Origin of the sequence: Thermoactinospora rubra, assembly GCF_002093975.1 — a bacterium.
Taxonomy (GTDB): domain Bacteria; phylum Actinomycetota; class Actinomycetes; order Streptosporangiales; family Streptosporangiaceae; genus Nonomuraea; species Nonomuraea rubra_A.
Genome location: NZ_KZ084325.1, coordinates 1 through 55,540, shown reverse-complemented (window position 1 = coordinate 55,540; position 55,540 = coordinate 1). Strand labels below are relative to the sequence as shown.

The window sequence follows — 55,540 nt, the reverse complement described above, 5'->3', positions numbered from 1 at the left end:
CAGCCGGTGAGCCGCGCGAGGGTCGCCGCGGTGCGCGGCGTCAACAGCGACGGCGTGATGCGCACGCTCGTCGCCAGGGGACTGGTCGAAGAGGCCGGGACCGACCCGGAGAGCCAGGCCGTGCTCTATCGGACAACCTCATACTTCCTCGAGCGACTGGGCCTGAAGAGCCTGGAGGAGCTGCCAGAGCTCGCTCCCTTCCTGCCCGACGACGTCGACGGCATCGAGGACGCCCGGCCGGCCTGACGACAGGGCCCGCCGGCTACGACACTCATAGGAGAACCACACGTGAACAACAGGCGTGGCACCCCGTCCGGTGATGGACGCGGTCGTGGACGCACCGCGCGTCCCGCCTTCCGATCCGACGACTTCCGCGACCGCGACTCCGCTCGCGCCGGACGCGGCGGATCCCGCACCCGGTACGGCACGGCCGACCGGGACCAGCGGCCCTCCGGCGCCCGCGAGGACCGCCGCGAGTACGGCCGCGACACCGGTCGTGACTTCCGCGACCGGCGCGATGTCGAGCGCGACCGCCGCGACCGCCGCGACTTCGGCGGCGACCGGCGCGAGCCCCGCGACCGCCGCGACTTCCGTGACCGGCGTGAGTTCGGCGGGCGGCGTGACTTCGGCGACCGTCCCCGCGAGGACCGACGTGACTTCGGTGGCGACCGGCGCGATTCCCGCGACTTCCGCGACCGTCGCGATTCTCGCGATTTCCGTGACTCCCGCGACTTCCGTGACCGGCGTGAGTTCGGCGGGCGGCGTGACTTCGGCGACCGTCCCCGCGAGGACCGGCGCGAGTACGGCCGCGACGCCGGTCGCGACTACCGCGACCGCCGGGACGTCGAGCGCGGCTCCCGCGACCGGCGCGACTTCGGCGGCGACCGGCGTGAGAGCCCCCGGCGCGACTACGGCGACCGTGGCAGGTCCGCGCCCGTGCGCGAGCCCGCTTCCCCCGGCTCCTTCCGCGGCCGCTTCGGCGGCGCCAGCCGTACCTCCGAGCGCGCCTCCGAGCGCGCCTCCGAGCGCCCGGCCCGGCGTGAGCGTGAGGCGGTCCAGACGATCGGCGGCGACCGTCAGGCGACGCCCCGCCGCGACGCCTTCAAGTCGGCCCGCCAGCCCGTCCGCGACCGCGACTTCTTCCCCGACGACTACGTCGACGAGCGCGACACCACCGAGGTGCCCGACGGCGTGCGGCTGCAGAAGGTCCTCGCCCAGGCGGGCGTGGCCAGCCGCAGGGCGTGCGAGGAGCTGATCGGCGAGGGCCGCGTCACGGTCGACGGCCAGGTGGTGCGCCGCTTCGGCGCCAAGGTCGACCCGGCCAGGCAGGTCATCCACGTCGACGGCAAGCGCATCCCGACCGCGCCCGACCTGGTGTACTACGCCTTCAACAAGCCGATCGGCGTGGTGTCCACGATGGAGGACCCCGAGGGCCGCCCGTGCCTGGCCGACTACGTCGAGGAGCTCGCGCCCCGGCTGTTCCACGTGGGCCGGCTCGACACCGAGACCGAGGGCCTGCTGCTGCTCACCAACGACGGCGAGCTGGCCCACCGGCTGACCCACCCCAGCTACGGCGTGCCGAAGAAGTACTGGGCCAAGGTGCCCGGCCCCATCCCGCGCGACCTGGCCCGGCGGCTCAAGCAGGGCGTCGAGCTCGAAGACGGCCTGGTCAAGGTCGACGACTTCCGGGTCGTGCAGGAGCACGGCCAGCAGGCGCTGGTGGAGGTCGTGCTGCACGAGGGACGTAAGCACGTCGTCCGCCGCCTGCTGGAGCAGGTCGGCCACCGGGTCCTCGACCTGGCCCGCATCGAGTTCGGCCCGATCAAGCTGGGCCGTACCAAGCCGGGCACGCTCAGGGCGCTGACGCTCAAGGAGGTCGGCGACCTGTACGCGGCCGTCAAGCTGTAGTCTGACCTTCGACGATGGAGCCCGCGCGCCCGCGCGCGGGCTCCCCGCCATATGGGGAGGCAACAGGCATGGTCCGGGCGATCCGCGGGGCGATCCAGGTCGAGGCCAACGACCGCGACGCGATCATCGAGGCCACCACCGAGCTGGTCAGCGAGGTGATGCGGCGCAACGACCTCACCCCGGACGACGTGATCAGCGTGCTGTTCACCGCCACGCCCGACCTGACGGCCGAGTTCCCCGCGCTGGCCGCGCGCAAGCTGGGCTTCCACGAGGTGCCGCTGATCTGCTGCACCGAGATCGACGTGCCGGGCGCGCTGCCCCGCGTCGTGCGTCTGATGGCCCACGTCGAGACCGACCGGCCGCGCAGCCGGATCCAGCACGTGTACCTGCGCGGCGCGGTGGTGCTCCGGCAGGACATCGCCCAATGACTACCGCCCCATGACCCAGGCCCCATGAATCAGGACGTCTCCCCATGAACAGGGTCCTCATCCTCGGCACCGGCCTGATCGGCACCTCGATCGCGCTGGCCCTGCGCGCGCAGGACAAGCAGGTGCTGCTGGCCGACCGCGACCTGACCTCGGTACGGCTGGCGCGCGAGCTGGGCGCGGGCGAGGAGTGGCACTACGACCAGAAGGTCGACCTGGCGGTGATCGCCGTGCCGCCCGCCCACGTGGCCAGCGAGCTGAAGGGCCTGCAGGCGCGGGGCGTGGCCCGCTTCTACACCGACGTGGCCAGCGTCAAGGCCGAGCCCATCGCCAGGGCGCGCGAGCTGGGCTGCGACATGACCGCCTACGTCGCCTCCCACCCGCTGGCCGGGCGGGAGAAGTCCGGTCCCGGCGCGGCCCGCGGCGACCTGTTCCTGGGCCGCCCGTGGGCGCTGTGCCCCACCCCCGAGACCTCCCCCGAGGTGCTGAACGAGGTCCTGCACCTGGTGAAGCTGTGCGGGGCCAACCCGGTGGAGGTGGGCGCGGAGGAGCACGACCGGGCGGTCGCCGTGGTCTCCCACGCGCCGCACGTGGCCGCCTCCGCGGTGGCCGCGCGGCTGGCCGAGGCGCCCGACGTCGCGCTGGGCCTGGCGGGGCAGGGCGTCCGCGACGTCACGCGCATCGCCGGCAGCGACCCGGGGCTGTGGCTGGGCATCCTGTCGGGCAACGCCCGGCCGGTCGCCGAGGTGCTCGATGCCGTCGCCCGCGACCTGGCCGAGGCCGCCGAGGCGCTGCGCCACCTGGCCGAGGGCGACCAGAGCGCGGCCGGGCAGGTGACCGAGCTGCTGCGGCGCGGCGTGGCCGGGCACGGCCGCATCCCTGGCAAGCACGGCGGCCCCGCCGCCCGCTACGGCGTCGTCCAGGTGGTCATCGGCGACCGTCCCGGCCAGCTCGCCCGCCTGTTCCAGGTGTGCGAGGAGGTCGGGGTCAACGTCGAGGACGTGCGCCTGGAGCACGCCCCCGGGCTGCCGCTGGGCATGGCCGAGCTGTCGGTCCAGCCCGACGCGGTCGGCGTGCTCACCAAGGCGCTCCACGAGCGCGGCTGGCAGGTGCCCTAGACACCGCCGGCCGGCGCAGCCGCCGGCCGATGTCACATCCGCGCGCGCTCATTCCGTCCATGGAGTGAGTCCGCGATCGAAAGGGATGTGACAATGACTCGGATCATCGTTCTGGGAGGCGGCTACACGGGCGTGACCGCCGCTCTGTCGGTCGCCAGGAGGACCCGCCGCCACGGGGGCCAGGTCACGCTCGTCAACCCCTCGCCCCGCTTCACCGAGCGGCTGCGGCTGCACCAGACCGCCGCCGGGCAGAAGCTGGGCGACCACCTCATCGAGGAGGTGGTCGCCGGCAGCGGCGTGGAGTTCGTGCAGGGCCGCGCCGCCGCCGTCGACCCTCGCCGCCGCGAGGTGAGGCTGGAGGACGGCCGGGTGCTCGGCTACGACAAGCTCGTCTACGCCGCAGGCACCGTCACCGACAGGCACAGCGTGCCGGGCGTGGCCGACCACGCCTACGTCTACGACGACTACGACGGCGCGCTGCGGCTGGCCGAGCGGCTGGCGCGGCTGCGGACCGGCACCGTGGTGGTGGCCGGCGGCGGCCTGACCGGCGTGGAGTCGGCCACCGAGATCGCCGAGGCGCACCCGAACCTGCGCGTGGTGCTGCTGAGCCGTACCCGGCCGGGGTCGATGATGGGCGAGCGCGCCCGCGCCTACATGGAGGCCGCCATGGAGCGGCTGGGCGTGGAGAGCCGCCACGGCGTCGAGGTCGTCAAGGTCCTCCCGGACGCCGTGGAGCTGGCCGGCGGCGAGCTGGTGGCCTCGGACGCCACGCTGTGGACCTCCGGCACGCGCGGGCTGCCGCTGGCCGCCGAGGCGGGCCTGGCGGTGGACGAGCGGGGCCTGATCGTCGTCGACGCGGCGTTGCGGTCGGTCTCGCACCCCGACGTCTACGCCGTCGGCGACGCGGCGGCCATCCGCCAAAGCTACGGCGTGATGCACGGCACCTGCCAGAGCGGCATCCCCACCGCCCTGCACGCGGCCGAGTCCATCGCCAGGGAACTGCGGGGCAGGCGGCCCCGGCCGTTCCGGTTCGGGTACTTCCACCAGCCCGTCTCGCTGGGCCGCAAGGACGCCGTCATCCAGTTCGTCAACCCCGACGACACGCCGCGCCGGGCGTACCTGACGGGACGCTGGGCGGTCCTGTACAAGGAGACCGTCAGCGGCAGCCCGCTGAAGACCTTCCCCCTGCTGAGGCGGGTCGCGCTTCCGGCGCGGCTGGTCTCCCGCAGCGGCGGCAGGCGCAACCCGCTGATCTGACTGCCGCCCTACCCCGAGGCCGCCAGGCATGCCAGCCTGGCCTCCAGCCACGCCGGGACCCGCCGCCTGCGCGCCAGCGCGCGCGGCAGGCGGGGCAGCGCGTCCCGCAGGCCGCCCCGCCGCGCCGTACGGGCCACCACGGGCCAGGGGCGGCGCATGACGGCCGTCAGCAGCGCGTTCCTGGCCGCCAGGGCCCGGCGGCCGTCACGGTCGCGCACGGGTGAGGGGTGGTGGTGGGCGACCACCTCGGCCACGTAGGCCAGCCCCCACCCGGCCGCCGCCAGGTCGATCGCCAGCCGTTCCTCCTCGCCGTAGAAGAACACCACGTCGTCGAACCCGCCCGCCGCCAGGAAGGCGTCCCGGCGCACCACCGCGCCGCACGCCATGAAGCCCAGCACGCTCGGGCCCGGCAGGTCCGGCTCGGTGCCCAGCGGCGAGCCGGCCATCAGGGCGTTCACCGGATCGTCGCGCTCCTGCGGCCCCACCAGCACGCGCCCGGCCAGCACGGCCATGCGGGGATGGCGCTCGAACAGCTCGGCCGCCCTCGCCAGTGCGCCCGGCGCCCACCAGGAGTCGTCGTCGGCGAAGGCGACGTACGGCGTCTCCGCCAGCTCCACCCCCACGTTGCGGGCCGGAGCGCCGCGGTTGGCCGGCAGCTCCACGACCCGCACGTGCGGGAAGCGGCCGCGGACGAAGGCCGGGCTGCCGTCGGCCGAACCGTTGTCGACCAGGATGACCGGGCCCTCGTGGCGCGGCAGCGAGTTCTCCAGCGCCTCGCGACGGTCGCGCGTGGCGACCACCACCGTCACTTCCATCCCGGATACCTACCGGGCGGCCCCCGGCGGAAACGCCTTGCCGGCGAAAACCGGTTCGCGTGAGGAGGGACGTCCCGCCCCCGGGCCGGGGACGGCGATGGTCTGCGGAGGCGGTAGCCTCCTTAAGGTTGAGTCGAGGAGGAGCTCTGTGACCGGACTGGTGGTCGCCGTTGACGGGCCTTCTGGATCGGGCAAGTCGAGTGCGTCGCGGGGCGTGGCCCGCGCCCTCGGGCTGCGCTACCTGGACACCGGCGCGATGTATCGCGCCGTGACCTGGTGGATGCTCCGGCAGGGGGTCGACGTCGACGACCCGCGGGCGGTGGCCGCGAGGGCGGGCGAGCCGGTGCTCGAGTCGGGCACCGACCCCGACAAGCCGACCATCCACGTCGACGGCGTCGACGTCTCGGGCCCCATCAGGGAGGCCGAGGTGACCGCGGCCGTGTCGGCGGTGTCGGCCGTCCCCGAGGTGCGGCGCAGGCTCGTGGCGCTCCAGCGGGAGATCATCGGCTCCGGCGGCATCGTGGTGGAGGGCCGCGACATCGGGTCGGTGGTCGCCCCCGACGCGCCGGTGAAGGTGTACCTCACCGCCAGCGCGCAGGCCCGCGCCCAGCGCCGGGCCGCCGAGCTGGACGGCACGACCGTGGAGGCCCAGCAGGCCGCCCTGGCCCGCCGCGACCAGCTCGACTCGACACGGAAGACGGATCCGCTCTCGATGGCGGCCGACGCCGTCGAGCTCGACACCACCGCGCTGAACCTCGATGAGGTGATCGCCGAGGTGTTGAGGCTGGTGGCGGAGCGGAGGGACACGTTCGGCACGTCGTCCCGAAGCGACCATGCACGCGAGCGCGCCTGACGATCAGGTGCGGTACTCAAAGGATGAAAAATCATGGCAACGGGGGACTCCGGCTGGATTGAGGCCGAGCTCGACGACCTGAAGGTGGACGACCAGCACGCCGACGCGGGCCCGATGCCCGTGGTGGCGATCGTGGGCAGGCCGAACGTCGGCAAGTCGACGTTGGTCAACCGCGTCATCGGCCGCCGCGAGGCGGTCGTGGAGGACGTGCCGGGCGTGACGCGCGACCGCGTGGCCTACGACGCCAACTGGCGCGGCAGGCGGTTCACCGTCGTCGACACCGGCGGCTGGGACCCCGACGCCACCGGAATGGCGCTGCGGATCGCCGAGCAGGCCCAGGTCGCGGTCGAGCTGGCGGACGTGATCGTGTTCGTGGTCGACGCCACGGTCGGGGTCACCGACGCCGACGCCGAGGTCGGCAACGTGCTGCGCCAGTCCGGCAAGCCGGTCATTCTGGCGGTCAACAAGGTCGACAACCAGGCCCTGGAGCTGGAGGCCCACGCCATGTGGTCGCTCGGCCTGGGCCAGCCGTACCCCGTCTCGGCCCTGCACGGCCGGGCCAGCGGCGACCTGCTCGACGTGGTCCTCGACGCGCTGCCCGAGACCCCGGCCGAGACGTTCGGCCAGGAGCGGGGCCCGCACCGGGTGGCGCTGCTGGGCAAGCCGAACGTCGGCAAGTCCTCGCTGCTCAACAAGCTCGCGGGCGAGGAGCGCGTGCTCGTCGACCCCATGGCCGGCACCACCCGCGACCCGGTCGACGAGCTGGTGGAGCTGGGCGGCAAGGTCTGGCGCTTCGTCGACACCGCCGGCATCCGGCGGCGCGACCGCGAGCTGCAGGGGGCCGACTTCTACGCGGCCATGCGCACCCGCGCCGCGCTGGAGCGCTCGGAGGTGGCGGTGGTGCTCATCGACGCCAGCCAGCCGCTCACCGAGCAGGACCTGCGCATCCTGGGGCTGGTCATCGAGTCCGGCCGCGCGCTCGTCGTGGCCTTCAACAAGTGGGACCTGGTCGACGAGGACCGGCGCTACTACCTGGACAAGGAGATCGACCGGCAGCTGGTGCGCATCCCCTGGGCGCTGCGGGTCAACATCTCCGCCAAGACCGGCCGCCACGTGGACCGGCTCGTCCCGGCCATCGAGAAGGCGCTCGACTCCTGGTCCACGCGGGTGCCGACGGCGCGGCTGAACGCCTTCCTGACCGAGCTGGTGCAGCAGACGCCGCCGCCGGTGCGGGGCGGCAAGCAGCCGAAGATCCTCTTCGCCACGCAGGCCGCCGTCCAGCCGCCGAAGTTCGTGCTGTTCACCTCCGGGTGGCTGGAGGAGACCTACCGGCGCTTCATCGAGCGGCGCATCCGGGAGGAGTTCGGCTTCGCCGGGTCGCCGATCGACATCACCATGAAGATCCGGGAGAAGCGCAAGAAGTGACTACTCGGGGTGGTTGCCGTGCGCGTCGCCGATCGCGTACGGCGAGCCGTACCCCTCGTAGGCCAGGTGCGCCGTCATCCCCTGGGCGGCGTGCAGCAGCTCGTGGCAGTGGAACAGCCACACGCCGGGGTTGCCGGCCCTGAGCGCGACCACCCACACCTCGCCCGGTGCGACGTCGAAGCTGTCCATCCACAGTGGCCCGGCCGGCGCCCCGTCGCGTGACAGCACCAGCACGTGGTGCCCGTGCGGGTGCATGGGATGGTGGTCGCCGCTGCGGTTGACCAGCGTGAGGCGCACCCATTCGCCCCGCCGTACCACCAGGGGCGGCACGCGCGGCCACACCCGCCCGTCGACGGTGTGCGACAGCTGGGGCAGGCCGTCGCGCAGGGCCAGCAGCCGGTCCAGCACCCAGGTCTCCTGCCTGGCGAAGGAGGCGGGCGGGACGGCGGAGCCCGTGGCGTACCGGGTGATGTCCAGCGGCGGCCCCGCCGGGGCGCGCCGCGGCTCGCCGTGGCCGAGGGCCAGCATCGGCCGCCCGCCCGCCGTCAGCAGCACCGGCCCGGCGGGCATGGTGAAGGCCAGGTCGTAGCGGCCGCCCGCGGCCAGCGGCAGGCGCTCGGCGGTCAGCTCGCGCCCGCTCACCTCGACCCCGTCCACGGCGGCGATCCGGTACGGCACGCCGTCCAGGGCGAGGGTGTGCGGGATGTTGTCGGTGTTGACGACACGCAGGCGTACGGCGGTGCCGGGAGCGGGCGCCTGGCGCGTCCCGCCCTCGACGAGCGAGGTGAGCTCGCCGAAGGTGTGCAGCAGCACGGGGCGGTCGAAGCCGCCGGGCGGGGCGGCGTCCACGACGAACGCGCCGAACAGCCCGCGCTGCAGGCCGGTGTTGGGCGTCTCGTGCGTGTGGTACCAGTAGTCCCGGGCTGCTGGGCGGTGAACCGGTAGACGTGCTCGCCGCCCGGCGCGACGGCGTCCTGGGTGACGCCGGGGACGCCGTCCTCGCCGTTGGGGACGTGGACGCCGTGCCAGTGCAGCGTGACGCCCCGGTCGGGCAGCCGGTTGCGGAGCGTGACCTCGACGTGGTCGCCCTGCCGTACCCGCAGGAGAGGGCCGGGCGCCGTCGCGTTGAAGGTCAGCGCGGGGAAGGGGCGGCCCGAGGGCAGGGTGACCGTCGCCGCCTGGGCGGTGAGCGTGAAGCGGCGAGGGTCGGCGGCGGGCCGGCCGCGGGGCGGCGGTTCGGCGTGCGCGGCGGCCAGGTGGAGGGCGCCGGGCGGGCGCGTGGCCCACATGGCGGTGCCCGCCCAGGCCACGGCGAGCGCGGCGACCACGGCGCCGCTCACGCGCCAGCCGCGTCCCGGCGGCGCGGGCCGCGACCCGGGGGGCCCGGCCACCCTGAACCAGGTGACGGCCGTCGCCCCCGCCACCGCGAGGACCGTCACGGCGGCGAGGTGGGGCGCGGGCGGATAGCCGACGGCGAACGCCATGAAGACGCCCGCCACGGCGGCGTAGGCGCAGGCGAGCACAGGGACGAGCTCGGCGACGCGCGAAGCCTCGGCAGGGTGCGGAGTCTTGGCAGGGTGCGAGGTCGCGCTGGTCGGCTCGCGTGTCTCGATGACCGGTCGCGGGGGAGGTCCGGGCCGGAGGCCGCGGATCCTCCGGGGCAGCAGGCGCGGGAGCGTGACGACGGCGGCGGCCGCGGCGGGCGGCAGGAGGAGCGGCAGCGCCAGCAGCGCCTTCTCGCCCGCGAACCACCATCCGGCCCGGGCGAGCGCCACGACGGCGGCCACCCTCAGCGCGGTGGCGGCCAGGGCGGCGAGCAGCAGCCAGAGCGCCCGGTCCCGGCGGCCGGCCGCCAGCAGCCCGCCCGCCAGCCCCCACAGCACGGCCACCAGCATGACCAGGGCCCGGTCGAGCCCGAGCAGGAGGGCCGTCGTCACCGGCTACACCCGACCGTCACCGGCCACACCCCGCCGCCACAGCTACACCCCGCCGCCACGGGCACACCCCGCCGCTACGGCCACACCCCGCCGCCACGGGCACACCCGATCGCCGCCGGTCACGCCGCGACCGTCAGCCTGGACGCGGCGACGAGGGCCCGCGCGCCGCGGAAGGCCATGACGGAGGCCCACAGCATCACCACTCCCACGATGGCGTGGAAGCCGAAGACGAACAGCGAGGCGGTGGTCGTCCTCTCCTCGGTCGCCCCGAGCGCGGCGGCCAGCGGGAAGATCACGAAGAGCTGGACCAGCGCGAGCAGCAGGGGACCGGCGCACAGCCCGATGATCCTGCCGGAGGCCCGCGCGACGGCCGCCACGATCGTGGTGATCAGCGAGACGACGGGGATGACGAACACGCCGTTCAGGGCGTGCCAGGTGATCGCGGCGCCCTCCTGGCCGGGCGCCGGGCTCGGTCTCTCCATGCCGCCGAACGTCGACAGGTAGAACTGCAGGATCACCAGGGCGAGCTGCACGGCGGTGCAGCCGACCAGGACTTTGCGCATCTCGGGCTCCTTGGGCGGAAACGATGCCCTCATCGTCGGCCCGGGCGTCCGGCGGCGCATGAGTAGCCCATACTCAGTTGCCGCACGCAGAGGGACTGTCTACGATTCCGGCAACACGCTGAAGGAGACGAGTAACCCGGGGACCACGCGGGTCGGAGAGAGCCGCCGGGAGCTGCGAAGGCGGCCCCGCGCCCCCGGGCGAAGACACTCCCGAGTGCGGGGAGGAAATGCCCCGCCGGTCCGACCTCCGTCATCGGGTCGCCACGAGGCCGCCGGCACGGCGGTGAAGGTGCGGTGGCACCGCGAGGGTCCCTGCTCGCCCGCACCTCCCAGGGGTCACGTCCGAGGAGGTGTGAAACGCATGTCGTCAGCAATGCAGTCCAAGGGCCCGTCCAGAGTCCTGTCGGCCGAGCTCGCCGCGCACGCCGGGCGGCGGGTGACCGTCGCCGGGTGGGTGCATCGCCGCCGCGAGCTGAAGTCGGTCTCCTTTCTCATCGTGCGCGACCGCGCCGGGCTGGCCCAGGCGGTCACCGCGCCCGGCCCGCTCCCGGCGGAGGAGACCGTGGTCGAGGTCACCGGTACGGTCACCGCCAACGCCCAGGCGCCGGGCGGCGTCGAGCTGGCCGAGCCCGAGATCGCCGTCCTGGCCGAACCGGTGCATCCGCCGCCGTTCGACCTGTACCGGCCGGTGGTGCGCGCAGGCCTGCCGACCATCCTCGACCACGCGCCCGTCGCGTTGCGGCACCCCGAGCTGAAAAGGGTGCTGGAGGTGTCCGCCGCCAGCGTCGCCGGGTTCCGCGCGGCCCTCGACGGGCTCGGCTTCACCGAGATCCACACGCCCAAGCTGGTCGCCTCGGCCACCGAGTCCGGCGCGGACGTCTTCACGGTCGACTACTTCGGCCGCCCGGCCTACCTGGCCCAATCGCCGCAGTTCTTCAAGCAGATGATGGTCGGGGTGTTCGAGCGGGTCTACGAGGTCGGCCCGGTCTTCCGCGCCGAGCCGCACGACACCGCCCGGCACCTGGCCCAGTACACCAGCCTGGACGCCGAGCTGGGCTTCGTCCGCGACCACCGCGACGTCATGGCCGTGCTGCGCGAGGCCGTGGCGGGCATGGCCGAGGCGGTACGGCGGCGCGGCCTCCCCGCCCCCTCGGTGCCCGCCGAGATCCCGGCGATCCACTTCGCCGAGGCGCGGGCGATGACCGGGAGCGACGAGCCGGACCTAGCGCCGGAGCAGGAGCGGCGCCTGTCGGAGTGGGCGCTGGCCGAGCACGGCTCGGAGTTCCTGTTCGTCACCGGCTACCCGATGGCCAAGCGCCCCTTCTACACCCATCCCGACCCGGCCAGGCCCGGCTTCTCCAACGGCTTCGACCTGCTGTTCCGCGGCGTGGAGCTGGTGACGGGCGGGCAGCGGCTGCACCGCCACCAGGACTACCTCGCGGCGCTGGCCGAGCGGGGCGAGCCGGTCGGGCCGTACGAGGGCTACCTGTCGGCCTTCGCCCACGGCATGCCGCCGCACGGCGGCTTCGCCATCGGCCTGGAGCGCTGGACCGCGCGGCTGATGGGCTTGGCCAACATCCGGCAGGCCGCGCTGTTCCCGCGCGACCTGCACCGGCTGTCGCCCTAGCGGGCCCGGCCCGGCATCAGCAGGGCGAGCAGCGCGGCCAGCGCGCACAGCACGGCGGTCACCAGGAACATCTCGGTGTACTCCACGTGCAGGGCGGCCTTGACCCTGGCGGTGTAGTCGGCCAGCTGCCTGGCGTAGGTCGCGGCGTCGACGCCGACGGGCAGCGGGGTGTTCAGGTTGGCGGTCAGCGACTGGAAACGGTAGAAGCCCCACGCGGACACCCCGGCCACGCCGATCAGCATGCCCATCATCCTGGCCACCACCACCGCCGCCGAGGCGACGCCGTGCTGGGCGGCGGTGGTGGCGCGCAGCACGGCGGCGGAGATCGGGGCAATGACCAGGCCCAGGCCGAGGCCGCTGACCAGCAGGGCGATGTCGATGGGGTGGGCGGCCAGATCCAGCGGCCAGCGGTACATCAGCACGTAGCCGACGGCCGCGACGGCCAGGCCCGCGACGGCGACGAGCCGGTCGCCGAACCGGCGGGCCAGCAGGCCGCCCGCGAGCGCGCCGACCGGCAGCGCCAGCAGGAAGCGGGCCAGCACCAGGGAGGCGGGCAGCGTCTCCAGGCCCAGCAGCGTCTGGGCGGCGAGCTGGACGAACACCATCGTCACCAGGAGCGCCGCCCCGGTCAGGAAGCTCACGCCGAGCGTCGCGAGGAGCGGGCCCTTGCGCGTGCCGGTCAGGTCCAGGAGGCGGACGGGGGAGCGGGTCTCCCACCAGACGAACCCGGCGGCGACGGCCAGCCCGGCGGCGATGAGCGGCAGGCCCCACGGGGGCAGGACCGCCTTGGCGGGATCGGGGTTGTAGAAGCCGACCACGAGCAGGGCCAGCGACAGGGCCAGCAGCAGGCCGCCCACGACGTCCACGCGCGGGCGGGGGATCACGTCGGCGGGGACGGGCGCCGCGAGGGGCATGGCGTGCGCCTTGGCGCGGGGGCCGGGCACCGACACGTGGACGGCCACGGCCGTGACCGCCACCAGCGGCAGGTTGATCCAGAAGATGGCCTGCCACGCGCCGAACAGCAGCGCCACCGCCCCGCCGTACAGCGGCCCGAGAGCGCTGCCCAGCTCCTGCGCCGCGCCCACGGCGCCGAGCGCGACCGGCCGCTCGCGCTCCTCCCACAGGTCGCCGGCCAGCGCCATGGTGATCGGCAGCAGGGCGCCGCCCGCGACCCCCTGGAGCGTCCGCCCCACGGTCACCACGGCCACCGAGCCGCCCACCGCCGTGACGACGGACCCGAGGGCGAAGGCGGCCAGGCAGGCGTGGATGAGGGGGCGCCTGCCGTACCGGTCGGACAACTGGCCGAGCAGCGGCATCGCCGCCACGTACCCCAGCAGGAAGCCCGTCACGACGGGCGTGATGCGCTCGAGCCGGTTCACCGGGACCTGCACGGTCCTGGCGATGTCGATCAGCACGCTGACGACCACGTAGGCGTCGAGTGCGGCGAGCAGGACGACCGCGCCGCCCGCGCCGAGGGCCAGCCGACGCCTCATCCGGCGGGCGGGGTGATCGTGACGGGCGCGTCGTAGTCGCTCAGCGTGACGGTGACCGAGCCGCCCTGCAGCGGCAGCGTCACCTTCGTCAGCCTGCTGGAGGCCTTGTCGACGAGCATCTGCGCGGTGACGTCCTGGGACACCCCCGGGACCAGGGTCTTGAGCTGCTGCTGCGGCAGCTTGGCGGTCACCTTGTAGGCGCCGCCCTCCTCGCCCTCGACCTTGGGATCGCCCGCGCCGGCCAGCAGCAGCGGCACGCCCTTGGCGGGGTCCAGCAGCAGCGAGGGGTCATAACCGTTGAGCGCCTGCAGCAGCGAGGCCCTGCTCATCGTCTGGAAGGAGCCGGTCGGTCCCTTGAAGTGCACGGTGTCGCCGACCAGCACGAAGCTGATCTCGGTGAGCTGCCCGAACAGGTCGACGGTCAGCGTCCCGTCGGCGTCGCCGGTGGCCAGGATCCTGCCGTCGCCCTTGCGTACCGGCACCTGCGGCGTGCCCTCCGTCGAGATCGCGAACCTGGCCGTCTTCACGGTCTTCATCGCCTCGGCGGTCTTGGTCATCAGCTCGGGTCCGGAGGGCGTCGCCTGCCCGCCGCCGCCCTGCCCGGAGCAGGCGGCGCTCAGCGCGAGCGCGAAGAGGACCGTCAGGAGCCTTGTCAGCATGTCCCGGATGCTAGCGAGCGCTTGACCGCGATCAGCACAGCATGCCGATATCGGTTTCGCCTCAACGCTCACTCTTCGGGGCCTCAACGCTCACTCTTCGGGGCCTCAACGCAGGCTTTGCGGGGCCTCAACGCAGGCCTTTCAGGTGCGTGACGATCGGGGAGTAGGCTCGCTCGATCGCCTCGACCTGCTCGGGGGTCAGCCGGTCGATGAAGTGCTCGCGCACCCCGGCCACGTGGTGGGGCGCCACGCGCTCGATCGTCTCCCAGCCCTCGTCGGTGAGCACCGCGAAGGTGCCGCGCCGGTCGTCGGCGCACTCCTGCCGTTTGACCAGGCCCTTGGCCTCCATGCGGGAGATCTGGTGCGACAGGCGGCTGCGCGACTGGATGGTGGCCTCGGCCAGGTCGCTCATCCGCATCCGGTGCTCGGGGCTCTCCGAGAGGTTGACGAGGATCTCGTAGTCGTTGATGGACAGCCCGAACTCGTGCAGCTCCCGGTCGAGCCGGTGCATCAGCAGCTTGTGCAGGGCCAGGTGCGCACGCCACGCCCTTTGCTCTTCCGGGGTCAGCCATCGGGGCGCGGTCATGATCTCAAATCTACATCAGCGGTCCGCGCCGCCATCCGCCGCTCCCCGCCGACGCGGCCAGCTCGCCGACGCCCAGCCGTCGCGCCGGGGCGTCGGTCACCACGGCCACCAGGACGCCGTCGGGCGTCTCCCACTCCAGCAGGTGACCCCGCGGCCGCCACGGCGTGCCGCGCATGCCGTCGAGGGTCAGCTCGCCGCGTTTGATCAGGGCCTCCTTGCGGGCCCACAGGCGGATCAGCTCGCGGTTGCCGGTCACCCGCTCGCCCGGGGCGAGGACCATCCCGGCCAGCGCCTCGTCCAAAGGGCCGTCGGGCACCCGCTCGGCGTCCACGCCGACGCGGCCCTCGCCCACGGCCGCGCACACGTAGCCGCGCGTGTGGCTGAGGCTGACGCCCAGTCCGGGGGCCTCCTCCAGGTACGGCACGCCGTGGCCGGGCCCGTGCACGGGGCAGCGCTGCAGCAGCGTCAGCGTGCCGGGATGCCGGCCGAGGAACTCCGCGGCGCACAGCCGTACCAGGAGATGGGCGGCCACGAACGCGCGGCGGTCGGCCTCCTGCCGCAGCCGCCCGGCGCGCTCGCGCTCCACCGGGGTCAGCCAGCTCGGCGGGGCGTCCACCTCCTCGGGGCGCGCCCCGGCCGCGATCGGATCAGCAGGCACCCGGCCAGGGTAGTCGATCAGGCGATCAGTCGTCCTTGCCGGACGGCTTGGCCGTGTCCTTCTGCTCGCCCGCCTTCTGGTCGCCGCCGAGCTTGGTCTCCTGTTCCTTGGCCGCGCCCAGGACGGTCACCTCCTGCACCTTCCAGGTGCCCTTCTGCTTGACCATGGTGAGCTTGAGGTAGCTGTCGCGCACCACGCGGATCGACTCCGATGTCTTGACCTGCTGGTCCACCACGACGATGGCCTGGGCGGTGGCCTCGTCCACCTCGGCCAGGTATACGGCGCGCACCGTCGCCTCGGCGACCGCCTTGAGCTTGATGATCACCTGCTCCATGGCGCCGCCGAACGCCTCGTCGTAGGTGGCCAGGAAGTCGCCCGTGGCCATGCCCATCAGCGTCGAGCGGGAGGTCTGGAGGTCCTGGTAGTCGTAGGAGAGGAGGGACTGGCCGAAGGCGTGGGCGGCGCCGGACACCTCCACGCGCAGGGCCCGCTCGGCTTCGAGCCTGGCGCGCGCCTCCTCGGCCCGGCCGGCGGCCAGCCATTGGAGGACGGCCGCGGCGGCCAGCGCGACCACCGCCACCACGGCCACCGCTCCCGCCGCGAGCCGCTGCCGGCGCGGCTTCGCACGCTCACCGCCGTCGTCCCCGCCTCCCTCATCGTCCGTGCCCGCTGCGGCGCCCGTTGGAGCGGAGGTGGAGGTGGCCTCACTTTCGGTGGCCGTGGCGGCGGGTGCCGCGGCGCGGCCCTCGCCCGCAGTCCCGCCCTCGGCCTTGGCGTTATCGGTTGCGGCGGTCTGGGGATCTGCCAGGGGGGAGGTAGGGGAGGAGGCGGTGGGCGCTGCGGTGTGGCCCTCGCCTGCGGCCAGGTCCTGCTTCGTCGTCATGCGATCACTCCGTTTCCCGACGGCGGGCCGCCCGGCCCACGGCGATCCAGCCAACTATGCCGCCGCTCGCCGCCACCGCGAGGAAGATCGCGATGATCAGCGGCGTGGTGTCCAGGGGAGCCGGGGCCGCCGCGTTCCGGGGCGGGGCGGTGGGGCTCTCCAGCGCCTCCGGAGTCCGCGCGGGACCGCGCCCGGCCTTCTCCGCCGGTGACGAGCCCGCCGGTGACGAGCCCGCCGGTGACGAGCCCGGACGGGACGAGTCCGCCCGGGAGGCGTCGGGCGACGGGCGGGCCCGCGCCTTGAAGCCCGGCTTCGAAGCCTCGTCGTGCTCGGCCGCGGCCACCCGCGCACGCGGGCACGACCGCACGGCCGGCACCGTCGGCGGCCCCAGCGGCTGCGCGTACTCCAGAGCCGGCTTCGGCCCGCCCGGCACGCTGAAGATGAAGGTGTTCCTGCCGTACACGGTGCCCCCGCGCCGGTCGCTGATGTCGTCGGCCAGGCTGAGCGCGGTGGGCACGATGCTCAGCAGGTGGTGGACGTTGCGCTCGGACTCGGCCGAGAACACCGGCCGGTGCGGCAGCCCCGCGGCCGTCAGGGCGCAGGAGAAGCCCGGCCGGGACCGCGTGATGAGGTCGTGGATCTGGGCGAACACGCCCGGCCCCTGGTCGAGGAAGGCGTTGACGTCCGCCCGCGAGGCCCGGACCGTCCCGGTGACCAGCGCGGTGTCGCGGATGCCCGCCGCGATGGCGTCCTTCCTGCCCGCCAGCGTGTGGGTGAGCCGCGTCAGCTGCACCGACAGGTCGTCCAGCACCTCGGCGTTGTCCGCGAGCGTGTCGGTCACGTCGTGCGCGTCCTCGATGATGCTCCTGATCGCTGGGGCTCGCCCGTCCAGGGCCGTCGCCAGCTCGTGCGTGATCGTCTTGGCGTCCCGCGGCGGCACCGCGTTGAGCAGCCTCCCCACGCCTTGGAAGAGCTTCTTGTACTCCAGCGGCACCGACGTCTTGTTCAGCGGGATCAGGTCGCCCGGCGCCAGCCGCGGCCCCCCGACGCCGTCCTTGGGCGGGAACAGCTCGACGTACGGCTCGCCGATGGCCGACTTGCGCCGCACCTCGGCGGTGACCGCCTTGGGCAGGCGGATCTCCCGGTCGATGTCGAGCCCCACGACGATCTTGCCGGGCGCCAGCCGTACGTCGCCGATCTTCCCCACGCGCACGCCCAGGTAGGCCACGTCGAAGCCGCGGATGAGGCCCGGGGAGGAGGCGAACTCCGCGTCCACCCGGTAGGGCCGTTCGATGGCGTCGAGCTTGATGATCGTGGTGAACGCCCAGACCGTCATGACGACGCCGAGCAGGGCGAAGAATCCCAGGTTGACGAAGATGCGGTTCCTCATCGCGGCGGCTCCAGCAGCAGGCGGAAGTCCTCCACGCGGTTGGGCAGCGGGCCGCGCGTCACCTGCGGGTCGTTGGGCAGCGTCTTGCCGTCGGGCAGGATGACGCCCTTGAGCCACACGTAGATGAGCACCTGGCCGTTGACCGTGATGGGCGGTGCGTCGATGAACTCCTGGATGGTCGCGACCAGGCGCTTGAGGTCGTCCTTGCCGCGCAGCACGGCCGAGGTGATCGCGTCGAGCTCGCGCAGCAGCTTGCGCAGCCGGGCGGCGTGGCGCGGGTAGACGGTGACGTTGGCCTCCCTGGCCAGGTCGGTGAGCGCGACGATGGCCTTCTTGATGTGCTTGCGCCCGTGGTGGATGCGGGCGGTGGCGGCGGCCAGCGTCCCGGGCAGGCGGTCCAGGCGGTCGCTGCCCTCGGCCAGGTCGTCGCCCAGCCTGGCCAGGCCGTCGATGGCGGCGGCCAGGTCGCCGCGAGCGGCCGCGTAGGAGTCGGTGACCTCGGCGACCTGCCTGATCAGCCGGTTGACGTCGTCGCCCTTGCCGGAGAAGGCGGTGGAGGCGGCGTCGAGGATGGCGTTGACGTCCTGGGCGCCGAGCGCCTCGATGAGCGGCCCGGCCTTCTCGGTGACCTGCTCGATGTCGGGTTCGACGCTCGTGTCGGTGATCGTCGCGCCGCTTTTGAGCATCGGGCCGGTGTTCAGGCCGTTGGGCGGGGTGAGCTGGATGTAGTTCTCGCCGAGGATGGAGGTCTTGGCGACCGTGGCCCTGGTGCCGACCGGCACGCCGTCGACGCTCTCGATCGACATGGTGACCTTGGCGCGGTAGCCGTCCAGCGCGACGCCGGTCACCGTGCCCACCCGCACGTCGGAGATCTGCACACTGTGCCCGGGCACCAGGCTCTGGACGTCGGCGAAGGTGGCGGTGAGCGTGTAGTCGCCGGTCTTGGCGCCCAGAGTCTGCAGGGAGCACGCCGCCGCCATGCCCAGCGCGACGGCCGCGGCCAGGACCCGGGCCCTCATCGCTTGCGCTCGCAGTTGCTCAGCCCGCCGGGCAGGCAGGGCACCGGGCCCAGGTTCAGCGCCTCGAACAGCGGCGTCAGCCAGGCCCGCGTCATCGCGTTGAGCACGACCCGGATCTTCAGCAGGTGGTGCTTGCGGTCCCAGGAGTCGATCAGCACGTCGGCGAAGTCGGCCGCTCCCTTGATGGCCCTGGCCGTGGACTCGCTGTTGGCCCTGACCGTCAGCACCAGCTCGGCCAGCGTGCCGGCGGCCTGGGGCAGCCGCTCGCCGTACGCCTCGATGATCACATCGCCGCGCCGCACGAAGGCGGCCATGCTCTCGACGAACCCGCGCAGCCGCTGCCGCTCCTCGGCCAGGACGGCGCCTGCCTCGGCGAAGGAGTCGATGGTCGACTTCACCTGCGACTCGCGCCGGTTGAGGCTGGTGGCGATGCGGCCCAGGCCCTTGGCCAGCTCGATGAGCTGCTTGTCCTGCTTGGCCAGGGTGTCGGTGAGCCTGGCGGTGTCGGCGAGGGCGTCGTTGACGGTCCGGCCGCGGCCCCGCAGCCCGCTGGCCAGGTCGCCGGCCACGTCGCCGAGCTTGTCGGCGTCGAGGGCGTCGGTGAGCTTGGTGAAGGCGTCCAGCGCCTCGTCGATCTCCACCGGCAGGTCGGTGCGGTCCGGCGGGATGACCGCGCCGGGGGCGATGCGCCTGTCGCCCGGCTTCCACGGCGGGTAGAGCACCACGTTGCGCTCGCCCAGGGTGTTCTGCGGCGCGACCACGGCCTTGACGTCGGCCGGGAGCGGGATGTCGGGGTCGATCGACATCACCACGCGGACCCTGTCGCCCTCGATGGCGATCCGCTCCACCGATCCGGCGTCCAGCCCCATCACCTTGACCCTGGCCTGCTCATACAGCGACGGCGCTGCGGCGAAGACGGCCGTCAGCGTGTACGGCGGAGCCCCCAGCACGGCGCATCCGCCGGTCGAGGCCAGCAGGACGCCCGCGACCGCCACGGCCAGCGCCCGGATCATCGCTTGTCCTTCCTGTCCTGGGCGATCGCGGCCAGCACCTCGGGGTTGATCGGCCCCAGCCCGGTGGCGATGGCCTCGATCCACGGGCCCTGCCCGCCCATGGTGGCCAGCCCGGAGAAGGTCGGCCCCACCCACGCCAGCACGTTGTTGAACTCCTCGCGGCTGGCGTTGAGCCGCGTGGTGATCGCGCGGTTGTCGTCGAGGACCTGGATGAGGCTCTTCTCGTGCCGGTTGATCAGCCGCGTGGTGCCGGCGACCAGCTCGCTGCCGGAGCCGAGCAGCGCCCGCAGCTCCCGCCGGCGCGAGCGCAGCTCCTCCAGCATGACCTGGATCGCGTCGACGAGCCGGTTGATCTCCTTGTCCTTCTTCTCCAGCAGGTCCATGATCCGGTTGCCGTTGTCGATGAGCTTCTGCAGCTGCGGCTCGCTCTTGCTGATGGTGTCCGACAGCTCGCCCACGTTCTTCAGCAGCCGGGTGACGCGCCCCCGCTTGCTCAGGTCGAGCTTGCCCAGCTCGGTGAGCAGGTCGTCCACGGCCTCGGTGTCCAGGCGCTGGACCAGGCGGGTGGCGTCCTTGAGCGCGTCGTTGATCAGCGTGGGCACGCCGGTGCGCTCCATCGGCACCACCCGCCGGCTCTCGGGCAGCTGGTCCATGTACGGCCGGCTGACCGGGCCGCTGAGCTTGACGTAGCGCCCGCCCAGCAGGTTGGCGAGCGTGACGTCGGCCCTGGTCTGGCGGCCCAGCCGTACCTCGTCGTCGACCCGCCAGGTCACCACCACGTGGCCCTGCCGGTAGTCGGGCCGCACCTCGGTGACCTCGCCGACCCGCACGCCGGCCACGCGCACGTCGTCGCCGCTTTTCAGCCCGCCGGAGTCGGCGAAGATCCCGCTCATGGTGTAGCCGCCCTCCAGCAGGCCGAGGGTGCCGACGAGGAAGGTGGCGACCAGGATCGTGCCGAGCACGGCGACGGAGGTCAGGCCGACGAGGACCTTGTTGCGGTCGCGGAAGGACTTCAGCGCCACCTCAGTCGCCTCCCACCATGAGCCTGCGCAGGTCCCGCGCCGAGGAGACCTTGTAGCCGCCGCGCAGGGGCGGCGGCTCGGTCATCGGGTAGGGGCACGGCGAGGGGCCGAGCGCCACGCAGGGCACGGCCGCGACGAAGAAGTGGCCGCGGTTGACGCTGGAGTGGGCGCGGGCGAACAGCGGCTGGATGGTGGTGACGGTCCGCTCGATGCTCGCCACGTTGCGGCGGATGCCGCCGGTGAGCCCGGTGAGGTGGTCGGTCAGCGCGCCCAGCTCGTCGGCGTTCTTGCCGATGACCTCGTTGGCCGTGGCGAACTCGGCCGACAGCTCGACGATCGCGTCGTCGACGAGCTTGCGGTTGCGTGCGAACGCCTCCGACAGCAGGACCAGGTTGTCCACCAGCTGGGCGATCTGCTCGTCGCGCCGGGCCACCACCTCGGTGACCTTGGCGTAGTCCCTCAGCAACGCCTGGATCGTCTCCTTGCGCTCGTTGACGGTGCCGGTGATGGCGTTGACGTTGTCCAGCAGGCGGGGCAGGTTCCGCTCGTTGCCGTGGAGGGACTTGGCGGCGGCGGTGAGCAGCTGGTTGATCTGCTCGGGGTCCAGGCTCCTGGTGAGCGGGCCGAGGTCGCTGACCAGCTCGCCGATGTCCACCACGGAGGCGGTGCGGGTGATGCGCCCGCCGGGCGGCAGCATCTGCCGGGCGGTGCCGGGCAGGAGGTAGACCACGCGCTGGCCGACGGTGTTGCGCCAGCGCACGGCGGCCTGGCTGTCGGCGGGGACGCGGACCTTCTCGTCGACCTCCAGCACCACCTCGGCCCGGCCGTCGACGACCCGGATGGACTGGACCTGGCCGACCGGCGCTCCGGCGATCTTGACCTGGTCGCCCTCCAGCAGGCCGGACACGTCGTCGAAGGTCGCGGTCACGGTGTAGCCGGCGGTGGTGCTGACGCGCGCGATCTGGACGGCGATCACCGCGATCAGCGAGAGCGTGAGCGCGAGGAACAGCAGGAAGCGCAGCAGCGTCCAGCGGCGGAGGACGCGCTCGCGGGAGACGGCCATGTCAGCGGTCCCTCCCGGTGGTGGGCCCGCAGGCGCCCACGATGAGCTCGCAGATGTCGGCGATCACGAACGACTCGGTCTGGATCTGGCGGGAGTTGCCCGGCCCCGGCGCCTCGATCAGCTCGTTCAGCAGCTCCACCAGCTTGGTCAGGCCGCGCACCCCGTCGCCCGCCAGGCCCAGCTGGGCGTAGATGAGCGCGGCCACCCGCTCGCCGGAGTGGACGCCGGCCCGCAGGTTCCGCCGGTGCTTGCGCAGGCCGTGCGCGCCCAGCTCGGAGACGGCGGTGATCTCCTTCAGCAGCGCCCGCACCTTGTCGGCCCGCTCCAGCAGGTCCGGGGTGATCGTGTCGAGGTCGGCGGCGATGGCCGTGACGTCGTCGCCCTTGTCGGCCAGCGCCGCCGACAGCTGGGCGGCGTCGTGGAGGAACAGCCGGGCGCGGTGGCGGTGCTCGTGCGCGACGCCGGCGACCGTGCCGGCGTCGTCGATCAGCTCGCGCAGCGTCCTGCCCTCGCCCTCCAGGCCCTTGGCCAGCGTGTGGACGATCACCGTGACCTCGCGCGGGTCCACGGCGTCGACCCCGCGGTACAGGTCGCCGAGGGAGTCCGACAGGTCCAGCGGCTCCTCGCCGTCGCGGATCACGGCCCCGGAGGCCAGGTAGGGGCCCACGCCCTCGCCGGAGCCGAGCTTGAGGTTGACGAACTTGGGGCCGAACACCGAGGCCGGCTCGATGGCCGCGGTGGCGGTCTGCGGCACCCGCACGCCGGGCTGGACGTGCATGGTGACCACGGCCTTGCCGGTGCGGTCCAGCGACACGTCGCTGACGCCGCCCACCGTGATGCCGCGGATCTTGACGGGGGAGTTGGGGTCCAGGCCCTGTCCCGCCCGGTCGAACACCGCGACGATCCGCGTGCCGCTCTCCTCGGTGACGCTCCGCACCACCAGGACCGTCGCCGCGGCGAACACCGCCAGCACCACCACGGCGATGCCGAGCCGTACGGGAAGGGAGAACTCCGCGCGGACCACCTTCTCACCCCGTCAGCTTCAGGCTGCCGCCGCCGCCCCAGAACAGCCACGACAGCAGCAGGTTGAGCAGGACGATGGTGACGATCGACTGGCGGATCGCGCGCCCGGCCGCCACGCCCACGCCCACCGGGCCGCCGGTGGCGTAGAAGCCGTGGTAGCAGTGGATCACGATGACCGTGAAGGCGAACACGCCGACCTTGGCCACGCTGAAGACGATGTCGCTGACCGGCAGCCCGATGTAGAAGTAGTAGTCGTAGACGCCCGGCGCCATGCCGAACAGGGCCGTGCACATCAGGCGGGTGGCGAAGAAGCTGGCGAACAGCGCGATGAGGTAGATCGGCATCAGCGCGGCCAGCGCGGCGACCACGCGCGTGCAGATCAGGTAGGTGAAGGCGTTGATGCCCATCACCTCCAGCGCGTCGATCTCCTCCGAGATCCGCATCGCGCCCAGCTCTGCGGTGAAGGCCGAGCCGACCTGGGCGGCCAGCGCGGTCGCCGCGATGATGGGGGTGATCTCGCGCACGTTGGCGAAGCTGCCGACCAGGCCCATGAACGACTCCGCGCCGATCGACTGCAGGCCCTGGTAGCCCTGCAGGCCGACGGTGGCGCCGACCACGAACGCCATCGTGAACACCACGAAGATCATGCCGCCGCCGATCACCGTGGCGCCCACGCCGACGACCACGTCGCTGATCTGGCGCAGCACGACCTTGAAGTACTTCAGGCGCAGGACGACGTCGCGGACGGAGTAGAACAGCACCTTCCACACGAACAGCGGCCAGTCGGCCAGCTGGGCGAAGCGCTCGGCCGCCTCCAGCCCCGCGCCCAGGGCCCTGGCGCCCGCCGTACGGCTGACCATCAGAACGCCTTCGGAGGGTAGGCGAGGAAGTAGACGGCGGAGATCACGTAGTTGAAGGTGAACACCAGCATGAAGGTGACCACCGTCGCCTGGTTGACCGCACGCCCTACCCCGACCGGGCTGGTCTGGCACGTCATGCCCTTGTAGCAGGCCACGGCGGCGGCGATGAAGCCGAACACCCACGCCTTGAACAGCGTCACGTACAGGTCGCTGACGACCACGAGGGACAGTGCGCCGTCGAAGTAGGCGCCCGGGGTGACGCCCTGCACGACCACGTTGAAGAAGTAGCCGCCGCTCGCGCCGGCCAGGATGACCAGCGGGCACAGGCACACCGCCACCGTGCTGGCCGCCCACATGCGGGGGGTGACCAGGCGGTGGATCGGGTTGACGGCCATCACCTCCATCGCGGCCAGCTCGTCGCGGATGTTCCTGGCGCCGATGTCGGAGGTCATCGCGCTGCCGCCGGCCCCGGCGATCAGCAGGGCGCTGGCCAGCGGCGCCACCTCCCTGATGAGGCCCACGAACACGGCGCTGCCGGTGGCGCTGGCCGCGCCCAGCTGCCAGGCCAGCTCGCCCACCTGCAGGGCGACGGTCGCGCCCAGCGGCAGGCTGACCAGCAGGACCGGCACGCTGGTGATCCGGGCGAGGAACCAGCACTGGCCGACGAACTCCCAGAACCAGGTCTTGACGTCCCAGGTACGGCGCAGCCCCTCCAGGACGATCACGAACAGCTCGCCGATCTGGCCCAGCACGGATGTGGCCTTCCGGCCTACGAAACCGGTCAGGGCCATCGGCGCCTCGACCGTGTGCGTGTTGCCGCCATGGGCCACCTCGCTCACCGCCGCCTGTTGGACCGCCACCTTACTGACGTGCTGTCCAGTAAGTCGATGCTTCGCGGGGAATTTGCGGGATCCGTATGACGGCGGCCGTGGATGTTGTGCGCCGGCTACGAAAAGTGATGCTTTCGTGACGGGAAGGTCAGGCGGGGGAGCCGGCGGGGTGCCAGCGCATCGCGATCAGCAGCGTGTCGTCGCTGTGCAGCACCCGGTGGTGCATCGCGGTCACCGCGGCGTCGGCGAAGACCTCCACCGGCAGCCGGTGGTGGCGGGCGGCCACCTCGGTGAGGTGGTCCATCCCGGCCACGATGTCCATCGACGCCTCCACCAGGCCGTCGGTGTAGAACAGCACGGTGGTGCCGGGCGTGAGGCGGTGTTCGGCGATCACGTGGCTGCCCGGGTCGGGATACCCGACCCCGCGGCCCATGAGGCGCGAGTACGAGGCGTTCCCGTCGGGCGTGATCACCAGGGGCGGCGGGTGCCCGCCGGTGGCCACCCGCAGCACGCCCGCACGCGGGTCGAGGCGCGCCACGAGCAGCGTGCCGACCAGGTCGGGATACGCCGACTGCAGCAGCCCGGCCGTCCGCCCCACCAGCGACTCCAGCGGGTAGCCCTCCAGGGCCAGCGTGCGGACCGTGTGGATGATCGTCAGCGCGCCCCGCGTGCCGGCCACGCCGTGCCCGGCCACGTCGACCACCACGATCTGCAGCTCCCCGCCCGGCAGCGTCAGCACGTCGTAGAGGTCGCCCCCGGTGGGCGCGGCCTCCTCGGCCGGGGCGTAGTAGACGCCGAACCGGGCGTAGCCCACGTCGGGCAGCGGCGGGCGCAGCGCGTCCTCCAGCTCGCGGAAGATCTGCCGGTGCGCGCGCCGCAGCCGCTCGTCGCGCTCCTCCAGCTCCACGACCAGCGCGAGCACGCCCTGGTTGGTGGTGGCCAGCTCGTCCTTGAGCCGGCTCAGCTCGTCCTCGAGGGCGCGGATGCGTTGCAGTTCGAAGGTGGGGTCCATCATGATCGCCTGTCTCGCAGGGCGACGGCCGTGGCGTCGTCGCGCAGCCGCCGGTGGTCTCGGGCGAGCAGCGCCGCCAGCAGCGGCGGCGGCTGCGTGAACAGCCAGGTGCCGGAGGTGGTCAGCCAGGAGTGGGAGATGCCGTCGGTGTGGAGGACGACGGTGGCGCCGGGCGGCATCGGCGCCGTCTGCGCGACCGGGCCGCCGGCGCGCACTCCGAGAGTGCCCGGCCGCGGGACGAGCCTGGCCAGCGGGCGGCCGTCGTGCAGGACGGCGCCGCCGACGTTGCCCACGCCGCAGAACTCCACGCCGGCGGCGCGCAGCCGTACCAGCGACGCCGCCGCGCCCCTGGAGGAGCGCAGCGCCCGGTCCAGCCGCACGATCAGTTCGGTCAGCGGCGCCTCGGGGTCGGCCCGGAAGGCATCCAGGGCCGACGCGCTGGCCCGCGCCGCCTCGGCGCCGTGGCCCAGGCCGTCCACGACGAGCAGGGTGCCGCCCGCCAGCTCGTAGGCGTCGCCCGACTCCTGGTGCCCGTTCGCCGGCAGGCACACCGCCCCGGCCTCCAGCCGGCTCAGGTCCAGGGCCGCCTCGTCGCGGAAGCGGGCGGCGATCGCGGTGCCGTGGGCGGGGGCGGAGAAGACGGCGAAGGCGGAGGCCAGGCGGCGCACCGCGCCGAGCCCGCCGCCGAGCGTGCCCGCGGTGCTGTAGCCGTCGGTCAGGCAGCGCGCCACGTCGGCCATGCCCGGCCCGTGGTCGGCCGCCAGCAGGTCCAGGCCGCCGCCGGGCGCCCGCTGCACGAACACCGACCCGCCGCGGGTGTGCTTGTCGATGTTGCTGGCCAGCTCGGAGGCGGCGACCGCGGCCCGCTCGGCCAGCGGCGCGGCCAGGCCCAGGCGCCGGGCGGCCCGCCGGGCCAGGCCGGCCGCCTCGGCGGCGGCGCTCTCGTGGTCCACCCGGACCTCGGTCGTCAGCATGGGTCAGGCCGTCCAGCGGGTGATCACGACGGTGGTGCCCCTGCCCGGCTCGCTGCGCAGTTCGAACTCGTCCACCAGGCGCCGGGCGCCGCCCAGGCCGTGCCCCAGCCCGGGGCCGGTGGAGTAGCCGTCGGCCAGCGCCGCGTCGGGGTCCTCGATGCCCGGGCCCTGGTCGGCCACGACGATCCGCAGCCCCCGCCGCGGCGGCGGCAGCACCCGCTCGATGCGCAGCACCCCGCCGCCGCCGTGGACGTAGCAGTTGCGCACCAGCTCGCTGGCCGCGGTGACGAGCTTGGTCTGGGCGACCAGGCCCAGCCCCTCCGCGAGCGCCGCGGCCCTGACCGCGTGCCGCGCGGTCAGCAGGTCTTCCTCGGTGTGGATCGGCACCGTCTGGAGCGAGGTGCTGCTCAGGTCGCTGTGTGTCACGGGCCTGCCCGTCTGTTCAGGGCATGTTCCACCGACAGCGCCGTCTCCACGCCGGGCAGCGCGAGCCCCAGCTCGGCGAGGGTGATCGCGACGGAGTAACGCATGCCTGCCAGCACCACCCGGGCGCCCAGGAGCCGCGCCATGGCGGCGATCTCCATGAGCATCCGGGCGGCGAAGGAGTCGATGACCTCGACCTTCGTGATGTCCAGCACCACCGTCGAGGCTCGGGTGTCGCCGATCCGCCGGCTGAGTTCGTCGGCGAACAGCATGACGGTCTTGTCGTCCAGCTCCCGGCTGAGGCCCGCGACCAGGACCTCGCCCAGGCGGATGATCGGGATGTCGGGGGAAGTCATGCTCGCGCTCAACCGGCCGGCGTGCGTTCCGTCCGCCCTTCCTCCTGGACCAGGCGCATGGCCTCGGTCAGCGCGTCCGCGAGGGAGGAGCGTGTGGTGATCTCCGACAGGTCGATGCCGAGCTGGGCGACCATCTGCGCGATGCGCGGGCTGATGCCGCTGAGGACGCAGTCGGCGCCCATCAGCCGGGTGGCGGTCACCGTCTGCATCAGGTGCTGGGCGACGACGGTGTCGACCGTGGGCACGCCGGTGATGTCGATGATCGCGACGGCGGCCTGGTGGTCCTGGATGGCCTGCAGCAGGCTCTCCATCACGATCTGCGCGCGGGCGCTGTCGAGGGTGCCGATGAGGGGGACGGCCAGCACCCTGTGCCACAGGTGGACGACGGGGGTGGAGATCTCCAGCAGCTGCCTGTTCTGCCGCTGGATGATCTCCTCGCGGCTGTCCACGTAGGTCTGGAAGCTGACCAGCGCGGCGGCGTCGATCAGCCTGCCGACCAGCAGTGCCTCCTCGGCCTGCGGCGCCATGCAGCCGAGGATGGCCGGCTTGAGCGAGAAGACCGCCGTGGCGATGGCCGTGGGGGAGGCGCCCAGCCGGGCCCAGCGCCGCGACAGGTCGGCGACCGCCTCCCGCAGGGGGGCGTGGCCGGTGGCCACGCGGTCGTCGGGCAGGTCGCGGCCGAGCCCCTCCAGCAGGCAGGAGATGATCGCCTGGACCTCCTCGCCCAGCTCCTCCCCGCCGATGGCGGGTGTCGCGCGGGCCAGCTGCGTGTCGACCCACGTGCTCGCGATCCGTCCGCGGTTGCCGGCGATCGCCCGCATCACCGCCTCGCGAGCCGCTTGTCTGTCGCCTGGCATCCGTGTCTCCCCGCTTCCTCACAGTTATTTGCCGTATGGCAAATATAGCGGCTGGGCCGTCGGCGTGGGGCCCGCGTGCGTATCTGTTCCACAAGCGGGCACGGGGACAGTCATGCCTCACAGTGATGTCGCCGCGGTGCGTGCGCTGGAACGGGCCGCGGAACTGCTGACGGACATCTGGTGCAGGACCTACGACGACCTGCGGCCCATCGTGTCGGCGAGCCAGCTGCGGGCCCTGGAGATCGCCGCCCGCCGCCCGGGGCTCACGCTGAGTGAGCTGGCCGCCGCCATGGGGACGCTGCCGTCCTCGGCGAGCCGGCTGTGCGACCGGCTGGAGGCCGCCGGGCTCTTAACGCGGGACGCCGACCCCCGGCGGCGTACGGTGGCCCTCCACCTGAGCCCGCAGGGGACCGCCTTCCTGAAGGAGCTGGGCGTCCGCCGCCGGGCCGAGCTGGGGCGCCTGCTGGACCGGCTGTCCCCGACGGCCCTCCACGCCCTCACCCGGGCGCTGAACCAGCTGGCCAGGGCCGAGACCGGTGACGAGACCGACGGGACGGACGACGGTGACAGGGCAAGTGCCTGACTTATTTGCTACTGTGCAACCGTCCCGTGGCAACCAGCCACGCATCGGGTGGAGGAGCCCCATGGTGACCCGCGAAGGGCTCTACGCCGTGCGCCAGGCGATACAGGACGCTCCGCCGTACGCGGTGGCCGAGGCCTTGCGTGACGCGCTGAGCGAGCATTTCGGGCATCCCGACATCGAGGTCCTGCTGGCCGACTACGCCAAGGCCACGCTGCGGCCCGTGCTGAACCCGCTCTCGCCCGGCTCGCCGGGCCTGAGCATCGACACCACCGAGGCCGGCCGCGCCTTCGCCGCCCAGCAGCCGCAGCTGTCGGACGGCGGGCGGCTGCTCCACCTGCCCGTCACCGCGTTCGGCGAGCGCTTCGGCGTGCTCAACGTCCGGCTGCCGGAGGAGTCCGCGCCCGAGGCGCTGGAGCTGCTGCAGGAGGTCGCGGTCGCCTTCGCCCACGCGCTGCGCGGCGCCGACCTGATCACCGACCGCTACCAGCAGGTGCGCCGCCTGGCCCGCTTCACGCTGGCGGCCGAGATGCAGTGGGAGCTGCTGCCCGGCTCCAGCCACGAGGGGGACGGCTACCGCCTGGCCGGCCAGCTCGAACCCGCCTACGCCGTCTACGGCGACAACTTCGACTGGGCCTGCGGCCCGCGCTGGCTCATGATGTCGGTGACCAACGGCATGGGCCAGGGGATATCGGCCGCGCTGCTGACGAGCCTGGCCATCACGGCCCTGCGCAACGCCCGCCGCTCGGGCGCCGGGCTGGAGGAGCAGGCCGGGCTGGCCGACGAGGCGATCTTCGCCGAGTACGGCGGGGAGCGCTACGTGTCGACCCTGCTGCTGCGCTTCGACGCCGCGACGGGCGACCTGGCGCTGGTCGACGCCGGCTCGCCGCTGCTGCTGCTCATGCGCGGCGGCAAGGTGTCCCGCATCGAGCTGGACAAGCAGCTGCCGCTGGGCATGTTCGGCAACACCGCCTACGTGGAGCAGCAGATGCAGCTGCGCCCGGGCGACCGGCTGGTGATCGTCAGCGACGGCGTATACTCCTCACGATCCGCGAGCGGACAGGAGTTCAGCGGTGCCCCGCTGGAGGGCGTGGTCAAGGCCACCCGGCTGCAACCGGCCGACGAGGCCGTGCGCACCATGATCCGCGGTCTCCTCGACTTCCGCAACGGTTCCGAGAGCATCGACGACGCGGTGGTGGTCTGCCTCGACTGGGTCGCCGACGCCGCGTCCCAACTCCTCCCCGCGGCGCCGGAGGAGGTCGTCTAGGAGGTCTTCGCGACAGGAGAGCCAGTGAACGAGACGACGATCACCGATCCCACGCCCGCGGACGTCGCAGCCGTCGAGAAGGCCGCCGCGGCGCTGGTCGCCGTCTGGGCCCGCTCCCGTCAGGCCGCCGGCCGCGTGTCCACCACGCAGCTGCAGGCCCTCATCACCATCGAAAGCCACCAGCCGGTCAACCTCAGCGGCCTGGCCGACCACCTCGGCGCCGCGCCGTCCTCGGCCAGCCGGCTGTGCGACCGGCTGGAGGCGGCCGGGCTGGTGCGCCGCTCGCTCGGCGAGACCGACCGGCGCGAGCTGACGCTGTCGCTCACCGCCACCGGCCGGGCACTGCTCGCCGACCTGGCCGAACGCCGCCACGCCCACCTCAAGGCCGTGCTGGAGCGCATGACTCCGGCCGGGCGGTCGGCGCTGCAGCGAGGTCTGCGGGAGTTCGCCGCCGCGGCGGAGGCGGACGGCCCGGAGGACTGGGTCCCCCTGGCCGCCCGCCTGTTCGCCTGACCGGCCACCCCCCGAGGCGAGAAGCGTCACGCCGATTCGCGCACGACCAGCTCGGTCGGCACGATGACCGGCTCGACCCGCCCGGCCCCGTCCATGAGCTCCAGCAGCAGCCGCACGGTTTCCTCGGCGATGCGGGCCAGCGGCTGGCGGATGGTGGTCAGCGGCGGATGGGTGGACACGGCGATGGAGGAGTCGTCGAACCCGCCGACGGCGACGTCGTCCGGCACCCGCCGGCCGGCCTCGCGCAGGGCGGCCAGCGCCCCGGCGGCCATGAGGTCGGAGGCGACGAAGACGGCGTCGAGGTCGGGGGCGCGCGCCAGCAGCTCGGCCATCGCGCGCTCGCCGCTGGCCCGCGACCAGTCGCCGTGCGCGATGAGCTTCTTGGCCGCCCTGCGGCCCAGCACGTCGGTGAAGCCCTCCAGGCGCTGGATGCCGCCGGGGGTGTCCATCGGCCCGGTGATCATGGCGATCTTCCTGCGGCCCCTGGAGACCAGGTACTCGGTCATCTGCCGGCCGCCCAGCCGTTCGTCGGCCGCGGCGTAGGGGATGACGTCGCGCTTGCCGAGCACCTCGCCCTGGGCCACCACGGGCACCCGGCCGCCCAGCGCGTCGGCCAGCGGGTCGCCGGCGTGGGCGGAGACGAGGAAGACGCCGTCGGCGTGCCCGCCGCGCACGTAGCGCAGCACGCGCTGGCGGTCGCCGTCGTCGGCGGCCATCATGATGACCAGCGAGATGTCGCGCAGGGCCAGCCGCTGGACGGCGGTGCGGATCAGCACGGCGTAGTTGGGGTCCTCGAACAGCTTCTCGTGCGGGTCGGACAGGACCATGACCACCGATCCGGAGCGCTGGGTGACCAGGCTCCGGGCGTTGCGGTTGACGACGTACCCCGTCTCGGCGATGGCCCGCTCGATGGCCACGCGGGCCGCCGTGCTCACGTACCGGTCGCCGTTGAGCACCCGGGAGACGGTGCCCCGCGAGACGCCGGCCCGGGCCGCCACGTCGTGGATCGTCGGTCGCTTCACGGCCACTAGCTTTTCACGGCTCCGCCGGCCAGATCGGTCCGCCAGTAGCGCTGCATGGTCAGGAACAGCGCGACGAGCGGGATCAGCGCCACGAGTGCGCCCGTGATGATCAGGTTGAACAGGGACGGCTGGTTGGCCCCGGCCGCGAGCAGGGTGTACAGGCCCACGGTGAGCGGGAACCTGGCGTCGTCGCCCAGCATGATGAAGGGCAGCAGGAAGTTGTTCCAGATGGCGACGAACTGGAACAGGAACACCGTCACCAGCCCGGGGGCCATCATCGGCAGCGCGATCCCGGTCAGCAGCCGCCACTCCGAGGCCCCGTCGAGCCGCCCGGCCTCCAGCAGGGAGTCGGGGATGGCGGCCTGGGCGTACACGCGGGCCAGGTAGATGCTGTAGGGGTGGAGGATCTGCGGCAGCAGGACCGACCAGTAGGTGTCGGCCAGCCCGATCTTGGCGAACAGCAGGTACTGCGGGACGGCCAGCACCACGGCCGGGACCAGGATGCCGCCGATGAGCACGTTGAAGATCAGGCTCCGGCCGCGGAAGCGGTACTTGGCCAGCGCGAACCCCGACACCGCCGACACGATCGTCGACAGCAGCGCGCCGCCTCCGGCGTACACCACGGTGTTGACCGTCCACAGCCAGAACACGCCGCCGCGGTAGGCGCTCAGCTCCGACAGGTTGTCCAGCAGCCCGGTGCCCACGGCGAAGGTCGCGGTGGAGAACAGCTCGCCGGGCGACTTGGTGGCGGCGACGACCAGCCAGCTCACGGGAAACAGCGTGTAGGCCGCCCCGAGCAGCAGGACGGCGGTCGGCGCGATGCCGCGGGCCGCCATCACGCCTCCCCGAAGGCGCGGTTTCGCACCACGCGCAGGAACCCGAACGACAGCACCAGCGAGATGCCGGCCACGACGATCGAGGTGGCGGCGGCCGAGTACAGGTCGCCGGTGACGAAGGCGTCCCGGTAGATCTTCATCAGCGGGCTCCAGGTCGAGCTGATCGTGGCGGTGAGGGGCTTGAGGGTGGTCGGCTCGGAGAACACCTGGATCGTGGCGATGATCGAGAACACCGTGGTCAGGACGATCGCAGGAGCCAGGATGGGGATCTTGACGCGGACGGCGATCTGCAGCTCGGAGGCGCCGTCGATGCGCGCCGCCTCGTACAGCGACTGGGGGATCGCCCGCAGCGTCGTGTACAGCACGAGCATGTTGAAGCCGGTGCCGCCCCAGACCGCGATGTTGGCCATGGAGTACAGGACGGTGCTGGCGGCCAGGAAGTCGACGCCGGGCAGCGGGCTGGTGCTCGGCAGGTACAGAAAGCCCCACATCAGCGAGGCCACGACGCCCGGCACCGCGTACGGCAGGAAGATCGCGATCCGGCTGAAGCGGGCCAGCCGTACCCGGGCCGAGTCCAGCAGCAACGCGAACAGCAGGGCCAGCCCCAGCATGACGCTCAGCACGACGGCGCCGTAGGCCAGCCCGCGCAGCCAGCCCGCCCACAGCTCCCCGTCGCTCACCGCGGCGGCGTAGTTGTCCAGGCCGACGAAGACCTCCTTCCTGGCGCCCCGGCCCAGCCCGAGCCCGGAGACCTTGGTCCGGCGCAGGCTCAGGTAGACGGTGTAGCCGATCGGCAGGGCCAGGAAGAGGGCGAACAGGGCGACGGCCGGCGTCAGGAAGAGGTACGGCGCGACCGTCCCCCGCGGGGCGGCCTTCCCGCGCCGGCCGGTGTCGTGCCGGGAGGCCGCCGCCCGCGTCTGGGAGCTCCTCTCGCCGGATCGCATGTCACTGCGCAAGGGTGAATCCGGCCTTGCGCATGTCGGCCACGACCGCGTCCTGCACCGTCCGCAGGGCCGTGGAGAACGGGGCCTTGGCCTGGACGGCCTTGTCGAAGGCGTCCTTGAAGACCGAGTAGGCGGTGCTCACGTTCGGCCCGAAGGTGAAGCCGCGGGCGGTCTGCGCGATGGCCGAGGCCTGCCGCCAGAAGCCGGGCTGGTTGGAGAAGTAGCCGGGAGCGCCGGTCAGCGCGGCGGCGCCCTTGGTGGCGGCGGGGTAGACCGCGGCCTCCTTCACCAGCAGGTCCACGGCCTGGGGGTCGGTGTTGAGCCAGGCGGCGAACTTCGCGGCGGCCTCCTTGTGCTTGGAGCCGGCGGCCACGGCGGTGGAGGAGCCGCCCCAGAAGCCGGTGACGTTCTCGCCCGCGCTCCACTGCGGCAGCGGCGCGACGGCCCACTTGCCCTTGGCCTTGGGCGCGTTGGTCTCCAGCACCCCGGGCGCCCACACGGCCGACGGCCAGGTCAGCAGCCTGCCGTCGTTGAGGGCCTTGTTCCACTCGGGGGTGAAGTAGGGCATGTCGTCGATGACGCCTTCCTTGACCAGGTCGCCCCAGTAGTCGGCGACCTTCGTGGTGGCGGCGTCGTCGATCGACACCTTCCACGCCTCGCCGCTGATGGACCACCACTGCGCCCCGGCCTGCTGGGCCAGCCCGGCGAAGGAGCCGGGATCCTTGCTGGAGAAGGTGCCCAGGTATGCCTTGGGGTCGGCCTCGCGGACCCTGCGGGCGGCCTCGGCGTACTCCTGCCAGGTCTTCGGTACGGCGATGCCGTACTTGTCGAACAGGTCCTTGCGGTAGAAGAGCATCATCGGCCCGCTGTCCTGCGGCACCGCGTAGACGCTGTCGGTGCCCAGCGTGACCAGGCCCCACAGGCCCTCGCTGAACTCGCCCCTGATCGGCTCGGTCTCGGCCTTGAGGTCGGCGACGGCGTCGGCGGCCACGAACGAGGGCAGGTGCTGGTACTCGGCCTGCATGAGGTCCGGCGGGTTGCCCGCCCTGGCCGCGGTGAGGAACTTGGCGGCGGCCTCGTCGCCGCTGGCCTGCTTGTTGACCGTCACCTGGATGTCGGGGTGCGCCTGGTTCCAGACCGCGACGATCTTGTCCATGTTCGGGGCCCACGTCCAGTACGTGAGCTTGACCGGCGTGGAGGCGGCCGAGGGGCTGCCCGACTGCCGCGCGGCGGGTTCGGGGGAACCGCATCCGGCGGCCACGGCGGCGGCCAGCGCGGCGGCGACCGCAAGGCGTGTGGTACGCATTCATGCCTCCAGGCAGAACTTCTGTGAACGTGCACAGACTGAAAGCCGCTCCACCGGTGTGTCAATACGCCGTTACGGTCTCGTTAACTAGGACTTTTGCTGTTCTGCTGTTACTGTGCACGTTCACAGAGATATGTCACCAAAGGGGGGTCTGTGCACCGCTATCCCGTTCTGCCGGAGGGGATCGCCTACGGCGGCGACTACAACCCCGAGCAGTGGCCGGAGGAGACCTGGCACGAGGACGTGCGGCTGATGCGCGAGGCCGGGGTGAACCTGGTGAGCCTGGGCGTGTTCGCCTGGGGGCTGCTGGAACCCGCCGAGGGCGTCTACGACTTCGCGTGGCTGGACCGGGTCCTCGATCTGCTCCAGGAGAACGGGATCAAGGTGAACCTGGCCACGCCCACCGCCTCGCCGCCGCCGTGGTTCCGCCGCGCCCACCCCGGCGCCCGCCTGGTCGACCAGCAGGGCCGCGTGGTGTCCGGCGGGTCGCGGCACGGCTTTTGCCCCAGCTCGCCGGAGTACGCCCGTGCCGCGGCGCGCATCACCGAACGCCTGGCCGAGCGGTACGCGACCCATCCCGCCGTCGTCATGTGGCACGTGCACAACGAGTACGGCTGGGCCAACGCCGCCTGCTACTGCGAGGTCTCCCAGGAGCACTTCCGCCGCTGGCTGCGCGAGCGGTACGGCACGCTCGAAGCCCTCAACGCCGCCTGGGGCACCACGTTCTGGGGGCTGCGCCACGGCGCCTGGGACGAGATCGAGGCGCCGCGCAACCCCGCCCCCGGCCTGATCCCCGCCCTCCAGCTGGACTTCCAGCGCTTCTGCGTCGAGGCGCACATCGAGCTGTTCCGCGCCGAGCGCGAGGTCATCCGCCGCTTCAGCGACCTGCCGGTCACCACCAACTTCATGATCGCAAACTGCAAGCCGATGGACTACTGGCGCTGGGCGGCCGAGGTCGACGTCGTCTCCAACGACCACTACCTGCAGGCAGAACGGCCCGGCAACCACATCGAACTGGCCATGTGCGCGGACCTGACCAGGTCGGTGGCCGGCGGGTCGCCCTGGATGCTGATGGAGCACTCCACCGGCGCGGTCAACTGGCAGCCGCGCAACCTCGCCAAGCGGCCCGGCGAGATGCGCCGCAACAGCCTGGCCCACGTCGCCCGCGGCTCCGATTCGGTGCTGTTCTTCCAGTGGCGCGCCTCCCGCTTCGGCGCGGAGAAGTTCCACTCGGCGATGGTGCCGCACGCGGGCCCCGACTCCCGGCTGTGGCGCGAGGTGGTCGCGCTGGGCCGCGACGTGCGCAGGCTGGCCGGGGTGCGCGGCGGCCGGGTGGCGGCCGAGGTGGCGATCCTGTGGGACTGGGAGTCCTGGTGGGCGCTGGAGCTGGACTGGCGGCCCTCGGTCGACCTGGACTTCCGCGAGCGGGTCGAGGCCTACTACGAGGCGCTGTGGCGCGAGCACGTCACCGTCGACTTCGCCCACCCCGGCGCCGACCTGTCCCGCTACAAGCTGGTCGTGGCGCCCAGCGCCTACCTGCTGACCCAGGAGGCGGGCAAGAACCTGCGCCGCCACGTCGAGTCGGGCGGCCACCTGCTGGTGTCGTACTTCTCGGGCATCGCCGACGAGCACGACACCATCCACCCCGGCCCCTACCCCGGCGCGCTCCGCGACGTGCTCGGCCTGACGGTGGAGGAGTTCCATCCGCTGGCCGAGCGGGCGAGCGTGCCGGTCTCCGGCGGGCTGACCGGCCGCGTGTGGTCGGAGCGGGTACGGCCGGCCGGGGCGCGGGCCGTGCGGACCTTCGAGGGCGGGCCCGACGCCGGCCATCCCGCCGTCACCCAGCACGACCTGGGGGAGGGCGTCGCCTGGTACGTCGCCACCGCCCCCGGCGACCTGCGCGGCCTGCTCGCCGAGGTGCTCGACGCCGCCGGGGTGGACCGGCCCCGCGGCCTGCCCGACACCCTGGAGCTGGTACGGCGGGGCCGCCACCTGTTCCTCATCAACCACGGCGAGGAGCCGGTCACGGTCGAGGGCGTGACCGGCGTGGCGCTGCTCGACGGCCGGGCCTGCGACGGCTCGGTCACGGTGCCGGGCGGCGACGTGGTCGTGGTCGCCGCCCCGGACCGGTGAAGCGGGCCGGCGCGGTCAGCCGAGCAGGCCGGCCATCCAGCGCTCGACGCCGTCGGGGTCGCGGGGGAGGGCGGACGACATCAGGCGCGCTCCGTCGGCCGTGATGACGAGGTCGTCCTCGATGCGGACCCCGATCCCGCGGAACTCCTCCGGCAGCGTCAGGTCGTCCGGCTGGAGGTAGAGGCCGGGCTCCACGGTGAGCACCTGGCCCTCCTCCAGCACGCCGTCGAGGTAGGTCTCGGCCCGGGCCCTGGCGCAGTCGTGCACGTCCAGCCCGAGCATGTGGCCGCTGCTGCACAGCGTGTAGCGGCGGTACAGGCCGGTCTCCATCAGCGAGTCGACCGAGCCCTGGAGCAGGCCCCAGTCCACCAGGCCCTGGCAGATGACGCGCATGGCGGCCAGGTGGAAGTCGCGGAAGCGGGCGCCCGGCCTGAGCGCGGCGATCCCCGCGCTCTGCGCCTCGTGCACCAGCGAGTACACCTGGCGCTGCACCGGCGAGAAGGTCCCGGACAGCGGCAGCGTGCGGGTGATGTCGGCGGTGTAGAGGGTGTCGGTCTCGACCCCGGCGTCCAGCAGGAGGAGGTCGCCGCGCGACAGCCGGCCGTCGTTGCGGATCCAGTGCAGCACGCAGGCGTGGGCGCCGGAGGCCACGATGCTCTCGTAGCCGACGGCGTTGCCCTCCAGGCGGGAGCGCAGGCCGAAGACGCCCTCCAGGTAGCGCTCGCCGCGGGCGTGCTCCAGCGCCGCCGGGATGGCGCGCACCACGTCCTCGAAGCCGCGCACGGTGGCGTCGACGGCGAACTGCAGCTCCCCGACCTCCCACTCGTCCTTGACCAGCCGCATCTCCGACAGGAACGCCTCCAGCTCCGCGTCGCCGTCGCCGGCGGGGACGGCCGCGTCCACCGACGGGTCCACGCCGCGCAGCACCCGGGCGGGGGCCGACAGGTCCAGGGTGTCGATGTGGGCGCACTCGAGCTGGTAGAGGTCACGCGCCTCGCGCAGGTCGGGGCGGCGGCCCACCCAGAACTCGCCGTAGCGGCGGTCGCGGTAGAACTCCTGCCCCTCCGAGCGGGGCGAGCGGGGCCGCAGGTACAGCACGGCCTCGCCGGAGGGCTCGATCACCAGCACGTCGTCGGGCTCGCCGTGCCCGGTCAGGTAGGAGAAGGCGCTGTGCGGGCGGAAGCGGTAGTCGCAGTCGTTGCTGCGCACCTTCAGCGTGCCGGAGGGGACGACCAGGCGCTCGCCGGGGAAGCGGGCGGCCAGCGCGGCCCGGCGCTTGGCGGCCCAGGGCGCGATCGGCAGGGGAGCCAGGTCGCTGCGCGCGGTGTCGGCCCACCCCGTGGTCATGAAGGCGGCCAGCTCCTCGGTGATCGGCAGGTCGTGGCTGCCGGTGTTCAGCTTCTTGTCCGTCATCCGCCATCCCATCCCTCTTACAGTGATATTTCACATATTAAAGGGGTCGTCACCGAGATGCACTCTATGTGTTTGCGGGCCCGCGCGCTTAGTCTGGGCGCCTACAGGGGATGTCCCCCGTCATCGAAGGGACGTCCCTCCTGACTGCCGCCGAGGAGGTGCACATGCTGATCGGAACGATCTTGCGTGCCAAGGGGAGCCAGGTGACAACCGTGCGCCCGGACGCCACGGTCAAGGAACTGCTCGCCAAGCTGGCCGAGCACAACATCGGCGCGGTGGTGGTCTCCGCCGACGGCGCGTCGATCGACGGGATCGTCTCCGAGCGCGACGTGGTGCGCAGGCTCCACGACAGGGGCGCGGAGGTCCTCGATGGCCCGGTGTCGGAGATCATGACCTCCCAGGTGCGCACCTGCGGGCCCAATGTCAACGTCGACGAGCTTCGCCGTACGATGACCGAGCACCGCATCAGGCACGTCCCGGTGGTCGACAACGGGCGGATGGTGGGCATCGTCAGCATCGGGGACGTGGTCAAGAGCGCGATCGAGGAGCTGGAGACCGAGAAGGCGTCCCTGGTGGACTACCTGCACCGGTGAACCCCACCGAGCCGTTACCCGTCCACCGGCTGGGGTCGGTGCCGTATGGCACGCTGGTGCCCGTGACCTACGGCCCCCCGCCTGACCACCCACGGCCCCCCACCAGCCCGACGATCCTCGTCCTGGTCTCGGGCCTGACGGGAGTGCTGGGGTTCCTCGTCGGGATGTTCGCCGGGTTCGGGCTGGCGGAGCCGGTCGCGCAGCCCGGGCCCGAGCCCGGCATGACCATCGAGCTGTCCCCGGAGGCCTCCGGAACGCCGGAGGCCTCGGGGTTTCCGCAGACCTCCGGGACGCCGCAGGCGTCCGTGCCTCCGGGCACCTCCACGGCTCCGGGCGAGCAGCCCGTCCCCTCGGCCACGCCGTACCCGACGCAGACGCAGCCGGCCGGAGCGGCGCCGACGGGCGGACTGCCGACGGGTGGATCGCCGGCAGCGGGCAACCGCCTGCTGATCGTCGGCACCGACATCCAGCCCGGCACCTACCGCACCACCGGCCCCGCGCCGCAGCAGCCCGCCTGCTACTGGGCCCGGCTGAGCAGCCTGGACGTGAGCACCTCCAGCGTGATCGCCGCCGGCATGCCGACCGGTCCCGCCACGGTCACCATCGAGCCCACCGACAAGGCCTTCCAGACCGGCGGCTGCGCCGACTGGGTCCGCGTGTGACCCGTGCGGGAGACGCCCCGAAACCCGGTTCCTGAGCATGAACATGCGTCCCGCTGCGGCGGGTGAGGCATGTCTGCCGTTCTCGGCGGCCGGCGTGTTGCCGCGAGGGGTGGCCGCCACGTCCCCCTGTCGTCATACTTCCTGCAACCCGCACCGGCCGCCGGAGTTTCCTGCGGCGGGTACGGCGGGCGGGCGCGACACCTCGCCCGGCGCCGGCGACCGGCCTGGGCGAGGCGCGATCCTGGAGGCCGTCCTCCTGGTCCATCGCGGCGGAGCCGTGCGGGCCGCGGGAGCGTCCGGGTCCGGTGCCGATACTGCGCGCGGCACCGGACCCGGTCCGGGCGCCGCGGGAGACCCATGGAGCACGCGGCCCGGCCCCGGCCGCGCTCGGCCAGCTCTACGCCCCCTCCCCCCTACAGCGCCGCGGCGTGCGCCACCGACCAGTCGACGTGGGGCGCCTGCGGCCCCTACGTCTAGGGAATTGAGGTTCTCCGGTTTCCCGGAGGGTTTCCCGTCTGGGCTTGGCCGGCTCGATGCGGCTGCCGCCCCGGCTGCGGGCAGTGGTGCGACGGCGGCCGGCTGCCTATCGTGGTGGACTCCAGCTCCTGCGTGCTGGGCATCCTCCGCGAGGTGCCGGCCTGCGAGCCGGCCGAGAGCGCCACAGACCCCCAGGGGGAGAGCCAAGGGGAGAAACGGAGTTCAGCGTGACGAGTGAATCCCGATCCATGACGCGTGAAGATCGTAAGGTCCTCGCCAGCACATTGGCCGGCACCACCATCGAGTGGTACGACTTCTTCATCTACGCGCAGGCCGCGGGTCTGGTGTTCGGGCCGCTCTTCCTGGCCCCGGTGAACGAGCAGGCCCCCGGCCTGGCGACGCTCATCTCGCTGGCCACGATCGGCATCAGCTTCCTGTTCCGCCCGCTCGGCGCGATCATCGCCGGCCGGTTCGGCGACCGGCTGGGCCGCAAGCGCATGCTCGTGCTGACCCTGCTGCTCATGGGCATGGCCACCACGCTCATCGGCCTGCTGCCGACCTACGGGCAGATCGGCGTGGCGGCGCCCATCGCCCTCATCCTCCTGCGCATCCTGCAGGGCTTCTCCGCGGGCGGCGAGTGGGGCGGCGCCGCCCTGCTGGCGGTGGAGCACGCGCCACGCGACCGCCGGGGATGGTTCGGCACCTTCCCCCAGATCGGCGTGCCGATCGGTCTCATCCTGGCGACCGGCGTCCTGTGGATCATGAGCACGGTGACCACGCCGGAGCAGTTCCAGGCGTGGGGCTGGCGGGTGCCGTTCCTGCTCTCCCTGACCCTGATCGTCATCGGCTACCTGGTACGGCGGGCCGTCGAGGAGAGCCCCGTGTTCAAGGAACTGCAGGAGCGCACCCGCACCTCCTCCGCGCCGCTGCGCGACCTGTTCCGCAGCGACACCAAGAACGTGATGCTCACCGCATTGATCTTCGTGGCCAACAACGCGGCGGGCTACCTCCTCATCGCCTACTTCATCAGCTACGGCACCACCACGCTGGGCCTGGACAGGCCATCCGTCCTGCTCGCCACCGTCGCCGGATCGGTGAGCTGGCTGGTCTTCACCATGTACGGCGGGGCGCTGTCGGACCGGATCGGCCGCGTGCGCACCTTCCAGATCGGCTACGCCCTCATGTTCGTGTGGATGATCCCGCTCTTCCTGCTGATGGAGACCCGCAACATCTGGCTCTTCACCGCGGCGATCCTTGTCCTGGCCGTCGGCCTGGGCCTGTCCTACGGGCCCATGTCGGCCATGTACGCCGAGATGTTCCCTCCCTCGGTGCGCTACTCCGGCGCGGCCATCGGCTACGCGCTCGGCGCCATCCTGGGCGGAGCCTTCGCACCCACCATCGCCCAGGCACTGGTGCAGGGCACGGGATCGGCCCTGTCCGTCGGCGCCTACATCATGGTGCTGTGCGTGATCTCCTTGGCCGCCGTCTCGGCCGTCAAGGAGCCCAAGGGCACCGATCTGGGGCTCAGCCGCCAGCCGAGCGCCTGACGGCGCCCGCCGTACCGGCATAGGCCTCGGCCTCGGCCTCGGCGAAGCTCGGTGAGCCGCGAAGCTCGGTGAGCCGCGAAGCTCGGTGAGCCGCGAAGCTCGGCGACCGGCGAACCGTGGCGACCGGCGGGACGTCTTCCTGGCATGCGGATCTTTCTCGCCGGGGCGGTCGCGGCGGCGCTGATGGCGGTGCCGGCCTGCGGGTCCGTGCCGGCCTCGAGACCGGACTCGGGGCCGGCCCCGGCCACCACGACCCCCGACGGCTTCACCGCCCGCGCCAGGGAGGTCGCCGAGCGCTGGGAGGGCTCGAGGGAGGAGCGGGCGTGGCGTGAGGGCTTCATCCCGCTGCAGAACCTGAACCTGGAAGTCGACTGGGGGCGGATGCCGGACTGGGTGGGGGTCAGCGAGCTCAACAGCGTCTGGAAGGTGGAGGCGGACCTGCCCTCCGAGCGGCCCGCCCCGGTCCGGTTGCGCTGGGACGACGGGTCCACGCTGACCATGCCGATCCTGTCGGCCAAGACCGCCTTCGCCCGGCTGAGCAAGCCCAACGACTTCGTGGACGAGGAGTGCCCGGCCAAGGGGTGCCGGCCGCTGCGCGTGATCGGCGCCGCGATGGGCGAGGCGACGGTGCCCACCAGCCGGGGGCAGGTCCGGGTGCCCACGTGGGAGTTCACCGTGAAGGGCGTGCCGGAGCCGTTCCGGCGGGTCGCCGTGGACCCGGCGGCGATGGGCGCGCCACCGCGGGCCAGGCGGGGAGAGTTCCAGGAGGTGTTCACCTACGAGACGGTCGCGCCGGACGGGCTGGACCTGCGCTACGGGCACGGCACGTGCGACAAGACGTACGGCGCGCGGGTCCATGAGACCCCGCGCGTGGTGGTCGTCGACGTGGACGTACGGTGGGAGGCCGACGTCCAGGTCTGCAACGACATGCTGCACATCGACCGGATCCGCGTGAAGCTCGCCGATGCTCTGGGCGACCGGGTGGTGCTGGACGCCTCCAGCGGTCTGCCCGCCTTGCGCGGAACGGACCTCAATACGGCCCAGCAGTACTCGCACTGGGATCCACGCCGGTCCTGAGTACCCGGGGTCAACCCAGGAAAGGGCGCTCTCCAGGGGGCCGGTGCAGGCGACGCGCCGGTACCACTCGTTCGCCGGCATCTGGGCACGGGCCGGCTCCGGCAGCGCGGTGAGCAAGGTCATCGACGCGCCGCGGCCGACCTCGGACTCGTGTGCGTGCATGGCCGCCCACTTGCGCGCGGCCGCCAGGGGGCGCCCGCGTCCCGGTAGAGCTGGTCGTATCCGGCCGCCTCGACCGCGGCCATGGTTACCCGGTGCACGTGCACGTGGTCCGGATGCCCGTAGGAGCCGTAGCCGTCATAGGTCAGCACGACGTCGGGCCTGAACTGCCTGATGTGCTCGACCACCCGTCCCACCGCCTCGTCGAGCGGCACGTCCAGCAAGCGCGGGTTGCCGGGAGCGGACTCGGGCTTGCGGGCGTCGGCGTAGCCGAGCAGCCGCGGCTCGCCCGCGCCGAGGATGTCCAGGGAGTGCCGCAGCTCCTCGGCACGACGGGTGCCCTCTGCCCAGCTGCACGTGACGACGGCGGTCGCGGCGCCCTCGTCGGCGTACCTGGCCAGCGTCCCGCCCGTCCAGATCGCCTCGTCGTCCGGATGCGCGTGGACGCACAGCAGCCGCAAGTCCATCGGGGCCGGCCTCCTCGAAGATCGCCGGCCGCCATCGTAGCCCCCGCGAGGCTGATCGGAGACGGATTCGCGCGGCCTCTGGCGCCGGCCGTACGCGAAGAGGAGGATGCAGCCATGTCGGTCCTGCGAAGCCTGGTCGAGAGCCTGCGAAGCGGCACGGTCGAGATCGTCGACCTCACCGCGCCCCTGTCGGACAAGACGCCGATCCTGCGGCTGCCCGAGCCGTTCGGGAACACGATCCCGTTCCGGCTGGAGGAGATCAGCCACTACGACGAGCGGGGGCCCGCCTGGTACTGGAACGACATCCACACGGGCGAGCACACGGGGACGCATTTCGACGCGCCGATCCACTGGGTGACCGGCCGCGACGGCGACGACGTCTCGCGGGTGCCGCCCGCGCGGCTCATCGCGCCCGCAGTCGTGCTGGACTTCGCCGCCGAGGCCGGGAAGGACCCCGACTTCCTGCTCCAGATCGACCACGTCAAGGCCTGGGAGCGCGCCAACGGGCCGCTGCCGGAGGGCGGCTGGCTGCTGTACCGGACGGGATGGGACGCCCGCGCCGAGGACGCCGAGACGTTCCTCAACGAGGGCCACTCGCCGGGCATCTCGGTCGAGTGCGCCCAATGGCTGGCCGCCGAGACGCCGATCCTGGGCGTGGGCGTGGAGACCGTCGGCACCGACGCCGGGGCCGCGCATTCCTTCGACCCGCCCTTCCCCTGCCACTCCTTCCTGCTCGGGCACGACAAGTACGGCCTGACCCAGCTGCGCAACCTCGACCGCCTGCCGGCCACCGGGGCCGTGGTGATCGCGCCGCCGCTGCCGATCGTGGGCGGGTCGGGCAGCCCGGTGCGGGTGCTGGCCCTGGTCGACCGATGAACGTCGCGGAGGCCGTGGGCCGCGTCGTGGCCCGCCTCGGCGTCGAACGGGCCTTCGGCGTCGTCGGCAGCGGCAACTTCCACCTGGCCAACGGCATGGCCGCGGGCGGCGTGCGGTTCGTCGCCGCCCGCCACGAGGGCGGGGCCGCCACCATGGCCGACGCCTTCGCCCGGATGACCGGAGGGCTCGGCGTGCTCACCGTCCACCAGGGGCCCGGCCTGACCAACGCCATGACGGGCATCGCCGAGGCGGCCAAGAGCCGTACGCCGCTGCTCGTCCTGGCCGGGGAGGCGCGCGAGCCGCGCTCGAACTTCCACATCGACCAGGCCGGGCTCGCCGCGGCGGTGGACGCGGTGCCCATGCGGGTCGGCGGCGCCGAGACCGCGGTCGAGGAGACCATCGAGGCCTACCGCACGGCCTGGTACGAGAGCCGGCCCGTGCTGCTCAACCTGCCGCTGGACGTGCAGCGCGAACGGGCGCCGGACGGCGGCAGCCGCCAGGAGTTCCTGGACCTCATCGTCGACAGCGCGCGGGCCGCCGCCCGCTCGCGCCACGAGGGCGGGCCGGGCCGTCCCGAGGCCGTCGCCGACCTGGTGCGGCTGCTGCTGCGGGCCAGGCGGCCGGTGTTCGTCGCGGGGCGCGGCGCGTTGCACGCCCGCCGGGAGCTGGAGGATCTCGCGGACTCCCGCGGCGCGCTGCTGGCGACCTCGGCGGTGGCGAAGGGGCTGTTCCGGGGCAGCCCGTGGGACCTGGACGTCTGCGGAGGGTTCGCCTCGCCGCTGGCCGCCTCGCTGATCTCCACGGCGGACCTGGTGGTCGCGTGGGGGTGCTCGCTGACCATGTGGACCACGCGGCACGGGACGATCTTCGGGCCGTACGCCCGCGTGGTCCAGGTGGACCGGGACCCGGCCGCGCTGGGGGCGCACGTGCCGCTCGCGCTCGGGATCGTGGGAGATGCCGCGGCGGTGGCCTCGGCCGCCGCCCAGGCGCTGCTGGACGCGCGGCTGCTGGGGGAGGAGGACCAGGGGCCGGGGTACCGCAGCCCGGAGCTGGCCGAGCGCATCGCGCGTGAGGTGCGATGGCGGGACGTGCCGTATGAGGACGAGAGCCGGGACGGGCGCATCGACCCCAGGACGTTGACCATCGCGCTGGACGATCTGCTGCCGGGGGAGCGCGTGGTGTGCCCCGATTCCGGAAATTTCATGGGATATCCCGCTATGTTTATGGATGTCCCGGACGAACGGGGTTTCTGCTTCACCCAGGGCTTCCAGTCCATCGGCCTGGGCCTGTCCACCGCCATCGGCGCCGCGCTGGCCCGCCCCGACCGCCTCCCGGTGGCCGCCCTCGGCGACGGCGGCGCCCTGATGGGCATCTCCGAGCTCGAGACCGTCGTACGGCTGGGCCTGCCCATGGTGATCGTCGTGTACGACGACGAGGGATACGGCGCCGAGGTCCACCACTTCCACGGCGAGCCGCACGACCTCGTCACCTTCCCGCCGACCGACTTCGCGGAGATCGGCCGGGGGTACGGCTGCGCCGCGGTCACGGTGACGGCGCCCGACCACCTCAAGGCGGTCGAGGACTGGGTCGGCGGTCCCCGCGACCGGCCGCTCCTCGTCCACGCCAAGGTCACGCGCGACCACGGATCGTGGTGGCTGGAGGAAGCCTTCAAGGGCCACTGACGCCTCGGCGCTCACCCGCGTGCGAGCGGCATGCCGGGCACCGTCACGGCCATCGCGATCACCGGCGGGACGATGCCGATCCTGGCGGGCCACGCCCAACCGCTGATCACCGGCACTTGCCCGCCAGCCAGGCGCGGTACTCCTTGGTGTAGTTGGTCATGACGCTCCTGGGCGCCTGGTTCAGCACGGCCTGCCACTGGCGCGTGTTCCCGGTCCAGGCGGGAGGGGGCTCGTCCCAGGCCACGCCGTCGGTCCAGCGCGCGGCCGATCCCTTGAGGAGTGCGGGGTGGCGCTTGGCGAGCTCGCCCTGGATCCAGGGGTCCTGCGAGTAAACCATGATCTTCTGTGCTCCCTGGCGTTCCCTGATCGGGTCCGAGATCTCCTTCCAGGCCCTCGCCGCGTACGCGGGGTCGGACAGCACGCTCCGGGCCTCCGGCTTGATCTCCAGGAGCGCGGCCAGCCCCCGGGACCTCACGTGATCCAGCCACTGCCGCAACGAGTGGACCCGCTCTCCCCGGTACGGGCCCCGCGCTATGCGGCGATCCCGCAGGTTGTCGGCCCCGGCCGCCCACCAGATGCCGGTGATGTTCCGCTTGGCGCCCGTCAGGCCGTTGGTGGAGGTGTTGTGCCACATCACCGCCTTGGTCCCGTGCTTGGTCAGCTGGACGTCGCCTTCCACCCCCTGGGCGCCCCAGGCCTTCTGGTCGTTCACCGCTCGCGGGTTGTTGGGCTGGCGTACCTGGTCCTTGGCCCAGGCGTCGGCGCCCATGGGATAGCCGCCGTGCCCGAAGACCAGCGGGCAGGCGGGCAGGCGGGCCGCCCCGGCCGTCACGCCCGAGGCGGCGGCGGGCGGGGCTGTCGCCAGCCCGGCGGCCGTCAAGGTCGCCATCGACACCGCGAGCATGGCCTTGCCCCTCATACGCTGACCCCCTCCGTGATGACCGGCCAGAAGCGATGATCCGCACGAGGCAGGCTAGGGGGCACGGCGGCAACGATCAACATCGGGGCGTCACGGCCGTGGGCCGCAGGGTCCGAATCCCGCCAGCCCGCCCTCCCCCCGGTGGAGCAGGCTTCACAGTCGTGGTCCTCCGTTCCGATACCGGCCGTCCCGATACTGGCCGTCCCGACAGCGTCCGTCGTGACTTCGGCCTGCTGTGGGCCGGCCAGTCGCTGTCCCTCTGTCCCTCTTCGGCGCCCAGTTCATGAAGCTCGCGCTGCCGCTGCTCGCCGTGACCACGCTCGGCGTGTCCCCGGCCCAGGCCGCGCTACTGCCCTTCGCGCTGTTCCTTCCCTTCCTGCCGCTCGGCCTGCCCGCCGGGGCCATCGTCGACCGGCTGCCACGCCCTACCTGCCCAGCCTCATCGCCGAGCCCGAGCGGCTGCACACCGGCAACACCCGCCTGTCGCTGTCGGAGTCGGTCGCCAACGCCGTGGGCCCGATGGCGGCGGGCCCCGTCATCCACGCGCTGGGCGTGGCCGGAGCCGTCGCCGCCAACGTCGCCGGCTTCGCCGCCTCCGTGCTGTCCCTGGCGCTGATCAGGCACAGGGAGCCGGTACGGCAGGCGGCCGCCCGCGAGCGCGGCCGGCTGCGCAGGGACATCGCGACGGGCCTGCGTTTCGTGGCGCGGCACCGCCTGCTCGAGCCGATCATCACCTGCGGCACCACCTACGTGCTGTTCCTGTCGATGGTGGAGACGAGCCTGGTGCTGTACTGCCGTGAGGTGCTCGGCCTGTCGCCGCAGTGGATCGGCGTCGTGCTGGGCGCGGCTGCGGTGGGCTACCCGATCGGGAACCTGGCCTCGGCGCGGCTGGTGAAGAGGTACGGCGCGCCGCGCACGCTGGTGGGCGCCGCGGCGGTGTCGGTGGCGGGCATCCTGTCCATGCCGGTCCTGGGCGCGCTGGTGGGCGCGGCCGGGCTGGTCGCCGGGAGCATCGCCCACTGCGTGGGCGAGGGCGCGTTCACCCCCACCGCGCTGACGCTGCGCCAGACCGCCGCCCCCGCCGAGCTGCTCGGCAGGGTCGGCTCGGTCCACCGCTTCCTGCTGTGGGGCGCCGTGTCCGTGGGCGCCCTGCTCGCGGCGGGCGTCACGGCGCTGGCCGGACTGTCGGCCGCGGTGTGGATCGGGCCTGCGGCACGGCGCTGTGCCTGCCCGCTCTGGTACGGCGTGGCATCCGCTCCGCCGCGTTCAGCCGATAGATCCCCGGCGGCCGAGAGCCCCCCTCTGGAGGAGAAGGGGAACCACATGGTTGCGAACCGCCGGAGCCAGGCGCGGCACATAGCCGTCACAGCCGTCGGTCCACGCGAGGGCGGCCAGCTCGGCGGCGGGCTTCGGGGACCCGGCCAGCCGGGCCGTGAAGACGGTCATGCGCATGGGCACGCGCTCGAGCGCCGCCATGTCCTCCACCTCGCCGAGCAGGCTCGTCTCCAGCGGTGCGACGCCGAGTTCCTCCCGCAACTCGCGCGCCAGGGTCTCCTCCGGGCTCTCGCCGGTTTCCGGTTTCCCTCCCGGCAGGTAGAACACCTCCGGCGCGGCCTTCTTGCTCACGACGAGCAGCCGCCCGCGCTGGACGGCCGCCACCGCCACCACATGCATCACACGGTCAGACGCCACGCGGACCAGCTTCCCATGCCGGAAGCACGGCGACCCCTGCGCGGGCCATCCTGCCCGGGATCGGGGGTGACCGCGCGGTCCACTGGAAGAAAAGGCAGTCTTGCCTTTCCGTCGCGATACAAGAAGCAGGAGTCCCTTGAGCGGATAAGCGATGTCACGCTTTCCGGAAGGTCCGCGACTCCTGAGCGGCGGCCAGCACCTCCTCCAGGGAGGCGCCGCATCCGGCCGTCACCGCCGCCGCGATCGCGCCCTCCACGAACGGCACGTCCGCCAGCACGACCTTCCCGGGTTCGGCCAGCAGCCGGGCGGTGAGCACCGAGCTGCCGAGGTCGGGGATGAGCAGCACGCCGTCGCCCTGGTCCACCGCCGCGATGGCGGCGGCGATGCGGTCCACGCTCGTGCCGAGACCGCCGTCGTCGGCGCCGCCCGCGGCGGCGAGGGGCACCTGGGCGCCCGCGATGCTCCGCGCGAGCGCGACGGCCTCGGCGGCCAGCCCCGGGCTGTGGGAGACGAGGACGAGGCCTACCACCGCGTCGCCACCGTGTGCAGCGCGCGGACGATCAGCGCCGCCGAGACCGCGCCGGGGTCCTCGTGCCCGGCGCTGCGCTCGCCGAGGTAGCTGGCCCGGCCCTTGCGGGCCGTCAGCGGGATCGTGGCCTTCGCGCCCTCCTCCGCCGCCCGCGCCGCCTGGTCGAGCGCCTCCCGGGGCTCGAGGCCGTCCCGGACGGCACGCGCCAGGGCCCTGGCCGCCGGGCGCAGCGCGTCGACCATGGTCTTGTCGCCCTCGGCGGCCCTGCCGAGCCGTTCGACGGCCGACACCGCGGCCTCGAAGGCCGCCGCAAAGGCCTCCAGCGTGACGTCCCGCTCCGCGTCGAGCGCCTTGCCGAGGGAGCGGAACGCCGAGCCGTACAGCGGGCCTGAGGCGCCGCCGACCTTGCGGATCAGCGCCGACCCGGCCGAGACGAGCAGCTCGCCGGGGGAGGAGCCGGTCATCGCGCGCCGTACCTCGGAGAAGCCGCGGTCCAGGTTCGTGCCGTGGTCGGCGTCGCCGATGGCGGCGTCCAGGGCGGTGAGCCGGTCCCGCTCGGCGGCCACCACGCGGGCGGTCTCCTCCAGCCAGGCGCGGGCCAGCGCGGCGTCCATCAGCGGCCCCAGCGCAGGGCGGGCGTCTGGACGGGCGCGTCCCACAGGCGGGTCAGCTCGTCGTTCAGGCGGCAGACGGTGACGGAGAAGCCCTGCATGTCCAGGCTGGTGACGTAGTTGCCGACCAGCGAGCGGGTGATGAAGGCGTCCCTGCCGCGCAGTTGGGCGGCGACCTCGGCGAAGGCGACGTAGAGCTCGGCCAGCGGCGTGCCGCCCATGCCGTTGACCATGACGAGCAGGTCGCCGCTCAGGGGCAGGTCGGCGTGGATGGCCTCCAGCGCGAGCGCCACCAGCTCGCGCGCGGTGGCCAGCGGGACCCGGGAGCGCCCCGGCTCGCCGTGGATGCCGATGCCCAGCTCGACCTGGTCCTCGGGCAGGTCGAAGGTGGGCTTGCCGGCGGCGGGCGTGGTGCAGGAGGTCAGGGCGATGCCGAAGGAGCGGCTGCGCGCGTTCGCCAGCTTGGCCACGGCGGCCACCTCGGCCAGCGGCGCGCCCGCCTCGGCCGCCGCGCCGGCCATCTTCTCCACGAAGACGGTGGCGCCCGTGCCGCGCCGGCCGGCGGTGTAGAGGGAGTCCTCCACCGCCACGTCGTCGTCGACCAGCACGGTGGCCACCCGCACGCCCTCCTCGGCGGCGAGCTCCGCGGCCATCTCGAAGTTCAGCACGTCGCCGGTGTAGTTCTTGACGACGTGCAGCACTCCGGCGCCGGTGTCCACGGCCGTCGTCGCCTGGGCGATCTGGTCGGGGACCGGCGAGGTGAAGATCTCGCCCGGGCAGGCCGCGTCGAGCATGCCGTACCCGACGAAGCCCGCGTGCAGCGGCTCGTGCCCGGAACCGCCGCCGGAGACCAGCGCCACCTTGCCCGGCGAGGGGGAGGCGCGGTACACGATCCGGTTCCCCACGTCCACGCGCAGGCCGTGGTGTGCCGCCGCCATGCCGTGGAGCGCGTCCTCGACCACGGCGTCGGCCGCGTTGATGAGCTTCTTCATGTCCCTAACGTCTACCCGCGGAGGCGGCGTCGCAAGGTTACGGATGCGTAGGTTACTCTTCAGTACATGGCCGAGCTCGTGTACCCGCCCGTGATCGCCGCGGCGAGGGCTGTCTTCCGCGTGATGGACTACCGCTTCCGGATGGAGGGGACCGGGCACGTGCCCGCCCGCGGCGGCGCGGTGCTGGTCAGCAACCACATCAGCTACCTCGACTTCATCTTCGCCGGGTACGCCGCCCACCCCGCGGGGCGCCGGGTGCGGTTCATGGCCAAGAAGCAGGTCTTCGAGCACCCGGTGTCCGGACCGCTCATGCGGGGCATGCGGCACATCCCCGTCGATCGGGCGGCGGGCGCGGAGTCGTACGAGACGGCGCTGCGGATGCTGCGCGCCGGCGAGGTGGTCGGGGTGTTCGCCGAGGCCACGATCAGCCGCTCGTTCACGGTCAAGGACATCAAGAACGGCGCGGTGCGGATGGCGCAGGAGGCCGGCGTGCCGCTGGTGCCGGTGGCGCTGTGGGGCACGCAGCGGCTGTGGACCAAGGGCCGGCCGCGGCGGCTGGGCCTGCGGCGCGTGCCGATCACGATCCTCGTGGGGGAGCCCATGCGGCCCCCGCCCGGCGGCGACGTGGCCGAGCTGACCGCCGAGCTGCGCGCCCGCATGACCGATCTCGTCGACCGGGCCCAGCGCACCTACCCCGACCACGAGCCGGGAGCGTGGTGGCTCCCCGCCCACCTCGGCGGCTCGGCGCCGACGCCCGAGCAGGCCGCGGCCCTGGACGCCGAAGAGACCCGCCGCCGCGCCAGGTAACCTCCCCTTCCTGCCCCTCCCTTTCCGAGCCCGCGTCGGCGGGGAGGTGGGGTACGGCGGGCGGTCGGCGCCTGGAGAGAAGAAACGAACCTCTAGATCGCGGCCTGGTAGCGGCTCGACCGCAGGTCGGCCAGCAGCGCGGCGGCCTGGTCGGGGGTGAGGCGGCGGGCCGGGTCGTGGCGCAGCAGCCCCTCGATGACCGGGCGCAGCGCGCCCGCGCGGCGCGGCGGCGGGTACCCGCCGTTGTGCACCATGGCCACCACCGTGGGCGCGTCCTTGCCCGGGTACGGCGGCTGCCCCTCGACCGCGCTGTAGAGCGTCGCGCCGAACGACCACATGTCCGCCTCCTTGGTCGCCGCCCCGCCGTGGAGGCGTTCGGGCGCCATGAAGGCGGGCGTGCCCCGCAGTCCACGAGAGGTGCCCCCGCGCGCGCCGGTGTCGGCGGTGGCGATGCCGAAGTCGGTGAGCACCACGCGGTCGCCGGTGAGCATGACGTTGGCGGGCTTGACGTCGCGGTGCAGCACGCTGGAGTCGTGGGCGTGCCGCAGCGCGGCCAGCAGGTGCCGTCCGATCGCCGCGACGGACTGGGCGGGCAGCGTGCCGACCTGGGACAGCAGCTCGTGCAGCGACAGGCCCTCAAGGTACTCCATGACGATCCAGAGCCGGCCGCCCTCCTCGATGAGGTCGTGCACGGTGACGATGTTGGGGTGGCTCAGCCCGGCGGCCATCCTGGCCTCCCTGAGCACCCGCCGGCGCACGGAGGATACCTCTCCCGACAGCGTCAGCTCCTTGAGCGCCACCTCGCGGTGGAGCAGCTGGTCGAACGCCCGCCAGACAATGCCCATCCCCCCACGACCGGCCACCTCGTGCAGGAGGTACCGTCCGCCGATCTGCCGCATACCATCCCCTCGTCGCTCGATCGTAATCATGTCACTAGATCGGGGTGAAAGAGGCACCTAACGTGATCTGGATATCTCCGGAAGTATGGGGGACCAGGTCAGCGGGCCGGAAATCAAGGCGCATGAGACGTACGCCACGGAGATCGCGCACGCCGCCGTCGCCTCGCCCCGCCCCGTGCGGCCGTCCGCTCCGGCGCCGGAGGCGTCGGCTACCCTCGTCGGGTGACCGCCCCCCACCTCAGACCCTTACGCCAGGGCGAGCCGTCCTCGGTGGGCTCCTACCGCCTGCTCGGCTCGCTCGGGGAAGGCGGGCAGGGAGTCGTCTACCGCGGCGAGGCCCCCGACGGCCGCGCGGTGGTCGTCAAGGTCCTGCACGCGCGCCTGATCGGCGACACCGACGCCCACCGGCGCTTTCTGCGCGAGGCCGAGGCCGCCCGCCGCGTGGCCCCCTTCTGTACGGCGAGCGTCCTGGAGGCGGGCGTCACCGCCGACGGCCGGCCGTACATCGTCAGCGAGTACGTCTCCGGCGTCACGCTGCAGGCCCTGGTCCGGCAGGAGGGACCGCGCGCGGGCAGCTCCCTGGACCGGCTGGCGGTGGCGACCCTCGCCGCGCTGGAGGCGATCCACCGCGCCGGGATCGTGCACCGCGACTTCAAGCCGGCCAACGTGCTGATGACCGCCGAGGGGCCCGTGGTCATCGACTTCGGCATCGCCCGCGACCTGGACCAGACGGCCATGACGACGGGCACGATGGGGACGCCCCAGTACATGTCGCCCGAGCAGATCGCGGGACACCCCGTGGGGCCCGCCTCGGACGTGTTCAGCTGGGCCTGCACGATGGTCTACGCCGCGACCGGCCATCCCGCCTTCGGCGGCTCGGCCGTACCGGCCGTACTGCACGCGATCCTGTACCGCGAGCCGGACCTGAGCGGCGTCCCGCCCGTCCTGGAGGGTCTGCTGCGCGCGTGCCTGGCCAAGGACCCCGCGGCCCGGCCCGCCATCGGGCAGATCCGCGAGGCCTTCGGCGGCCACCGCGACCACGCGCCGCCGCCTCCCGCGCCGCCGCGCCAGGAGGATCCGGCGTCCACGCAGCCCCAGGGAATAGGGAAGGTCTCGCGCCGCGCGCTGCTGATCGGCGGAGGGCTGGCGGCGGCCGTCGCCGTCCCGGTGGCCGTCCTGCAGGTCCTCCCCGGCGAGCGCCGGGCCACCCCCACTCCCACGCCCACCCCGACGGCGGCGACGCCCACGGCGACCACGCCGAGCCCCACCGCGCGCTCGCAGGGACCCGCGGCGCCCTTCGGCACGCGGGCCCGCGAGCCGATCCCCCTCGGGCAGGCGGGCGGCAAGCTCACCGACCTGGCCCTGACCGAGCTCGACGGCCGGACGCTGGCCGTGACCGCTCACGACAGCGGCCGGGTGGGCGTGTGGGACCTGAAGACCGGCGAGCAGCTTCACAAGCACACCGAGTCCGCGTCCCCCGGCGTCGTCGCCGCCGGGACGCTCGACGGCGTGCCGGTCCTCGCCTACGGCAACCACGACGGCCACATGCGGCTGCGGGACCTGCGCACCGGCGCCGAGCTGGCCCGCCACCAGACCGGCTTCGCCGTCATCGGGGTGTCGGTCGGGCCCGCCGGCGCCCTCGCCCTGGCCCAGGACTACGACTACCTCAACGACCTGCGCGGCAAGATCTCCCTGCACGACATCCGCACCGGCAGGCGGATCCTCCGCGACGACGACAGCCACTGGCAGGGCGTCGACGCGCTGGCCTTCGGCCCGGACCGACTGTTCACCGGCGACGGCCGCAACACGGTGCGCGCGTGGGATCCGGCCACCGGCAAGCTGCGCAAGCAGTTCACCACGGGCGAGATCGGCGGCATCGAGAAGCTGACCACGGCCGAGCTGGACGGCCGGGCGATCCTGGTCTCCACCCACCTCGACGCGACGCTGCGCACCTGGGATCCGGGCAGCGGAAGGCGGCTGGGCAAGTGGCGGTTCTCGGCGGCCAGCCCCGACGACCGCGGCGTGCACGACCTGGCGGCCGCCCGGATCGACGGCAGGACCCTGGCGGTGGTCGCCCACAGCGCCGACGACCGGCTGCGGGCCTGGGACCTGAAGGAGGGCACGCTCGTCGGCCCGTTCGAGGGCGCCGCCGACACGGCCGTGGCGATCGGGCGGCTGGACGGCCTGCCGGTCGCCGTCTCGCACCGCTCGGGCGCGCTCGTCGTGTGGAGCCTGGCAGCCGGCTGAGGAGGCGATGTAAAGAAAACCAGACACGGTGTCGTGTCTGTTTTGCATTGCCGGCATGCCCTTCGAAGAGATGCGCGCGTGGATCATGGCCGTGGTCTCGGCCGTCGCCCACGCCGCCTACGTGGCCCTGATCCTGGGCCGGGCCGGGACGACGCCGCCGGCCGGGGTCCCCTACGTGCCGCCGATGCTGTGGACCGTCGGCGGGGCGATCGCCGCCGCCATCGTGCTGGGGATCGGGGCCGCCGCGCCGACGGGTCGGGAGGCCGGGATGAAGGACCGGCGCGACCGGGAGATCAACCGGTTCGGCGAGCACGCCGGGCAGTCGTTCGTCGCCCTGGGGGCGGCCGCGGCGCTCGTCCTGGCCATGCTCGGGGCCGCCCACTTCTGGATCGCCAACGCGCTCTACCTGGCCTTCGTCCTGTCGGCGGTCGTCGGGTCCATCGCCAAGATCTTCGCCTATCGCAAGGGCTTCTGGCCGTGGTGAAGCCGACCAAGGTCACCAACTCGATCAGGGCCCTGCGCTTCGCCCACGGGGAGATGACGCAGGCGGAGCTCGCCGAGCGCATCGGGGTGACCCGCCAGACCGTCATCGCCATCGAGGCGGGCGGCGTCGACGCGGGCGTCGTGCATCTCCTGACCGGCCTGCCGTACCTGGTGCGGCTGGGGTTCGGCCTGCGCGCCCCCAGGGTCCGTGTGCCCGGCATGGACCTCGCCGGGCAGCACGTGCTCATCACCGGGGCGGGCGGCGGGGTGGGGACGTTCGCCGTGCAGCTCGCGAAAATCTACGATGTAAAGGTGACCGCTGTGTGCGGTCCCGGGAAGGCCGACCTCGTCCGCTCGCTCGGCGCGGACCATGTCATCGACTACACCCGCGAGGACTTCACCGAGCAGCCACGCCGCTACGACGTCATCTTCGACATCGCGGGCAGCCGGCCGCTGTCGCGCCTGCGCCGCGTGCTCGCGCCCCGCGGCACCCTGGTCCTCGCCGGCGGCGAGAACGGCGGGCGCTGGGTGGTCGGCGCGGCCTACCCGCTCGCCGGGGCGGCCGACGCCGTCCGCGTCGTGGCGGGCGGGCATGCCACGGGCAAGGTCGTCGTCACCGTGTGAGCCCCGGCGGCCCGGCCGTTCACCGGGCCGGGGACTCCGCCTGGGCGCCTTGGCGGCCGACGGTGCTTTCGCGGACCACCAGCCGGTAGTCGGCCCGCACCTCCCGCGGCGGCCGCCCGGCGCCGCCCTCCAGC

Annotated in this window: 56 protein-coding genes and 1 pseudogene (1 of these 57 cut by a window edge); 23 read left to right on the top strand and 34 right to left on the bottom strand. The window is 73.0% G+C overall.

What is annotated here, in order from left to right:
* The 5 genes from scpB to BSB02_RS02810 all read left to right on the top strand — a co-directional run.
* Positions 1-246 carry the 3' end of an SMC-Scp complex subunit ScpB gene (gene scpB / locus BSB02_RS02830; protein ID WP_084956441.1) on the top strand. It extends 384 nt beyond the left edge of the window, so only the last 246 of its 630 coding nucleotides appear in the window; the start codon falls outside the window, past its left edge; its stop codon occupies positions 244-246.
* A 42-nt stretch (positions 247-288) separates the two neighbouring features.
* Complete coding sequence (locus tag BSB02_RS02825; protein WP_084956439.1) at positions 289-1,908, top strand: pseudouridine synthase; 1,620 nt, start codon at positions 289-291, stop codon at positions 1,906-1,908.
* 68 nt (positions 1,909-1,976) lie between these two features.
* Positions 1,977-2,336: a chorismate mutase gene (gene aroH, locus BSB02_RS02820; RefSeq protein WP_084956438.1), complete on the top strand. Its 360-nt coding sequence runs from the start codon at positions 1,977-1,979 to the stop codon at positions 2,334-2,336.
* Between the two features lie 44 nt (positions 2,337-2,380).
* Positions 2,381-3,451 (top strand): prephenate dehydrogenase, encoded by a 1,071-nt coding sequence (locus BSB02_RS02815; protein ID WP_084956436.1) that lies wholly within the window; start codon positions 2,381-2,383, stop codon positions 3,449-3,451.
* A gap of 93 nt (positions 3,452-3,544) precedes the next feature.
* A complete protein-coding gene (locus BSB02_RS02810) occupies positions 3,545-4,708 on the top strand; it encodes an NAD(P)/FAD-dependent oxidoreductase (RefSeq protein ID WP_084956434.1) in 1,164 nt (387 codons plus the stop codon).
* Between the two features lie 8 nt (positions 4,709-4,716).
* Here BSB02_RS02810 and BSB02_RS02805 read toward each other — a convergent pair whose 3' ends face one another.
* Positions 4,717-5,523 (bottom strand): glycosyltransferase family 2 protein, encoded by an 807-nt coding sequence (locus tag BSB02_RS02805; RefSeq protein WP_084956432.1) that lies wholly within the window; start codon positions 5,521-5,523, stop codon positions 4,717-4,719.
* A gap of 97 nt (positions 5,524-5,620) precedes the next feature.
* Here BSB02_RS02805 and cmk point away from each other — a divergent pair, with 97 nt between their 5' ends.
* A complete protein-coding gene (cmk, locus tag BSB02_RS02800) occupies positions 5,621-6,376 on the top strand; it encodes a (d)CMP kinase (RefSeq protein WP_084956430.1) in 756 nt (251 codons plus the stop codon).
* Positions 6,377-6,409: 33 nt separating this feature from the next.
* Complete coding sequence (gene der, locus BSB02_RS02795) at positions 6,410-7,801, top strand: ribosome biogenesis GTPase Der (protein ID WP_084956429.1); 1,392 nt, start codon at positions 6,410-6,412, stop codon at positions 7,799-7,801.
* Here der and BSB02_RS02790 read toward each other — a convergent pair whose 3' ends face one another.
* The 3 genes from BSB02_RS02790 to BSB02_RS02780 form a co-directional block, all read right to left on the bottom strand.
* Entirely contained in the window at positions 7,802-8,479 is a 678-nt protein-coding gene (locus BSB02_RS02790) for a multicopper oxidase domain-containing protein (protein WP_143590179.1), read from the bottom strand. It abuts the gene before it with no gap.
* Positions 8,440-9,738, bottom strand: a complete 1,299-nt coding sequence (locus BSB02_RS02785) for a multicopper oxidase domain-containing protein (protein WP_084956425.1) — start codon at positions 9,736-9,738, stop codon at positions 8,440-8,442. The genes BSB02_RS02790 and BSB02_RS02785 overlap by 40 nt, the downstream gene beginning before the upstream one ends.
* Positions 9,739-9,857: 119 nt before the next feature.
* Positions 9,858-10,301 (bottom strand): hypothetical protein, encoded by a 444-nt coding sequence (locus BSB02_RS02780; RefSeq protein ID WP_084956423.1) that lies wholly within the window; start codon positions 10,299-10,301, stop codon positions 9,858-9,860.
* A gap of 361 nt (positions 10,302-10,662) precedes the next feature.
* On the opposite strand from BSB02_RS02780, the gene aspS reads away from it, so the two are divergent.
* Positions 10,663-11,928, top strand: coding sequence for an aspartate--tRNA(Asn) ligase (gene aspS / locus BSB02_RS02775; protein ID WP_240506133.1), 1,266 nt, complete (start codon positions 10,663-10,665; stop codon positions 11,926-11,928).
* Here the strand turns inward: aspS and BSB02_RS02770 are convergent.
* From BSB02_RS02770 to BSB02_RS02685, 18 genes are all read right to left on the bottom strand, one after another.
* Positions 11,925-13,421: an MFS transporter gene (locus tag BSB02_RS02770; RefSeq protein ID WP_084956417.1), complete on the bottom strand. Its 1,497-nt coding sequence runs from the start codon at positions 13,419-13,421 to the stop codon at positions 11,925-11,927. The genes aspS and BSB02_RS02770 overlap by 4 nt on opposite strands.
* Positions 13,418-14,080 carry an LppX_LprAFG lipoprotein gene (locus BSB02_RS02765; RefSeq protein ID WP_084956415.1) on the bottom strand — a complete coding sequence of 221 codons (663 nt, stop codon included), beginning with the start codon at positions 14,078-14,080 and terminating at the stop codon, positions 13,418-13,420. Before BSB02_RS02765 ends, BSB02_RS02770 begins: the two co-directional genes overlap by 4 nt.
* 127 nt (positions 14,081-14,207) lie before the next feature.
* Positions 14,208-14,666 carry a MarR family winged helix-turn-helix transcriptional regulator gene (locus BSB02_RS02760; protein ID WP_084956413.1) on the bottom strand — a complete coding sequence of 153 codons (459 nt, stop codon included), beginning with the start codon at positions 14,664-14,666 and terminating at the stop codon, positions 14,208-14,210.
* 10 nt (positions 14,667-14,676) lie between these two features.
* Positions 14,677-15,324, bottom strand: a complete 648-nt coding sequence (locus tag BSB02_RS02755) for a 4'-phosphopantetheinyl transferase family protein (protein ID WP_240506132.1) — start codon at positions 15,322-15,324, stop codon at positions 14,677-14,679.
* A 25-nt stretch (positions 15,325-15,349) separates the two neighbouring features.
* Entirely contained in the window at positions 15,350-16,207 is an 858-nt protein-coding gene (locus BSB02_RS02750) for a hypothetical protein (protein WP_143590177.1), read from the bottom strand.
* Between the two features lie 4 nt (positions 16,208-16,211).
* Positions 16,212-17,597 carry an MCE family protein gene (locus BSB02_RS02745; RefSeq protein WP_084956410.1) on the bottom strand — a complete coding sequence of 462 codons (1,386 nt, stop codon included), beginning with the start codon at positions 17,595-17,597 and terminating at the stop codon, positions 16,212-16,214.
* Positions 17,594-18,616: an MCE family protein gene (locus BSB02_RS02740; RefSeq protein ID WP_084956408.1), complete on the bottom strand. Its 1,023-nt coding sequence runs from the start codon at positions 18,614-18,616 to the stop codon at positions 17,594-17,596. The genes BSB02_RS02745 and BSB02_RS02740 overlap by 4 nt, the downstream gene beginning before the upstream one ends.
* Positions 18,613-19,629, bottom strand: a complete 1,017-nt coding sequence (locus BSB02_RS02735; protein WP_084956406.1) for an MCE family protein — start codon at positions 19,627-19,629, stop codon at positions 18,613-18,615. Before BSB02_RS02735 ends, BSB02_RS02740 begins: the two co-directional genes overlap by 4 nt.
* Complete coding sequence (locus tag BSB02_RS02730; protein WP_084956402.1) at positions 19,626-20,651, bottom strand: MlaD family protein; 1,026 nt, start codon at positions 20,649-20,651, stop codon at positions 19,626-19,628. Before BSB02_RS02730 ends, BSB02_RS02735 begins: the two co-directional genes overlap by 4 nt.
* 1 nt (position 20,652) lies before the next feature.
* A complete protein-coding gene (locus BSB02_RS02725; RefSeq protein ID WP_084956399.1) occupies positions 20,653-21,714 on the bottom strand; it encodes an MCE family protein in 1,062 nt (353 codons plus the stop codon).
* Between the two features lies 1 nt (position 21,715).
* Positions 21,716-22,738 carry an MlaD family protein gene (locus BSB02_RS02720; RefSeq protein WP_084956396.1) on the bottom strand — a complete coding sequence of 341 codons (1,023 nt, stop codon included), beginning with the start codon at positions 22,736-22,738 and terminating at the stop codon, positions 21,716-21,718.
* 4 nt (positions 22,739-22,742) lie between these two features.
* On the bottom strand, positions 22,743-23,597 hold the full coding sequence (locus tag BSB02_RS02715) for an ABC transporter permease (protein WP_084956393.1): 855 nt from the start codon (positions 23,595-23,597) through the stop codon (positions 22,743-22,745).
* Positions 23,597-24,388, bottom strand: a complete 792-nt coding sequence (locus BSB02_RS02710; RefSeq protein WP_084956936.1) for an MlaE family ABC transporter permease — start codon at positions 24,386-24,388, stop codon at positions 23,597-23,599. The genes BSB02_RS02715 and BSB02_RS02710 overlap by 1 nt, the downstream gene beginning before the upstream one ends.
* A gap of 187 nt (positions 24,389-24,575) precedes the next feature.
* A complete protein-coding gene (locus BSB02_RS02705) occupies positions 24,576-25,442 on the bottom strand; it encodes a PP2C family protein-serine/threonine phosphatase (protein WP_143590175.1) in 867 nt (288 codons plus the stop codon).
* Entirely contained in the window at positions 25,439-26,413 is a 975-nt protein-coding gene (locus tag BSB02_RS02700) for a SpoIIE family protein phosphatase (protein WP_084956389.1), read from the bottom strand. Before BSB02_RS02700 ends, BSB02_RS02705 begins: the two co-directional genes overlap by 4 nt.
* A 3-nt stretch (positions 26,414-26,416) precedes the next feature.
* Positions 26,417-26,839 carry an anti-sigma regulatory factor gene (locus BSB02_RS02695; RefSeq protein WP_240506131.1) on the bottom strand — a complete coding sequence of 141 codons (423 nt, stop codon included), beginning with the start codon at positions 26,837-26,839 and terminating at the stop codon, positions 26,417-26,419.
* Positions 26,836-27,192 carry an STAS domain-containing protein gene (locus tag BSB02_RS02690; protein WP_084956386.1) on the bottom strand — a complete coding sequence of 119 codons (357 nt, stop codon included), beginning with the start codon at positions 27,190-27,192 and terminating at the stop codon, positions 26,836-26,838. The genes BSB02_RS02695 and BSB02_RS02690 overlap by 4 nt, the downstream gene beginning before the upstream one ends.
* An 8-nt stretch (positions 27,193-27,200) precedes the next feature.
* Positions 27,201-28,049 (bottom strand): STAS domain-containing protein, encoded by an 849-nt coding sequence (locus tag BSB02_RS02685; RefSeq protein ID WP_084956383.1) that lies wholly within the window; start codon positions 28,047-28,049, stop codon positions 27,201-27,203.
* Positions 28,050-28,161: 112 nt separating this feature from the next.
* Between BSB02_RS02685 and BSB02_RS02680 the strand changes: the two genes are divergently transcribed.
* The 3 genes from BSB02_RS02680 (at position 28,162) to BSB02_RS02670 (ending at position 30,409) form a co-directional block, all read left to right on the top strand.
* Entirely contained in the window at positions 28,162-28,632 is a 471-nt protein-coding gene (locus BSB02_RS02680; protein ID WP_084956380.1) for a MarR family winged helix-turn-helix transcriptional regulator, read from the top strand.
* 61 nt (positions 28,633-28,693) lie between these two features.
* Entirely contained in the window at positions 28,694-29,896 is a 1,203-nt protein-coding gene (locus BSB02_RS02675) for a PP2C family protein-serine/threonine phosphatase (protein WP_084956378.1), read from the top strand.
* 24 nt (positions 29,897-29,920) lie between these two features.
* Complete coding sequence (locus BSB02_RS02670; RefSeq protein WP_084956376.1) at positions 29,921-30,409, top strand: MarR family winged helix-turn-helix transcriptional regulator; 489 nt, start codon at positions 29,921-29,923, stop codon at positions 30,407-30,409.
* A 26-nt stretch (positions 30,410-30,435) separates the two neighbouring features.
* Here the strand turns inward: BSB02_RS02670 and BSB02_RS02665 are convergent, their stop codons facing one another.
* From BSB02_RS02665 to BSB02_RS02650, 4 genes are read right to left on the bottom strand one after another with little or no spacing between them, the layout of a single operon-like run.
* Complete coding sequence (locus BSB02_RS02665) at positions 30,436-31,431, bottom strand: LacI family DNA-binding transcriptional regulator (RefSeq protein WP_240506130.1); 996 nt, start codon at positions 31,429-31,431, stop codon at positions 30,436-30,438.
* Positions 31,432-31,436: 5 nt separating this feature from the next.
* Positions 31,437-32,267 (bottom strand): carbohydrate ABC transporter permease, encoded by an 831-nt coding sequence (locus BSB02_RS02660; protein ID WP_084956371.1) that lies wholly within the window; start codon positions 32,265-32,267, stop codon positions 31,437-31,439.
* Positions 32,267-33,211, bottom strand: coding sequence for a carbohydrate ABC transporter permease (locus BSB02_RS02655; protein ID WP_084956368.1), 945 nt, complete (start codon positions 33,209-33,211; stop codon positions 32,267-32,269). Before BSB02_RS02655 ends, BSB02_RS02660 begins: the two co-directional genes overlap by 1 nt.
* A 1-nt stretch (position 33,212) precedes the next feature.
* A complete protein-coding gene (locus BSB02_RS02650) occupies positions 33,213-34,517 on the bottom strand; it encodes an ABC transporter substrate-binding protein (RefSeq protein WP_084956365.1) in 1,305 nt (434 codons plus the stop codon).
* Positions 34,518-34,670: 153 nt separating this feature from the next.
* Between BSB02_RS02650 and BSB02_RS02645 the strand changes: the two genes are divergently transcribed.
* Positions 34,671-36,650: a beta-galactosidase gene (locus tag BSB02_RS02645; protein WP_240506129.1), complete on the top strand. Its 1,980-nt coding sequence runs from the start codon at positions 34,671-34,673 to the stop codon at positions 36,648-36,650.
* A gap of 15 nt (positions 36,651-36,665) precedes the next feature.
* Here BSB02_RS02645 and BSB02_RS02640 read toward each other — a convergent pair whose 3' ends face one another.
* Positions 36,666-38,063 (bottom strand): aminopeptidase P family protein, encoded by a 1,398-nt coding sequence (locus tag BSB02_RS02640; RefSeq protein ID WP_084956362.1) that lies wholly within the window; start codon positions 38,061-38,063, stop codon positions 36,666-36,668.
* A gap of 164 nt (positions 38,064-38,227) precedes the next feature.
* Here BSB02_RS02640 and BSB02_RS02635 point away from each other — a divergent pair, with 164 nt between their 5' ends.
* The 4 genes from BSB02_RS02635 (at position 38,228) to BSB02_RS02620 (ending at position 42,419) form a co-directional block, all read left to right on the top strand.
* Positions 38,228-38,656, top strand: a complete 429-nt coding sequence (locus tag BSB02_RS02635; protein ID WP_084956359.1) for a CBS domain-containing protein — start codon at positions 38,228-38,230, stop codon at positions 38,654-38,656.
* Positions 38,653-39,318, top strand: coding sequence for a hypothetical protein (locus tag BSB02_RS02630; RefSeq protein WP_084956356.1), 666 nt, complete (start codon positions 38,653-38,655; stop codon positions 39,316-39,318). The genes BSB02_RS02635 and BSB02_RS02630 overlap by 4 nt, the downstream gene beginning before the upstream one ends.
* 725 nt (positions 39,319-40,043) lie before the next feature.
* Positions 40,044-41,342, top strand: a complete 1,299-nt coding sequence (locus BSB02_RS02625; protein WP_084956353.1) for an MFS transporter — start codon at positions 40,044-40,046, stop codon at positions 41,340-41,342.
* 144 nt (positions 41,343-41,486) lie between these two features.
* Complete coding sequence (locus tag BSB02_RS02620) at positions 41,487-42,419, top strand: hypothetical protein (protein WP_084956350.1); 933 nt, start codon at positions 41,487-41,489, stop codon at positions 42,417-42,419.
* Positions 42,420-42,538: 119 nt separating this feature from the next.
* On the opposite strand, the gene BSB02_RS02615 is transcribed toward BSB02_RS02620, so the two are convergent.
* Positions 42,539-43,045, bottom strand: a complete 507-nt coding sequence (locus BSB02_RS02615; RefSeq protein WP_084956346.1) for a PIG-L family deacetylase — start codon at positions 43,043-43,045, stop codon at positions 42,539-42,541.
* A 114-nt stretch (positions 43,046-43,159) separates the two neighbouring features.
* Here BSB02_RS02615 and BSB02_RS02610 point away from each other — a divergent pair, with 114 nt between their 5' ends.
* On the top strand, positions 43,160-43,921 hold the full coding sequence (locus BSB02_RS02610; RefSeq protein ID WP_084956344.1) for a cyclase family protein: 762 nt from the start codon (positions 43,160-43,162) through the stop codon (positions 43,919-43,921).
* Positions 43,918-45,603, top strand: a complete 1,686-nt coding sequence (locus tag BSB02_RS02605) for a thiamine pyrophosphate-binding protein (protein WP_084956341.1) — start codon at positions 43,918-43,920, stop codon at positions 45,601-45,603. The genes BSB02_RS02610 and BSB02_RS02605 overlap by 4 nt, the downstream gene beginning before the upstream one ends.
* 106 nt (positions 45,604-45,709) lie before the next feature.
* Here the strand turns inward: BSB02_RS02605 and BSB02_RS02600 are convergent, their stop codons facing one another.
* Entirely contained in the window at positions 45,710-46,522 is an 813-nt protein-coding gene (locus BSB02_RS02600; RefSeq protein WP_240506128.1) for a glycerophosphodiester phosphodiesterase family protein, read from the bottom strand.
* Between the two features lie 141 nt (positions 46,523-46,663).
* Between BSB02_RS02600 and BSB02_RS43380 the strand changes: the two are divergent.
* Positions 46,664-47,704 (top strand): annotated as a pseudogene (locus BSB02_RS43380) (MFS transporter); the annotation flags it as partial.
* 84 nt (positions 47,705-47,788) lie between these two features.
* On the opposite strand, the gene BSB02_RS02590 reads toward BSB02_RS43380, so the two are convergent.
* From BSB02_RS02590 to dhaK, 4 genes are all read right to left on the bottom strand, one after another.
* Complete coding sequence (locus BSB02_RS02590) at positions 47,789-48,214, bottom strand: NUDIX hydrolase (RefSeq protein ID WP_206184482.1); 426 nt, start codon at positions 48,212-48,214, stop codon at positions 47,789-47,791.
* Between the two features lie 154 nt (positions 48,215-48,368).
* Positions 48,369-48,743, bottom strand: a complete 375-nt coding sequence (gene dhaM / locus BSB02_RS02585; protein WP_084956335.1) for a dihydroxyacetone kinase phosphoryl donor subunit DhaM — start codon at positions 48,741-48,743, stop codon at positions 48,369-48,371.
* Positions 48,737-49,357, bottom strand: a complete 621-nt coding sequence (gene dhaL / locus BSB02_RS02580) for a dihydroxyacetone kinase subunit DhaL (protein WP_084956930.1) — start codon at positions 49,355-49,357, stop codon at positions 48,737-48,739. Before dhaL ends, dhaM begins: the two co-directional genes overlap by 7 nt.
* The gene (gene dhaK / locus BSB02_RS02575; protein WP_084956332.1) at positions 49,357-50,346 is read right to left on the bottom strand and encodes a dihydroxyacetone kinase subunit DhaK; all 990 of its coding nucleotides are present in this window, start codon (positions 50,344-50,346) and stop codon (positions 49,357-49,359) included. The genes dhaL and dhaK overlap by 1 nt, the downstream gene beginning before the upstream one ends.
* A 66-nt stretch (positions 50,347-50,412) precedes the next feature.
* Here dhaK and BSB02_RS02570 point away from each other — a divergent pair, with 66 nt between their 5' ends.
* The gene (locus BSB02_RS02570; protein WP_084956329.1) at positions 50,413-51,153 is read left to right on the top strand and encodes a lysophospholipid acyltransferase family protein; all 741 of its coding nucleotides are present in this window, start codon (positions 50,413-50,415) and stop codon (positions 51,151-51,153) included.
* A gap of 92 nt (positions 51,154-51,245) precedes the next feature.
* Here the strand turns inward: BSB02_RS02570 and BSB02_RS02565 are convergent, their stop codons facing one another.
* Positions 51,246-52,052, bottom strand: a complete 807-nt coding sequence (locus BSB02_RS02565) for a serine/threonine-protein kinase (protein ID WP_084956326.1) — start codon at positions 52,050-52,052, stop codon at positions 51,246-51,248.
* 222 nt (positions 52,053-52,274) lie between these two features.
* Between BSB02_RS02565 and BSB02_RS02560 the strand changes: the two genes are divergently transcribed.
* From BSB02_RS02560 to BSB02_RS02550, 3 genes are read left to right on the top strand one after another with little or no spacing between them, the layout of a single operon-like run.
* Positions 52,275-54,299, top strand: a complete 2,025-nt coding sequence (locus tag BSB02_RS02560; protein WP_084956324.1) for a WD40 repeat domain-containing serine/threonine protein kinase — start codon at positions 52,275-52,277, stop codon at positions 54,297-54,299.
* Between the two features lie 55 nt (positions 54,300-54,354).
* The gene (locus BSB02_RS02555) at positions 54,355-54,783 is read left to right on the top strand and encodes a hypothetical protein (RefSeq protein WP_084956320.1); all 429 of its coding nucleotides are present in this window, start codon (positions 54,355-54,357) and stop codon (positions 54,781-54,783) included.
* Positions 54,777-55,406, top strand: a complete 630-nt coding sequence (locus BSB02_RS02550) for a zinc-binding dehydrogenase (RefSeq protein WP_240506125.1) — start codon at positions 54,777-54,779, stop codon at positions 55,404-55,406. The genes BSB02_RS02555 and BSB02_RS02550 overlap by 7 nt, the downstream gene beginning before the upstream one ends.
* Positions 55,407-55,540 lie beyond the last annotated feature (134 nt).

Bases quoted from the DNA above. Each gene is read 5' to 3' on its own strand.
- aroH (WP_084956438.1), top strand. From the start codon at position 1,977: ATGGTCCGGGCGATCCGCGGGGCGATCCAGGTCGAGGCCAACGACCGC.
- BSB02_RS02815 (WP_084956436.1), top strand. From the start codon at position 2,381: ATGAACAGGGTCCTCATCCTCGGCACCGGCCTGATCGGCACCTCGATC.
- BSB02_RS02810 (WP_084956434.1), top strand. From the start codon at position 3,545: ATGACTCGGATCATCGTTCTGGGAGGCGGCTACACGGGCGTGACCGCC.
- BSB02_RS02805 (WP_084956432.1), bottom strand. From the start codon at position 5,523: ATGGAAGTGACGGTGGTGGTCGCCACGCGCGACCGTCGCGAGGCGCTG.
- cmk (WP_084956430.1), top strand. From the start codon at position 5,621: ATGGTCTGCGGAGGCGGTAGCCTCCTTAAGGTTGAGTCGAGGAGGAGC.
- der (WP_084956429.1), top strand. From the start codon at position 6,410: ATGGCAACGGGGGACTCCGGCTGGATTGAGGCCGAGCTCGACGACCTG.
- BSB02_RS02780 (WP_084956423.1), bottom strand. From the start codon at position 10,301: ATGCGCAAAGTCCTGGTCGGCTGCACCGCCGTGCAGCTCGCCCTGGTG.
- aspS (WP_240506133.1), top strand. From the start codon at position 10,663: ATGTCGTCAGCAATGCAGTCCAAGGGCCCGTCCAGAGTCCTGTCGGCC.
- BSB02_RS02770 (WP_084956417.1), bottom strand. From the start codon at position 13,421: ATGAGGCGTCGGCTGGCCCTCGGCGCGGGCGGCGCGGTCGTCCTGCTC.
- BSB02_RS02765 (WP_084956415.1), bottom strand. From the start codon at position 14,080: ATGCTGACAAGGCTCCTGACGGTCCTCTTCGCGCTCGCGCTGAGCGCC.
- BSB02_RS02760 (WP_084956413.1), bottom strand. From the start codon at position 14,666: ATGACCGCGCCCCGATGGCTGACCCCGGAAGAGCAAAGGGCGTGGCGT.
- BSB02_RS02750 (WP_143590177.1), bottom strand. From the start codon at position 16,207: ATGACGACGAAGCAGGACCTGGCCGCAGGCGAGGGCCACACCGCAGCG.
- BSB02_RS02745 (WP_084956410.1), bottom strand. From the start codon at position 17,597: ATGAGGAACCGCATCTTCGTCAACCTGGGATTCTTCGCCCTGCTCGGC.
- BSB02_RS02740 (WP_084956408.1), bottom strand. From the start codon at position 18,616: ATGAGGGCCCGGGTCCTGGCCGCGGCCGTCGCGCTGGGCATGGCGGCG.
- BSB02_RS02735 (WP_084956406.1), bottom strand. From the start codon at position 19,629: ATGATCCGGGCGCTGGCCGTGGCGGTCGCGGGCGTCCTGCTGGCCTCG.
- BSB02_RS02725 (WP_084956399.1), bottom strand. From the start codon at position 21,714: ATGGCCGTCTCCCGCGAGCGCGTCCTCCGCCGCTGGACGCTGCTGCGC.
- BSB02_RS02715 (WP_084956393.1), bottom strand. From the start codon at position 23,597: ATGGTCAGCCGTACGGCGGGCGCCAGGGCCCTGGGCGCGGGGCTGGAG.
- BSB02_RS02710 (WP_084956936.1), bottom strand. From the start codon at position 24,388: ATGGCCCTGACCGGTTTCGTAGGCCGGAAGGCCACATCCGTGCTGGGC.
- BSB02_RS02705 (WP_143590175.1), bottom strand. From the start codon at position 25,442: ATGATGGACCCCACCTTCGAACTGCAACGCATCCGCGCCCTCGAGGAC.
- BSB02_RS02700 (WP_084956389.1), bottom strand. From the start codon at position 26,413: ATGCTGACGACCGAGGTCCGGGTGGACCACGAGAGCGCCGCCGCCGAG.
- BSB02_RS02690 (WP_084956386.1), bottom strand. From the start codon at position 27,192: ATGACTTCCCCCGACATCCCGATCATCCGCCTGGGCGAGGTCCTGGTC.
- BSB02_RS02685 (WP_084956383.1), bottom strand. From the start codon at position 28,049: ATGCCAGGCGACAGACAAGCGGCTCGCGAGGCGGTGATGCGGGCGATC.
- BSB02_RS02680 (WP_084956380.1), top strand. From the start codon at position 28,162: ATGCCTCACAGTGATGTCGCCGCGGTGCGTGCGCTGGAACGGGCCGCG.
- BSB02_RS02675 (WP_084956378.1), top strand. From the start codon at position 28,694: ATGGTGACCCGCGAAGGGCTCTACGCCGTGCGCCAGGCGATACAGGAC.
- BSB02_RS02660 (WP_084956371.1), bottom strand. From the start codon at position 32,267: ATGGCGGCCCGCGGCATCGCGCCGACCGCCGTCCTGCTGCTCGGGGCG.
- BSB02_RS02655 (WP_084956368.1), bottom strand. From the start codon at position 33,211: ATGCGATCCGGCGAGAGGAGCTCCCAGACGCGGGCGGCGGCCTCCCGG.
- BSB02_RS02650 (WP_084956365.1), bottom strand. From the start codon at position 34,517: ATGCGTACCACACGCCTTGCGGTCGCCGCCGCGCTGGCCGCCGCCGTG.
- BSB02_RS02640 (WP_084956362.1), bottom strand. From the start codon at position 38,063: ATGACGGACAAGAAGCTGAACACCGGCAGCCACGACCTGCCGATCACC.
- BSB02_RS02635 (WP_084956359.1), top strand. From the start codon at position 38,228: ATGCTGATCGGAACGATCTTGCGTGCCAAGGGGAGCCAGGTGACAACC.
- BSB02_RS02625 (WP_084956353.1), top strand. From the start codon at position 40,044: ATGACGCGTGAAGATCGTAAGGTCCTCGCCAGCACATTGGCCGGCACC.
- BSB02_RS02620 (WP_084956350.1), top strand. From the start codon at position 41,487: ATGCGGATCTTTCTCGCCGGGGCGGTCGCGGCGGCGCTGATGGCGGTG.
- BSB02_RS02615 (WP_084956346.1), bottom strand. From the start codon at position 43,045: ATGGACTTGCGGCTGCTGTGCGTCCACGCGCATCCGGACGACGAGGCG.
- BSB02_RS02610 (WP_084956344.1), top strand. From the start codon at position 43,160: ATGTCGGTCCTGCGAAGCCTGGTCGAGAGCCTGCGAAGCGGCACGGTC.
- BSB02_RS02605 (WP_084956341.1), top strand. From the start codon at position 43,918: ATGAACGTCGCGGAGGCCGTGGGCCGCGTCGTGGCCCGCCTCGGCGTC.
- BSB02_RS02600 (WP_240506128.1), bottom strand. From the start codon at position 46,522: ATGAGGGGCAAGGCCATGCTCGCGGTGTCGATGGCGACCTTGACGGCC.
- dhaL (WP_084956930.1), bottom strand. From the start codon at position 49,357: ATGGACGCCGCGCTGGCCCGCGCCTGGCTGGAGGAGACCGCCCGCGTG.
- dhaK (WP_084956332.1), bottom strand. From the start codon at position 50,346: ATGAAGAAGCTCATCAACGCGGCCGACGCCGTGGTCGAGGACGCGCTC.
- BSB02_RS02570 (WP_084956329.1), top strand. From the start codon at position 50,413: ATGGCCGAGCTCGTGTACCCGCCCGTGATCGCCGCGGCGAGGGCTGTC.
- BSB02_RS02565 (WP_084956326.1), bottom strand. From the start codon at position 52,052: ATGCGGCAGATCGGCGGACGGTACCTCCTGCACGAGGTGGCCGGTCGT.
- BSB02_RS02555 (WP_084956320.1), top strand. From the start codon at position 54,355: ATGCCCTTCGAAGAGATGCGCGCGTGGATCATGGCCGTGGTCTCGGCC.